The organism is Streptomyces sp. NPDC025273 (assembly GCF_040638585.1).
Taxonomy (GTDB): domain Bacteria; phylum Actinomycetota; class Actinomycetes; order Streptomycetales; family Streptomycetaceae; genus Streptomyces; species Streptomyces cinereorectus.
On the sequence record NZ_JBEZYP010000028.1, the window covers coordinates 1 to 49,517 of the forward strand.

At 70.4% G+C, this 49,517-nt stretch carries 43 protein-coding genes, 1 tRNA gene and 4 pseudogenes; 24 read left to right on the forward strand and 24 right to left on the reverse strand.

Annotation, left to right across the window (positions count from 1 at the left end):
• Positions 1 to 276: 276 nt before the first annotated feature.
• Positions 277 to 671 (reverse strand): annotated as a pseudogene (locus tag AB0F38_RS29700) (transposase family protein); the annotation flags it as partial.
• Positions 672 to 674: 3 nt separating this feature from the next.
• Between AB0F38_RS29700 and AB0F38_RS29705 the strand changes: the two are divergent.
• The 8 genes and pseudogenes from AB0F38_RS29705 to arsA form a co-directional block, all read left to right on the forward strand.
• A pseudogene (locus AB0F38_RS29705) lies at positions 675 to 758 on the forward strand (integrase/recombinase); the annotation flags it as partial.
• A gap of 529 nt (positions 759 to 1,287) precedes the next feature.
• On the forward strand, positions 1,288 to 1,806 hold the full coding sequence (locus tag AB0F38_RS29710; protein ID WP_361899927.1) for a sigma-70 family RNA polymerase sigma factor: 519 nt from the start codon (positions 1,288 to 1,290) through the stop codon (positions 1,804 to 1,806).
• Positions 1,803 to 2,543, forward strand: a complete 741-nt coding sequence (locus tag AB0F38_RS29715) for a hypothetical protein (protein WP_361899930.1) — start codon at positions 1,803 to 1,805, stop codon at positions 2,541 to 2,543. The genes AB0F38_RS29710 and AB0F38_RS29715 overlap by 4 nt, the downstream gene beginning before the upstream one ends.
• Positions 2,544 to 2,629: 86 nt before the next feature.
• Positions 2,630 to 2,809, forward strand: a complete 180-nt coding sequence (locus AB0F38_RS29720; protein ID WP_361899932.1) for a hypothetical protein — start codon at positions 2,630 to 2,632, stop codon at positions 2,807 to 2,809.
• Positions 2,810 to 3,944: 1,135 nt separating this feature from the next.
• Positions 3,945 to 4,355 (forward strand): PLDc N-terminal domain-containing protein, encoded by a 411-nt coding sequence (locus tag AB0F38_RS29725; protein WP_361899935.1) that lies wholly within the window; start codon positions 3,945 to 3,947, stop codon positions 4,353 to 4,355.
• A 131-nt stretch (positions 4,356 to 4,486) separates the two neighbouring features.
• Complete coding sequence (locus AB0F38_RS29730) at positions 4,487 to 4,954, forward strand: hypothetical protein (protein WP_361899938.1); 468 nt, start codon at positions 4,487 to 4,489, stop codon at positions 4,952 to 4,954.
• The gene (locus AB0F38_RS29735; RefSeq protein WP_361899941.1) at positions 4,951 to 5,406 is read left to right on the forward strand and encodes a universal stress protein; all 456 of its coding nucleotides are present in this window, start codon (positions 4,951 to 4,953) and stop codon (positions 5,404 to 5,406) included. Before AB0F38_RS29730 ends, AB0F38_RS29735 begins: the two co-directional genes overlap by 4 nt.
• 144 nt (positions 5,407 to 5,550) lie before the next feature.
• Positions 5,551 to 7,380 (forward strand): arsenical pump-driving ATPase, encoded by a 1,830-nt coding sequence (gene arsA / locus AB0F38_RS29740; RefSeq protein WP_361899944.1) that lies wholly within the window; start codon positions 5,551 to 5,553, stop codon positions 7,378 to 7,380.
• A gap of 12 nt (positions 7,381 to 7,392) precedes the next feature.
• Here the strand turns inward: arsA and AB0F38_RS29745 are convergent, their stop codons facing one another.
• From AB0F38_RS29745 to AB0F38_RS29755, 3 genes are all read right to left on the reverse strand, one after another.
• Positions 7,393 to 8,469 (reverse strand): ArsO family NAD(P)H-dependent flavin-containing monooxygenase, encoded by a 1,077-nt coding sequence (locus tag AB0F38_RS29745; RefSeq protein WP_361899947.1) that lies wholly within the window; start codon positions 8,467 to 8,469, stop codon positions 7,393 to 7,395.
• Between the two features lie 64 nt (positions 8,470 to 8,533).
• Complete coding sequence (arsB, locus tag AB0F38_RS29750) at positions 8,534 to 9,622, reverse strand: ACR3 family arsenite efflux transporter (protein ID WP_361899949.1); 1,089 nt, start codon at positions 9,620 to 9,622, stop codon at positions 8,534 to 8,536.
• Positions 9,619 to 9,927, reverse strand: coding sequence for a metalloregulator ArsR/SmtB family transcription factor (locus AB0F38_RS29755; protein ID WP_361899952.1), 309 nt, complete (start codon positions 9,925 to 9,927; stop codon positions 9,619 to 9,621). The genes arsB and AB0F38_RS29755 overlap by 4 nt, the downstream gene beginning before the upstream one ends.
• A 91-nt stretch (positions 9,928 to 10,018) precedes the next feature.
• Between AB0F38_RS29755 and AB0F38_RS29760 the strand changes: the two genes are divergently transcribed.
• The 3 genes from AB0F38_RS29760 (at position 10,019) to AB0F38_RS29770 (ending at position 11,771) form a co-directional block, all read left to right on the forward strand.
• Positions 10,019 to 10,432 carry an arsenate reductase ArsC gene (locus AB0F38_RS29760; protein ID WP_361899955.1) on the forward strand — a complete coding sequence of 138 codons (414 nt, stop codon included), beginning with the start codon at positions 10,019 to 10,021 and terminating at the stop codon, positions 10,430 to 10,432.
• A gap of 263 nt (positions 10,433 to 10,695) precedes the next feature.
• Positions 10,696 to 11,229 (forward strand): hypothetical protein, encoded by a 534-nt coding sequence (locus tag AB0F38_RS29765; RefSeq protein ID WP_361899958.1) that lies wholly within the window; start codon positions 10,696 to 10,698, stop codon positions 11,227 to 11,229.
• Positions 11,226 to 11,771, forward strand: a complete 546-nt coding sequence (locus tag AB0F38_RS29770) for a hypothetical protein (RefSeq protein ID WP_361899961.1) — start codon at positions 11,226 to 11,228, stop codon at positions 11,769 to 11,771. Before AB0F38_RS29765 ends, AB0F38_RS29770 begins: the two co-directional genes overlap by 4 nt.
• A gap of 305 nt (positions 11,772 to 12,076) precedes the next feature.
• Here AB0F38_RS29770 and AB0F38_RS29775 read toward each other — a convergent pair whose 3' ends face one another.
• Genes AB0F38_RS29775 through AB0F38_RS29790 form a run of 4 tightly spaced genes read right to left on the reverse strand, consistent with a single transcriptional unit; the run spans position 12,077 to position 16,096 of the window.
• The gene (locus tag AB0F38_RS29775) at positions 12,077 to 13,048 is read right to left on the reverse strand and encodes a hypothetical protein (RefSeq protein ID WP_361899964.1); all 972 of its coding nucleotides are present in this window, start codon (positions 13,046 to 13,048) and stop codon (positions 12,077 to 12,079) included.
• Between the two features lie 50 nt (positions 13,049 to 13,098).
• A complete protein-coding gene (locus AB0F38_RS29780; RefSeq protein WP_361899967.1) occupies positions 13,099 to 13,248 on the reverse strand; it encodes a hypothetical protein in 150 nt (49 codons plus the stop codon).
• Positions 13,245 to 14,666 (reverse strand): FAD-dependent oxidoreductase, encoded by a 1,422-nt coding sequence (locus AB0F38_RS29785; RefSeq protein WP_361899970.1) that lies wholly within the window; start codon positions 14,664 to 14,666, stop codon positions 13,245 to 13,247. The genes AB0F38_RS29780 and AB0F38_RS29785 overlap by 4 nt, the downstream gene beginning before the upstream one ends.
• Complete coding sequence (locus AB0F38_RS29790) at positions 14,663 to 16,096, reverse strand: FGGY family carbohydrate kinase (protein WP_361899973.1); 1,434 nt, start codon at positions 16,094 to 16,096, stop codon at positions 14,663 to 14,665. The genes AB0F38_RS29785 and AB0F38_RS29790 overlap by 4 nt, the downstream gene beginning before the upstream one ends.
• Positions 16,097 to 16,467: 371 nt before the next feature.
• Between AB0F38_RS29790 and AB0F38_RS29795 the strand changes: the two genes are divergently transcribed.
• Together AB0F38_RS29795 and AB0F38_RS29800 are read left to right on the forward strand one after the other, a co-directional pair.
• Entirely contained in the window at positions 16,468 to 17,475 is a 1,008-nt protein-coding gene (locus AB0F38_RS29795) for a hypothetical protein (protein WP_361899976.1), read from the forward strand.
• Between the two features lie 57 nt (positions 17,476 to 17,532).
• Complete coding sequence (locus tag AB0F38_RS29800) at positions 17,533 to 19,062, forward strand: amino acid permease (RefSeq protein ID WP_361899979.1); 1,530 nt, start codon at positions 17,533 to 17,535, stop codon at positions 19,060 to 19,062.
• Positions 19,063 to 19,083: 21 nt separating this feature from the next.
• Here AB0F38_RS29800 and AB0F38_RS29805 read toward each other — a convergent pair whose 3' ends face one another.
• From AB0F38_RS29805 to AB0F38_RS29830, 6 genes are all read right to left on the reverse strand, one after another.
• Entirely contained in the window at positions 19,084 to 19,866 is a 783-nt protein-coding gene (locus AB0F38_RS29805) for a sulfite exporter TauE/SafE family protein (protein ID WP_361899982.1), read from the reverse strand.
• A 321-nt stretch (positions 19,867 to 20,187) separates the two neighbouring features.
• Positions 20,188 to 20,823, reverse strand: coding sequence for an LUD domain-containing protein (locus AB0F38_RS29810; protein WP_361899985.1), 636 nt, complete (start codon positions 20,821 to 20,823; stop codon positions 20,188 to 20,190).
• Complete coding sequence (locus tag AB0F38_RS29815) at positions 20,820 to 22,364, reverse strand: lactate utilization protein B (protein WP_361899987.1); 1,545 nt, start codon at positions 22,362 to 22,364, stop codon at positions 20,820 to 20,822. Before AB0F38_RS29815 ends, AB0F38_RS29810 begins: the two co-directional genes overlap by 4 nt.
• Entirely contained in the window at positions 22,361 to 23,128 is a 768-nt protein-coding gene (locus AB0F38_RS29820) for a (Fe-S)-binding protein (protein WP_361899990.1), read from the reverse strand. Before AB0F38_RS29820 ends, AB0F38_RS29815 begins: the two co-directional genes overlap by 4 nt.
• Positions 23,129 to 23,268: 140 nt before the next feature.
• Entirely contained in the window at positions 23,269 to 23,991 is a 723-nt protein-coding gene (locus AB0F38_RS29825) for an FCD domain-containing protein (RefSeq protein WP_361899992.1), read from the reverse strand.
• Between the two features lie 129 nt (positions 23,992 to 24,120).
• Positions 24,121 to 24,381, reverse strand: a complete 261-nt coding sequence (locus AB0F38_RS29830; RefSeq protein WP_361899995.1) for a hypothetical protein — start codon at positions 24,379 to 24,381, stop codon at positions 24,121 to 24,123.
• Between the two features lie 129 nt (positions 24,382 to 24,510).
• Between AB0F38_RS29830 and AB0F38_RS29835 the strand changes: the two are divergent.
• Positions 24,511 to 24,693, forward strand: a pseudogene (locus AB0F38_RS29835) (response regulator); the annotation flags it as partial.
• A 57-nt stretch (positions 24,694 to 24,750) separates the two neighbouring features.
• The gene (locus AB0F38_RS29840; RefSeq protein WP_361899998.1) at positions 24,751 to 25,626 is read left to right on the forward strand and encodes a DUF2510 domain-containing protein; all 876 of its coding nucleotides are present in this window, start codon (positions 24,751 to 24,753) and stop codon (positions 25,624 to 25,626) included.
• Between the two features lie 111 nt (positions 25,627 to 25,737).
• Here AB0F38_RS29840 and AB0F38_RS29845 read toward each other — a convergent pair whose 3' ends face one another.
• Positions 25,738 to 27,183: a glyceraldehyde-3-phosphate dehydrogenase gene (locus AB0F38_RS29845; protein ID WP_361900001.1), complete on the reverse strand. Its 1,446-nt coding sequence runs from the start codon at positions 27,181 to 27,183 to the stop codon at positions 25,738 to 25,740.
• Between the two features lie 358 nt (positions 27,184 to 27,541).
• Positions 27,542 to 27,615 (reverse strand) — tRNA-Pro (locus tag AB0F38_RS29850).
• A 231-nt stretch (positions 27,616 to 27,846) separates the two neighbouring features.
• Between AB0F38_RS29850 and AB0F38_RS29855 the strand changes: the two genes are divergently transcribed.
• Entirely contained in the window at positions 27,847 to 30,864 is a 3,018-nt protein-coding gene (locus AB0F38_RS29855; RefSeq protein ID WP_361900004.1) for a ThuA domain-containing protein, read from the forward strand.
• A gap of 278 nt (positions 30,865 to 31,142) precedes the next feature.
• Here the strand turns inward: AB0F38_RS29855 and AB0F38_RS29860 are convergent, their stop codons facing one another.
• From AB0F38_RS29860 to AB0F38_RS29880, 5 genes are all read right to left on the reverse strand, one after another.
• Positions 31,143 to 31,763, reverse strand: a complete 621-nt coding sequence (locus tag AB0F38_RS29860; RefSeq protein WP_361900007.1) for an ATP/GTP-binding protein — start codon at positions 31,761 to 31,763, stop codon at positions 31,143 to 31,145.
• Entirely contained in the window at positions 31,741 to 32,112 is a 372-nt protein-coding gene (locus AB0F38_RS29865; protein WP_361900010.1) for a DUF742 domain-containing protein, read from the reverse strand. Before AB0F38_RS29865 ends, AB0F38_RS29860 begins: the two co-directional genes overlap by 23 nt.
• A gap of 2 nt (positions 32,113 to 32,114) precedes the next feature.
• Positions 32,115 to 32,549 (reverse strand): roadblock/LC7 domain-containing protein, encoded by a 435-nt coding sequence (locus AB0F38_RS29870; protein ID WP_361900013.1) that lies wholly within the window; start codon positions 32,547 to 32,549, stop codon positions 32,115 to 32,117.
• Between the two features lie 7 nt (positions 32,550 to 32,556).
• Positions 32,557 to 34,446, reverse strand: a complete 1,890-nt coding sequence (locus AB0F38_RS29875) for an ATP-binding protein (protein WP_361900016.1) — start codon at positions 34,444 to 34,446, stop codon at positions 32,557 to 32,559.
• A 736-nt stretch (positions 34,447 to 35,182) separates the two neighbouring features.
• Positions 35,183 to 37,000 (reverse strand): NAD(P)/FAD-dependent oxidoreductase, encoded by a 1,818-nt coding sequence (locus AB0F38_RS29880; protein WP_361900018.1) that lies wholly within the window; start codon positions 36,998 to 37,000, stop codon positions 35,183 to 35,185.
• 202 nt (positions 37,001 to 37,202) lie between these two features.
• Here AB0F38_RS29880 and AB0F38_RS29885 point away from each other — a divergent pair, with 202 nt between their 5' ends.
• Positions 37,203 to 38,225 (forward strand): SMP-30/gluconolactonase/LRE family protein, encoded by a 1,023-nt coding sequence (locus AB0F38_RS29885; protein WP_361900020.1) that lies wholly within the window; start codon positions 37,203 to 37,205, stop codon positions 38,223 to 38,225.
• Positions 38,226 to 38,238: 13 nt separating this feature from the next.
• Here the strand turns inward: AB0F38_RS29885 and AB0F38_RS29890 are convergent, their stop codons facing one another.
• Positions 38,239 to 38,829, reverse strand: a complete 591-nt coding sequence (locus AB0F38_RS29890; RefSeq protein ID WP_361900023.1) for a helix-turn-helix domain-containing protein — start codon at positions 38,827 to 38,829, stop codon at positions 38,239 to 38,241.
• A gap of 71 nt (positions 38,830 to 38,900) precedes the next feature.
• Positions 38,901 to 39,315: pseudogene (locus tag AB0F38_RS29895) on the reverse strand (DUF998 domain-containing protein).
• Positions 39,316 to 39,512: 197 nt separating this feature from the next.
• Between AB0F38_RS29895 and AB0F38_RS29900 the strand changes: the two are divergent.
• Together AB0F38_RS29900 and AB0F38_RS29905 are read left to right on the forward strand one after the other, a co-directional pair.
• The gene (locus tag AB0F38_RS29900; protein ID WP_361900026.1) at positions 39,513 to 40,187 is read left to right on the forward strand and encodes a HEAT repeat domain-containing protein; all 675 of its coding nucleotides are present in this window, start codon (positions 39,513 to 39,515) and stop codon (positions 40,185 to 40,187) included.
• Positions 40,188 to 40,193: 6 nt separating this feature from the next.
• Positions 40,194 to 41,198, forward strand: coding sequence for a MerR family transcriptional regulator (locus tag AB0F38_RS29905; RefSeq protein ID WP_361900029.1), 1,005 nt, complete (start codon positions 40,194 to 40,196; stop codon positions 41,196 to 41,198).
• A gap of 190 nt (positions 41,199 to 41,388) precedes the next feature.
• Here AB0F38_RS29905 and AB0F38_RS29910 read toward each other — a convergent pair whose 3' ends face one another.
• Positions 41,389 to 44,523, reverse strand: coding sequence for a BTAD domain-containing putative transcriptional regulator (locus AB0F38_RS29910; RefSeq protein ID WP_361900032.1), 3,135 nt, complete (start codon positions 44,521 to 44,523; stop codon positions 41,389 to 41,391).
• A 511-nt stretch (positions 44,524 to 45,034) separates the two neighbouring features.
• Between AB0F38_RS29910 and AB0F38_RS29915 the strand changes: the two genes are divergently transcribed.
• From AB0F38_RS29915 to AB0F38_RS29935, 5 genes are all read left to right on the forward strand, one after another.
• The gene (locus AB0F38_RS29915; protein ID WP_361900035.1) at positions 45,035 to 45,217 is read left to right on the forward strand and encodes a hypothetical protein; all 183 of its coding nucleotides are present in this window, start codon (positions 45,035 to 45,037) and stop codon (positions 45,215 to 45,217) included.
• A gap of 136 nt (positions 45,218 to 45,353) precedes the next feature.
• Complete coding sequence (locus AB0F38_RS29920; protein WP_361900038.1) at positions 45,354 to 45,917, forward strand: MauE/DoxX family redox-associated membrane protein; 564 nt, start codon at positions 45,354 to 45,356, stop codon at positions 45,915 to 45,917.
• A 17-nt stretch (positions 45,918 to 45,934) separates the two neighbouring features.
• The gene (locus AB0F38_RS29925) at positions 45,935 to 46,480 is read left to right on the forward strand and encodes a TlpA disulfide reductase family protein (protein ID WP_361900041.1); all 546 of its coding nucleotides are present in this window, start codon (positions 45,935 to 45,937) and stop codon (positions 46,478 to 46,480) included.
• Complete coding sequence (locus AB0F38_RS29930; RefSeq protein WP_361900044.1) at positions 46,477 to 48,441, forward strand: ABC transporter ATP-binding protein; 1,965 nt, start codon at positions 46,477 to 46,479, stop codon at positions 48,439 to 48,441. Before AB0F38_RS29925 ends, AB0F38_RS29930 begins: the two co-directional genes overlap by 4 nt.
• A gap of 170 nt (positions 48,442 to 48,611) precedes the next feature.
• The gene (locus tag AB0F38_RS29935) at positions 48,612 to 49,202 is read left to right on the forward strand and encodes a S26 family signal peptidase (RefSeq protein WP_361900047.1); all 591 of its coding nucleotides are present in this window, start codon (positions 48,612 to 48,614) and stop codon (positions 49,200 to 49,202) included.
• The last annotated feature ends 315 nt before the right edge of the window (positions 49,203 to 49,517 follow it).

The window sequence follows — 49,517 nt, forward strand, 5'->3', positions numbered from 1 at the left end:
GGCCCTGTCCTCATGCACGGACACCACCAGGTTCACCCGCCCCGGCAGCCACTTTCGATCACACCGCACTCAAGATCGATAGGACAACGGCTCCTGACGGCCGCCAGGTGAGGGAGCCGTACGCACACTGGCTTGCCGAGCAGGTGGGGCTCACTGTCATAGGACCCGGAGAGCTGTGGTGAGTCCGGAGCGCTGTGACTGACCGGACCAGCCAGCCGTAGCGCTCGGTCACGCTTCGCCCCACCCCATCCTCTTCACGTTGTTCATCGAGCTTCGTCAGCGGTGCCGCTCCAGAGTGAGGACGGCTTTGGCGATTGACGTCATGCGGTTAGGACTACATCGGGCGTGACGGAAGATTCGCCAGCACTTCAGGCGGGCGACACCGCGTTCGACCGGCGCCCGGGTGCAAGATAGGGCCCGGTTGAGGGTCTGGGCGGTCGGAGTGAGGTCGTGGCGCGGCCGACGCTTGATGCCCGTGGTGACACCCAGGGGCCGCCGCCCTGGTGGGCCAGGTCGGCCAGGATCGGGACGCCTTGGCGCTCGCAGATCCGGATGATCCGGTGGGTGCGAGCGGCGGTCAGGTCGTGACTGCGTCCTGGCAAGGTCGGCGAGAGCCACAGCAGCTGGCCGGACGGATCGGTCACGACCTGGACGTTCACCCCGTGGCGGCGGCTCTGGGCGTGAACATCGCGGATCTGGACTGCGCCGGGCGCCGCTGCAAGGTCAAGGGCGCCCGGGCGAAGGCCCGACGACGGGGCCACACGCACAACCTGATAGGCCGAGTTGCAGATGAGTCACGCGATGGCCCACGGTCAGGGCCATGAGGGGCTCAGGAGCGATCCCGGAGTCGAGCCCCATGAGCAGTCGAAGCAGGACTGTGCAGGCGAGCCGAGCGCCCCGCGGCCGCCGCGAGCGAGTTCAACCAGCAGGAGCGTCGTCACCCGCCTGAGCCCAACAGCAACTCCCGCACCGTAGACGTGCGTTGACTACCTCTCTGCGTTGGCCAAAAAATGTGACTGCCTGTCCGGAAAGCCTCAGCCCTCAGATGTGGCATCTGTCACAGCTGCGTGCGAAGTGTTCGGCTCGTATCGCAGCAGCTTGATGTTTTGGCAGGTCAAGCAGAGTGAGACCCCCGCCCTCGTGATCACACTGCGTTCCTATCACATGGACCCCTAGGCGACATTGATCAGCGTCGGCATGCGTGTTCGGGCTCGTCAGCCGATTGAGTGAACGACCTCGGCCCCGACGCGCCGACCGACCAGCCGACCACCTCAATGAAGAGGATCCATGTTCGAAGACGTCCGTGAGGGCGAAGACCCCGGTCCTGTGGCCGCCCCACTCCGACTGCCGCTGGACTTCGAGGCGCACTACCTCATGAACCAGCCTGTCTGGCACGACTACGCACTGCGTTTCCTCCGCACCAACGAAGCAGCCGAGGAGGCGGTCCACCGTGCGTTCCTGGAGGTCCTGCTCCATTGGGACATCCTCCTGACAGAGGCCGACCTCCAGAAGCAGACCTGGGCCATCCTGAGGCGCGTGGTGATGAGCGAACACCTCCAGGACTTCCGTGCCGAACTCGCGGCCATGGACAGTGGAATCGGTCTCTATCCAGCTCTCGGCAACCTTCCCCAACGGCAGTTCGACGTCATGGTGCTGCGCTTCATCTTCGACTTCGACACCGAGCGCATCGCTTGGTACCTCGGCGTCACCCCCAGCACCGTCGACTACCACTGCCGCAAGGCGCGCGAGCGTCTCGCCCCCGTCTACTTCGACAGGTACCGCCGATCGATGGAGGACCCCACATGAGCAGCATCTGGCACGACCGCCTGGCCGAGGCAGACATCTCCGTGCGCGAAGAACGCCGCCCCTTCGACGTCGCAGCCGGCTTGCGCCGCCTGGCCAGGGAGGCCGGATACATCGGCCCAGCCCCCGCCGAGCCTCGCAGCCTCCGGGCCAGGCACCGCCTCGGCCTGATCGCCCACTGGACGGTCACCCAGGCCGGCGCCGCCACCCACGTCGAGGAACTCACCGCAGTCATAGGCGACAACGGCACCGGTGAGCCAGAGTTCTTCAACGGCTGGACCGACGTAGACACCCACGGCGCCCACGTCTTCGCCTGCACCCTCTACCTCGCCAACCACCCCGAGAGCGCGGTCTTCTGGTGGATGTTCGCCGCCGGCGCCGGGCACTCCGGCTCCGCCTACCTTCTGCATCTGCACCACATCACCGCCGGCGAGATGCGGGAGGCGGCCTTCTGGAAGAAGCAGGTCGTCTCTCTGCGCGAACACGTTCCCGACGACTTCGACGGCTCGACGGAGGAGTTCATCGAGGAGCTGCTCAGCGGCCTGGAGATCTACACCGGCTACAGCGTCCGGCACCGCGACTCCTGGCCCACGCCGAGTGGGGAGACGCAGAAGGTCGTCGAGCGGCATCTGGAGGAACGGTTCGAGCGCCTCGCGGACCGCGAGGAGAACGACGGCATCGTCGCCCGCCCTGACAGCCAGCTCCCCGACCGCATCCATGAGCTCGCCGAACTGCGCTGACCACCCGAGAGAACCCGGCCGGGAACGAAGGAATCCACGTGGTTCGTCCCCCTGGGCCACCAGACACCTCAGAAGAGAGCATCACCATGACTCACCCTAGCCGCGGCAACGAACGTGCACCGGTCTCCCGGCGAATCATCCGCGTCACCGCATGGGTCGGACGCCGACGCTACTCCCTGCTCTCCAGCGCCCTCCGCGGAGCCGCCCACGCAGCCGGCGCGGGCGGCGTAGGTCTCGTCTTCTGGTGGATCCAGCACACCGCGTAGCCCGGCGCACCCCACCAGGCAGGCCGGTCACCACGGGCCCGCTTCGCATCGACGCGGCGAAGCCGGGCATAGGGTGCGGGCGCCGTGTATTGCGCCACGCACCCCGCACAGGGCAGGTGTTCTCAAAAATCAGCATGCTGTCCGTCGGACGAATCAGTGTTCGGGAGCGTAGTCGTCCGAGGCGTTCCCGACGTTTCGTCCCCGTTGACAGAAGCCTTGTCGGCACTTCCGCACAGCCCTGATGATAGATCCGTCGTGGCCCCGGGTCGCCGCTGTGCGGGCGTAGGGAAACCGAGGGTGCATGGCATCTTCCGGGCGATTGCAGAGGCCGGCGTCCTCACATCGGGGGGTCTCGCCCGCCGGCCCCCACACCGTCGACGTCAGGGGATCCGATGCTGGACCAAGCCCTCGCTGCCCTCGCTCTGTCCGGTGGCACGGCTGTGGTTGCCGCGATGCAACCGACGCCTGGCAGGTAACCCGCACAGGTACGGCCCGGCTCCTCGGTCGCGGTGAGACACCCAGGCAAACAGCCGTCGAGACCCAACTGGACGCCGATGCCGCGCTGGTCTTGAGCGGGTCTGACAGCGACGGAGCCCGGCAAGACCTGATCCCGGTCTGGACCCGACGCCTGTCCGCCTTCCTCCACGAGAACCCGGACGCCGCCGACGAACTGCGAGCCCTCCTCGACGAGATCCGCCACGCCCTCCTCCCAGGCCTATGCGATTTCGCAGGATGCTCATCCCATCGAGTCGCACGAGTTCCTGATGTTCAAGGCTTTCGCGTATCGCTCGTCGGTGACGGGTTCGAGCCAAGCGCTTTGCTCGCCGTCACCACCCCTTCCGCAAGGGGTGGTGGGTGATCACGGCGTGATCACCCACCACGCCAAGAAACCTTCATTGCTCACGCGTCGCGTTCCGAATTGATCTTTCACGTTAGTAAAGTGACGCACTCAGACGTCATCTGAATCCAGGGGCGACCGCGAGAAGGTCGTCTCGAAGCTGCCTTCCTGAGTCCATCAGGAAACTGAGGATCCGCGCCTTCCAGCACGGCATCGATGTGCAACAGCCGTGGAAGCAGGCATCACGGCGTGGCACGGACTGGGACAAGGGACGATTCGTACGAACGGAGTAGGCCCGTGGACGACTATCCGCTCCTCAATGTCTTCCTGACCATGATGTATCTGTTCCTCTGGGTGATGTGGTTCTTCCTGCTCTTCAAGGTGATCACGGACATCTTCCGGGACCACTCGATGGGCGGCTGGGCCAAGGCGGGTTGGCTGGTCTTCGTCATCGTGCTGCCCTACGTCGGCGTGCTGGTCTACCTGATCGCCCGCGGCCGGGGAATGAGCCGGCGGGACGTCAAGCAGGCCGAGGACCAGGAGGCGGCCTTCCGGCAGTACGTGAGGCAGGCCGCCGGATCCGAGGGCGGCGGCACCGGCGGGAGCAGCAGCCATGTGGAGGACCTGGCGAAGCTCGCCGAGCTGAAGGACAAGGGCCATCTCGACCAGGCCGAGTACGAGAAGGCCAAGTCGAAGCTGCTCGTCTGACCGCGCGTCCGCATCCGGTTCCGAGCGGCGGCGGGAAACGTCTGCGGGCGGGTGGACGGGTGCCAGGGCCTCCCCGCGACGGAGCGGCCGCCCCGTCGCCACCGGCGGTCCTCCCCGAAACGGAGTACATGATGAGCGCTCCCACGACCTACCGGGTCCACGCCCAGAGCGCCCCGGGGGGTGAGGCACGGATCGATGCCGGGACCGGGACCGTCGCCTTCGACGCCTCCTGGGCCGCCGCCGTGCCGTCCGGGCTGCCGGGACCTGCAGATCTGCTGGCCTCGGCGTTCGCCGCCTGCTTGCTCAAGAACGTCGAACGATCCGGTCGGCTGCTGCCCTTCCGCTACCGGAACGCCGAGGTCGACGTGCGGGCCGAGCGGCAGGACAGCCCGCCCCTGTTCATCGCGATCGACTACGAACTCCGGCTGGTGACCGACGAACCGCGGCACAGGGTGTACCTGTTGCACCGCAACCTGCGCAGGTTCGGCACCGTCTACAACACCCTCGCAGCGGTCTGCGACGTCCAGGGGCGCATCGTGACCGAGCCGGCGCCGCCAGAACCGGAGGCACCGGGCCGGCCGTCGGGGGAGGAAGCGTGAGCACGGCTCCCGTCGACGACGAGGGCCCGGCCCACATCGTCGTGGGCGTCGACGGATCGGATTCCTCGGCACGGGCCCTGCGCTGGGCGGCGCAGGAGGCACGTCTCCGCGGAGCCCGTCTGGAGGTCGTCCATGCCTGGCAGTTCCCTTCGGTGGGTCTTCCAGGCGTGTCCCCGCCCTACCCGGATGAGATGTTCGCACCCGCTGCCAGGGCCGTCGTCGACCACGCGGTGGCCGGTCTCGGTGCCGGGCGGGTGGAGGCGGGCATCGACAGGAGGGCGGTCAAGGGCCATCCGTCCGCCGTGCTGGTCGAGGCGTCGGAAGATGCCGCCCTGCTCGTCGTGGGCTCCCACGGCCACGGCGGCGTCGCAGGGACCCTGCTCGGATCGGTCAGCCGGCGCGTCGCCCACCATGCCCGCTGCCCCGTCGTGATCGTCCCGGACCCGAAGTGAGGACCGGCCGGCGGCATCCGAGTGCCGACGGAGGACTCGTCGGGTCAGGCCGAGGCACACCGGGCCGTCACCGGCCCTCGCCCGCAAGCCGCGACGTCCACCGGCGGGTTCGCCACGCCTGCCAGCCGAACGGAGACGCTCCCCATGACGGAACCCGACAACGACCCGCACCTGCCGGCGCACGTGCCGTCTCTGCCGAGGGTGGAGTGGGCTCTGTGGCAGACACCGTTCGTCTTCTTCACCGGCAAGGGCGGTGTGGGGAAGACGACGGTGGCGGGCGCGGTGTCCGTAGCGCTGGCCGATGCCGGCCGGCGCGTGCTGGTGGTGAGCACCGATCCGGCATCGAATCTGGGTGACCTGTTCGGCGCTGCGGTGGGCGCGGAGCCCGGTCCGGTGCCAGGTGCACCCGGACTGGAGGCGATGAATCTCGACCCTGACGCTGCGGCGGCCGCCTACCGCGAGCGCGTGACGGCCCCGTACCGGGGCGCGGTCCCTGAAGGGGAGTTGCGTGCCATCGAGGAGCAGCTTGCCGGCGAGTGCACCGTGGAAGTGGCGGCCTTCGACCGGTTCACGCAGTTGATCGTCCGCCCGGAGCTGGTCGGCCGGTACGACCACGTACTCTTCGACACCGCGCCGACCGGTCACACACTGCGTCTGCTGAACCTGCCCAGCTCCTGGGCGCATTACATCGAGAGCGCCCCCGCGGGGGCGAGCTGCCTGGGCCCGCGGTCGGGCCTGCGGGCCCAGCGCGCGCAGTACCGGGCGGCCGTCGGGCAGCTGGGCGATCCCAGGCGCACGACACTGGTCCTGGTGAGCCGACCGGAGCCGGGTGCGCTGCGGGAGGCGGGACGGGCCGGGGCGGAGCTGGCCGCCCAGGGGATCCACAACCAGCGCTTGATCGTCAACGGCGTCTTCACCGGGCCTCTGGCCGGCGATACGGTCGCCGAGGCGTTCGCCACCCGGCAGGCGTCGGCGCTCGACGTCCGGCCGGCCTCCCTGCGGGCGGTCCCCACCGCGGGCGTGCCGTTGGTCGCCTGGAACCTGACCGGCATCGCCGCACTCCGCGCGCTGGTCCGCGGTCGGGGCGGGCCCGTGCCGGGCCCCGGTGCCTCCACCGGCACCGACAAGCGGGAGACACCGCTCCCTTCCCTGGATGCGCTGGTCGACGACCTGGCAGTCGGCCCGCCCGGCGCGGTACTGGTGATGGGCAAGGGCGGCGTCGGCAAGACCACCATCGCCGCCGCCATCGCCGTGGGCCTCGCCCGCCGGGGCCACGACGTCCACCTGTCCACGACCGACCCGGCGGGGCGGCCCGCTGACGTACTCGCAGGTGGTCCGTTCCGGCACCTGACCGTCACCCGCATCGACCCGGCCACCGAACTCGCCGACTACACCGCCGAGCGCCTGCGGGCGGCGGAGCGGATGTCCCCGGACCGTCGTGAGCTCCTGGAGGAGGACCTACGCTCGCCGTGCACCGAGGAACTGGCCGTCTTCCGGGCGTTCGGGGCACTCCTGACCACGGCCCGGGACCGGTTCGTGGTCGTGGACACCGCCCCCAGCGGCCACACCCTGCGCCTGCTGGACCTCACCGGCTCCTACCACCGTCAGGTCATGGCGGGCGCCGCCCAGGTGCACGGGCGCATCACGACACCGTTGATGCGCCTGCGGGACCCGGCCCACACACGGGTAATCATCGTCGCGCTCCCCGAGCCGACCCCCGTATCCGAGGCCGCAGCACTTCAGGACGGCCTCCGGCGGGCCGGCATCGAGCCGTTCGGCTGGGTGGTCAACGCCTCCCTGACGGCGGGCGGCACCCAGGATCCCGTGCTGCGCGCCAGGGCCGGCCTGGAGCGCCCGCAGCTGCACCGCGTCCGCGACGAGCTGGCAGCCCGCGCCTGGCTGGTGCCGTGGCAGGTCGACGCCCTCGTCGGTGAGGACCGGCTCGCCGCCCTGACCGGTGCGACGAGCCGATGATGCCGTACGGCATCACTCCTCACCGGCAGCGTCCTGTCGCGCGACGGTCACGGCCGTCCGGGCGGCTTCGCGGGCAGGGCGGCCGACGCCTATGAGGGTGGCGGAGGCGGGTCCGGTCCAGTCGCCGTAGCCGAGGAGGTGGAGCCGGGGCTCCCTGAGGGCCTGGGTGCCCGCAGTGGGGATGCGTCCGCGGGACCCGCGCAGCCCCAGTGGCGCGAGGTGCGACAGCGCGGGGCGGAAGCCGGTGCACCAGACGATCGCGTCGGCCCGCGCACGGGTGCCGTCGGCCCACTCCGCACCCGTCGCGGTCAGGCGGGTGAACATCGGCTCGGCCTTGAGGAGGCCGGCGTCACGGGCCTCCCGAACGGGCGGGACGGCGACGATGTCACCCAGCGACGCGACGCCTCCGGTGTCCGTACGGCCCTCGTCCAGGGCGCGTCTGCGGGCCGTGGCGTGGTCGAAGAGGGCGCGGCCGTCGATGTCGTCGGCGAGGAAGCGGGCAGGGCGCCGGGTGACCCAGGTGAGGTCGGTGTCGTGGGCGAGGTCGGCGGCGATCTGCGCGCCGGAGTTCCCGCCGCCGACCACGATCACGCGCTTTCCGGCGAGGTCGGCGGGCCGGCGGTAGTCGACGGTGTGGAGCTGGCGGCCCTTGAACTCCGTACGGCCCGGGATCGCGGGCACGAACGGGCGCCACCAGGTGCCGGTGGCACTGATGACCGTACGGGCGCTCCATGACCCCGCGGCGCTCTCCACCCGCAGGTGGGCGCCGTCACGGTGGACCGCTTCGACCTGGACGGGGCGGAGGACCGGGATGTCGTAGCGCTGCTCGTAGTCGGTCAGGTAGTCGACGACGTGGGCGGCGCCGGGGTACGTCTCCGCTGCCTGCGGCGGCATGATCCGGCCCGGCAGGGATGAGTGGGCTGCCGGGGAGAACAGGTGCAGCGAGTCCCAGGTGTGCTGCCATGCGCCGCCGGGCGTGGCCTGGGCGTCCAGGACGACGAAGTCCAGGCCGAGGCGGCGCAGGTGGTAGCCGGCCGCGAGACCGGCCTGGCCGCCGCCGATGACGACCACGTCGACGTTCCTGCTCATTGCGGGGTGCCCCCTTCCGATGCGGCTGCCCCGCCGCCGTGCGGCGGAGCAGCCGAACGATGCCCTACTTCGACGGGGCGGTCGTGAACTTCTTGCGCCAGGCCAGCGACACGTACACCAGCGCGACGAGGACCGGGACCTCGATCAGCGGGCCGACGACACCGGACAGCGCCTGGCCGGACGTCACGCCGAAGGTGGCGATCGCGACGGCGATGGCGAGCTCGAAGTTGTTGCCGGCGGCCGTGAAGGCCAGGGTGGCCGTGCGGTCGTAGTTCAGGCCGATCGCCTTGCCGAGCAGGAACGTGCCGAACCACATCACCGCGAAGTACACGAGCAGCGGGAGCGCGATCCGCACGACGTCCATCGGCTGCGACGTGATGGTCTTCCCCTGCAGGGCGAAGAGGATGACGATCGTGAAGAGCAGCCCGTACAGGGCCCACGGGCCGATCTTCGGCAGGAACTTCGCCTCGTACGACTCGCGGCCCATCTTCTTCTCGCCGGTCCTGCGGGTCAGGAAGCCGGCGACGAGCGGGACACCCAGGAAGATGACGACGTTCAGCGCGATCTTCCACATGGAGATGTCGAGGTTCTCGCCCTCGCCGAGGCCGAGCCAGCCGGGCAGCAGGTCGAGGTAGAACCAGCCCAGGACGCCGAAGGTGATGACCTGGAAGACGGAGTTCAGGGCGACCAGGACGGCCGCCGCCTCGCGGTCGCCGCAGGCCAGGTCGTTCCAGATGATGACCATCGCGATGCAGCGGGCAAGGCCGACGATGATCAGGCCGGTGCGGTACTCGGGCAGGTCGGGGAGGAAGGTCCAGGCGAGGGCGAACATGATCGCCGGGCCGATGATCCAGTTGATGACCAGCGAGGAGATCATCAGTTTGCGGTCGCCGGTGACGGCGTCGAGCTTGTCGTACCGGACCTTGGCCAGCACCGGGTACATCATGATCAGCAGGCCGACGGCGATCGGGAGCGAGATGCCGCCGATCTCGACCTTGGCGAGCGCGTCGTTCAGCCCGGGGATCAGCCGGCCCAGACCCAGTCCGAGGCCCATGGCCACGAGGATCCAGACGGCGAGAAAGCGGTCGAGCGTGGAAAGCTTCGCGACGACCGAGGACTCCTCGGTCAGGGCGGGCGCTTGGGTGGGGGTCACGGACAGGCCCTCTTGTTCTCGGCAGCGGTGCGGGCGGACTCGGCCAGCTCGGCGAACTGACCGGCAAGGGAGGCGATGACGGTCGGGCGGAGCTTGTAGTACGTGAAACGGCCGCACGGCTCCGTCTCGACGACCCCGGCCTCGCGCAGCACTCTCAGATGGTTGGAGAGGTTGGTCTGTCTGGCACCTGTCTCCTCCACGAGGTGGGTGGTGCAGAGCGTTTCGCGGGCGAGCAGGGTCACGATCTGCAGACGCAGGGGATCACCCAGCACCCGCATCAACTCAGTGTCGACTGACGTCATCATGTACTGATACTTTCACATCAGTGGTGGATGACACCACCAGATGCTGATTTCATTTGCGCCTGATGCCGTCGCGAGACAAGAGAGACCTGCCATGCCCGAGAAGCCCTCTGTCCTGTTCGTCTGTGTCCACAACGCCGGCCGCTCCCAGATGGCCGCCGCCTGGCTCACCCACCTCGTCGGGGACCGCGTCGAGGTCCGCTCCGCCGGATCCGCCCCCGCCGACCAGGTCAACCCCGCCGCCGTCGAGGCCATGCGTGAGGTCGGCATCGACATCACCGCCGAGACCCCGAAGATCCTCACGATCGACGCGGTCAGGGCGTCCGACGTGTGCATCACCATGGGCTGCGGCGACACCTGCCCCGTCTTCCCGGGCAAGCGTTACCTGGACTGGACGCTGGAGGACCCGGCGGGCCAGGGCGTCGAGGCCGTCCGCCCGATCCGTGACGAGATCAGGAAGCTCGTCGAGGGCCTGATCGAGGAGATCGCCCCGGAGCCCGAGATGTGAGCACGGCCCCCAAGGCGTCCGGCATCCGGAACGTCGTCATCGTGGCACTCGTGAGTGGCTCGGACCCGTGGCGGACGGGTAGTTCGGCGGACGACGTGGACGGAAGGCCGAACCCGCGGCGACGTCACCCTGGCTGACGACCCCGCACCCGGAACGGCGCCGCCACCACTTGCTTCGTCCCCAGAAGCCGACGGACGTTCAGCCAGGCTGCCTGGACGCCGGTTGTCAGTGCCGGTATCTAGGGTTCTGGTATGACGAGGTGGATGCACGATACGTTTCCCGGCCATGAGGTGAATCTGGTCTTCGCCCGGGGTCTGTCCCTCGAAGCGCTCACAGCGGGCTTGCGGGAAATGCACCGTGAGCCGCTCGCGCACGGCGAGGCGGACGGGTGGGCGTGGATGGTGCACGACATGATCACCGAGGCCGACGGCTACCGAGAGGCCGACTACCGGCGCGTCTGCCCCGAGGGGGCCGAGGTCGTGGTGTTCGTGACCGAGCCCTGCAGCGCGAAGGCGCACGGGCCGATGTTCATGTACCTGCGCGACGGCCGCGGGACGCTCTCCTTCAGTTTCGAGGACGTCGAACAGCGGGTGGGCGAGAACCCCGACTACATGTCGGCCGAGCTGCTGGCCGCGCATCTCATAGGCCCGGAGGCCTGGTGCGCGAAAGCGGACACGGACGACGACCATGACTGCTTCGATCATCACTACGACGACGAGGATCGGCTCGTGAGAGCGATCGCCGACTGCTTCTCCCTGCCCTCGCCGCCGCTCTCGCGCGAGGTGACGGCGAAGTGAGCGGATCGATCCCGCCGAACACCTACGTCACGTACGCCAGGGGCCTGGACCTGCCCACGCTCACCCGTGTGTACGCCGAGGCGATGTACCCGGCCGGCAGGTCGGGCTCCTCGGACGGCTGGTGCTGGGTCACGCACGACGCGATTGCCGGGCACGGCCGGGCGGTGATGGACCTGGCCCGCGACATCACCGGTTTCCGCTACGCCGAACGGTTCGGCGGACCCGGCCACGTGGAGACGGTGTTCCTGGCGTCCACCCCCGCGTGCGCGTGCCCGAACGGGCAGAACTACATGGTCCCGCACTGCGGCGAGCACCCGTTCCAGTTCCTGCACAGCCGCGGCGGTTTCGAGCGGTCCTACTTCAACGTCGGACGCCGCCGGGAGTCGCGGCGCAACGGTGATCTGCTGATACGGGAGTTGCTGGACGCCGGGATCGTCGGCCGGGAGACCCCGGCGTACGACGCCGACCCCGACTTCAACGCGGACGGTGCCGTGACGAGAGGGATCATCGCCGCCCACTTCGGGCTGCCCGACCCCTCGTGACGACCGCAGCCACGCGCCGGGGCCCCTCCAGCTGGTCCCCAGAAATGATCAAGGGCCGGTTTCGGACTTCTCTGAAACCGGCCCTGCCCTCGACCCTCTCAAGTCGGGACGACAGGATTTGAACCTGCGACCCCTTGACCCCCAGGAGTAGGGCCGCCTGCGTACGGCGTAGCCACCACACTTGCTGCACCGGTCGAAGTCGGTCCGAGCCGTAGGTCGCAGAGGGTGAGGAGGTTCGCTTTGCCGAAATCGTCGTGGCCAGAGCTTCGAGCTGCGAGCTGCCCGGATATACGGACGGGACCGGATCAGAACAGTGAGTTGTTGCCCCGCGTCCGACGTCGTAGGAATGTGGAAAAGGTCTGGTCCTCCAGGTGCGTGAGCGCGGTGCCGCTCGGATCTGTGTAGGCGATGCGCCAGTCCTTGGGGGAGCCCTGGCCCGTGAGCCAGCCGAACATTTGCCCCTGTGCCTCTCCCCACTGCAGGAACAGCCGGTCCTCATCCAGCCACCGCAGCCCCGGGGTCGCCGGCCTCGCCACGACAGGAAACACCCGGATACCGGAGATGACCCCGCCGGGGAATTCCCTCATGATGGCCAGGTAGTCCGCCGGAAGCGCACCGAACGACTCCTTCACGGCCCGGTCCACCAGCTCTTCCGCGTACTGCCGGACGCCCGGGACACCGATACCCCGCACCTTGGTGAGGATTTCCTCGACCGCCCCGATGTCCGGGTTCGCCAGCGCGGTGGCCGTCGCACGCATGTCGTCGGCGACATTCCAGAACGAGCCCGACTCGTATTCCTCGTACGTCTCGAACGCGGGAACTCCCTCGGGGCGTCCCAGAAGGGCCCGCGCGATGAACTCCGAGGCGGAGAAAGGAAGGTCCAGCCACAGCTGGAAATCGGAATCTGTGAGGACGGTTGTCCAGTTCGCTGTGTCCGGGTCGGTGGTGTCCCACAGCAGCACGCCGTCACGGGCGGTGCGGCCCCACGGCACCATGCCGCCGGGCTGCGGGAAGAAGGACAGCGGAAGCTCGTGCTCGCGGGTGCGCAGGGATTCCTCCATGTCCGCCAGGCGCAGTGCGGTTTCGTCCGTGAAGTCCAGCAGCGAACGCACGGGGACATCGGGCCGTCCGAGCAGCACCGAAGCCGCGATCACCGCCGGCGGCAGCGCCTGGACCAGCAACTCGAAGTCCTTCGGGACGACTTGCCCGTGCCCGTCGCCCTGCGCCCGCACAGGGGCGTCGAGACCGAGCAGCCGGATGACGTCGAGATGATTCATGTGTTCCTCCATGAACGGCATCGGCGGTGGGGTGGGCAGCCGCCGGCCGCTCACCCCACCGCCTCATTGTCGTAGACGGTGGTGACGTCCTTGACCGTCTGCCTGACGACGTTGGCGTTGTCGTCGTGGACGTACGTCTCGGTGCCCGCGCCGACGATCAGCACATCGACGGACCGCTCGGTCCGCCCGCTCCCGGTCATGGTCGCGCCTCCTCGAACAGGGCGCGGACGGCTGCGCCGCAGTAGAAGCCCTGGCACCGGCCGCCACGGGCGCGGGTGCGGCGCCGCAGGCCGTCCAGGGACTGCGGCGGGACGGTGGAGCCGAGCGCGTCGCGGATCTCGCCGAGGGTGACGTACTCGCAGTGGCAGACGAGGGTGCCGTACGCGGGGTCCCTCGCGATCAGCTCGGCCCGCCGGTAGGGCCGGGGGAAGGCTTCGCCGAGGTTGGGCATGGTGACGGGCGGGAGGTCACGCGGGGCGCCGAGTTCCAGGCCGGTCCCGGCGAGGAGTCCGGTGACGTGGCCGGCGATCGCCATGGACGCGGTCAGACCGGTGGACCGGATGCCGCCGACGGTGACGTACCGCTGGCCGGGGTGGTCCTGGATCCGGTAGTCCTCCTGTCCGGTGGCGGCGCGCAGTCCCGCGTAGACGGCGGTGACCTCCTCCTCGAGGAGCGCGGGCATGATCCGGCGGCCCTGCTCGCGCAGGAGGTGCAGGCCGTCGGCGGTGGATCCGGTGGCGGTCCTGTCGTCGAGGTCCTCGGCGGTGGGGCCGAGGAGCACGTTGCCGAACACGGTGGGGGCGACGAGGACGCCCTTGCCGGCCGCGGTGGGGACCGGCAGGAGGATGTGGCTGACGAGGTCACGGGCCAGCTTGTCGAAGACGAGGAGCTGGCCGCGGCGCGGGGTCACGGTGAACGCGTCGTGACCGAGGAGCCGGTCGATCTCGTCGGCGTACAGTCCGGCGGCGTTGACCAGGTACCGGGTGCGCAGCGGTCCGCGCGAGGTGCGCACCGTGTGGCCGTCCGGGTCTCCGGCGATGTCCGTCACCCGGCAGTTGAGGTGCAGGTGGACCCCGGCGCGGACGGCCTGGGTGGCGAAGGCGAGCGGGGTCGTCCAGGGGCAGATGACGCTCTCGTCGGGGACTTCGAGCGCACCGAGTGCGCCGGGGCCCAGGTGGGGTTCGCGTGCGCGCAGTTCGTCGGCGCCGATGATGCGTGCCGCGTCGTAGCCGTTGCGTCCGGCCTTGGCCAGCAGCTTCGGCAGCACGGCGAGCTGGTCGTCGTCCCAGGCCACGAGCAGGGCTCCGGTGCGCTCGACGGGGATGCCGGTTTCCGCCGCGTAGGCGGCGAGCATCGCCTGGCCCTCGCGGACGAGGCGGGCCTCCAGGGAACCGGGCACGGCGTCGAAACCGGTGTGCAGGATCGCGGTGTTGGCCTTCGACGTGCTGTTGCCGATGTCGTCGGAGGCGTCGACCAAGGCGGTGCGCAGGCGGTAGCGGGCCAGTTCACGGGCGATGGCGGCACCGACGACGCCCGCTCCGACGACGGTGACGTCGTACGTCCCGTCCGGACAGTCGGCCCCGGGCAGGGCGCCGGCGATGGTGATGGTGATCGTCACGCGCGCTCCAGCAGGGTGTCCACCGCGGTGCGGAACCCGTCGAGGCGCGCCGCCGCCTCGTCCGGGCCGATCCGTGGCTCGTAGACGGCGGAGGGTTTCCATTCCGGTGTCGCGTGCCGCACGTCCAGGCGCGGGTCGAGTCCCAGCCGGGCCACGGCTCCTGCACCGAGCGCGGTGACGTCGGGCAGCGCCGACACCTCGACCGGCCGTTGCAGCAGGTCGGCCTGGGTCTGCATGAGCAGGCCTGAGCGGGTCAGGCCGCCGTCGACGCGCAGTGCGGTCAGCGGTGAGCCCAGGTCGGCCGCGGCGGCGCCGGCGAGGGCGACGACCTGGGCGGCGATGCCCTCGCACAGCGCGCGCACCAGGTGGCCCGCGGTGGTGTCGAGGCCGAGGCCCGTCACGGAGCCGCGCAGGTCGCCGCGCCACCAGGGTGCGGCGAGTCCCGCGAGGGCGGGGACGAAGGTGACCCCACCGCTGTCGGGGACCGCGGAGCCGACCGGGTCGAGGTCGGCGGCGCCGGAGATCACCCCGAGGTCGGTGAGCCAGCGCACGGCGGAGGCCGCCGTGTAGACCTGTCCGTCGAGGCAGTAGCTCGTACGTCCGCCGAGCCGCCAGGCGACACAGCTGACGAGGCCGGACGAGCCGGTGCTGGGCCGGCTTCCGGTCTGGGCGAGGAGGAACGCCCCGGTGCCGTACGTGCATTTGGCGTTGCCGGGCTCCAGGGCGTTCTGGGCCAGCAGGGCGGCCTGCTGGTCGACGAGGAGTCCGGTGAGGGGGATGTCACCGCCGAAGGCGGTGGTGGTGCCGACCGGCCCGGCGCAGTCGACGACGGCGGGGAGCCGTTCGTCGGACAGGCCGAAGATCTCCAGGGCCGGGGGTGACCAGTCGGTGTCGTGGAGGTCGAGCAGCTGGGTGCGTCCGGCGGTGGCCGCGTCGGTGACGAAGGCCCCGGTCAGCCGGTGGACCAGCCAGGAGTCGCTGGTGGTCACCACCCCTTCGCGGGTCAGCTCGCGCCGGATCCAGGCCATCTTGGGCGCGGCGAAGTACGGATCGAGCGGCAGGCCGGTGAGGTGCCTCAGCTCCTCGCCGTGCGCGGCCAGTTCGGCGCAGATGCCTCCGGCCCGCCGGTCCTGCCAGACCACGGCGTCGGTGAGCGGCCGGCCGGTCTCGGGGTCCCAGGCCAGGACCGTCTCGCCCTGATTCGCCAGACCGACCGCCGCCACGGGTTCGCCCGCCTCGTCCAGCGCCTGTCTGCCCGCGTCGAGGACCGAGCCGAGGAGCTCGGCCGGATCGCTCTCGACGGCTCCGCCGGATCCGTACCGCGGGCGGACCGGGGCGGAACCGGAGCCGATCACGCCGCGCTCGGGACAGATCACGACGGCTTTCGTCCCGGAGGTTCCCTGGTCGATGGCGAGTACCGGGTGCGTCATCGACACTCCAGCCGTGCGGCCGCCCGGGGCGGGCGGAAAGGTGATCATCTGGTCCTTGTGCCCACAGTCGTGCAGACCACGCCGTGCGTCAACCCTGACCGGAACATCCCGCGGAAGAGAGCCGGTAGTGAGCAACGTCCCGTATGTAAGCGCTACTTGAGTAAGATCCGCAAAGTCGTCCGGCGTCGGGTGCGGGGCGCTCTAAACTCACCGCCGAGCGGTCAACCGGACGCTCGACGGCGGATTCGTGAGACCGGACCCGCCCAGCCCCCCACGTCCTCGAGGATTCATGAAGAGCAGACCCTGCACCGTGCCGCGGTGCCCGGCGCACCGCCCCGCCCTCACGGGCCGTCCACGGGCGGGGCGAGCACATGGCGCCCAGTGAGTTCAGGCCGGTCTACCACCCCGCAGGGCACGACCACGACTTACGCGCGGCCCTGCAGGATCTGCGTACCGGGCGCTGGCTGTCCATGCGCGATCTGCTGGAGAGCACGCCGGACTGGGCGCTGTGGACCCAGCGCACCCAGGTCCTCGCCGCCGTGGCCGCAGGTTCCGACGCGGTGCAGGCCTGGCTGGCCGAGGAGCCGCGGAGCGTGGCGGCGACCGTGATGCACGCCCGGGTGGTCGTGGAGCGGGCGGTGCGCGCCCATCGCGAGAAGCACGCACGCGCGCAGGAGTTGTGGCAGCAGGCCTGGGAGGGATGCCGCTCCGCCGCGCACGCCTCCCCCGCCGACCCGGTCCCCTGGGTCTGCCTGCTGGCCCTGTCCCAGCTCGACGAGCGGCAGCGGCTGGAGGAGCACCGGCTGCCTCCGCCGGGCCCCATGCTGTTCCCCGGACCGTGGGGTCTGCTGGCGGAGGCCGACCGACGCGATCCGTTCAATCGCGAGGCCTATCACCGGATGCTGCAGTTCGTCTACGCACGGCAGACGGGCGGCACCCTCTCCGAGGCGGTCAACTTCGTCCAGTGGGCCGCCTCCTCGGCCCCGGAGGGCTCCCCGCTCCACGCGCTCCCGCTGTACGTGCGGGTGGAACGCTACCGGCACGAGCAGGGCAACGAGAAGGCGCTGGACCTGCACTGGGTCACCGAGGACGGCGAGCGGGACGCCCAGCGTGCGCTGCACCTCTGGTTCACCAGGACCGACCCGGCCACGCAGTCGCTGCTCGATCTCAACCACCTGGCCCACGCGCTGTGGGGATCGCTCCAGTTCGCTGACGCGGCACCGGTGTTCCAGGCCCTCGGGCCGTACTACACCTCGGTCCCGTGGGCGTACCGGAACCGTCACCCCGGCGATCCGGCCGGGGCGGAGGACGTGTTCCTGCGGGCCCGGAGCCGGTGTCTGGCCGCCGAGGACCGCCCCGCCCGAGCTCCCCGGGGCTGACCGCTCCGCCTGTCCTCCCACCGCCCCATTCCTCATTTCCTCCAGGAGGTTCTCTCCATGTCCATATCCGCCTCGACCGCGTCGAGCCCGGAGACCGCACCGCAGAAGGACGAAGAGCAGAGGCTGCGCGAGCTCGGCTACCAGCCGGTGCTGGCCCGCCGCATGGGCGGGTTCGGCAACTTCGCGATCAGCTTCTCCGTCATCTCCATCCTCTCCGGCTGCATGACGCTGTACGGCTTCGGCATGTCGACCGGCGGTCCGTCCGTGATGCTCTGGGGCTGGGCCGGTGTCGGCCTGTTCGTCCTCTGTGTGGGCATGGCCCTGGCCGAGGTCACCAGCGCGTACCCGACGTCGGGCGCCCTGTACTACATGGCCGACCGGCTCGGCGGCCGCAAATGGGGCTGGTACACCGGGTGGCTGAATCTGCTCGGTCTGCTGGGCGCGATCGCAGGTATCGACTACGGTGCCGCGCTGTTCACGGGTGCGCTGCTCAATCTGCAGTGGGGATTCGACCCGACCCCCGGTGCCACGATGGTGATCTTCCTCTGCATCCTGCTGCTGCACGCCGTGCTGAACCTCTTCGGTGTCCGCCTGGTCAGCGTGCTCAACTCGATCAGCGTGTGGTGGCATCTGGGCGGTGTCGCCGTGATCGTGTCGGTGCTGGCGATCGTGCCCTCGAACCACCAGTCGCCGTCGTTCGTCTTCACCGAGTTCGTCAACGACACCGGCTGGGAGAACCCGCTCTACGTGGCGGCGATCGGTCTGCTCCTGGCCCAGTACACCTTCTGTGGCTACGACGCCTCCGCCCACCTGTCGGAGGAGACCTCCAACGCGTCGGTGACGGCGGCCAAGGGCATCGTCCGGGCGATCTGGGTCTCCTGGATCGCCGGCTTCGTCCTGCTCGCCGGTCTCACGTTCGCCATCCAGGACTACGCGGGCACCCAGAACAGCGCCACCGGCGTGCCGCCCGCCCAGATCCTGATCGACGCGCTGGGTACGGCGGGCGCCACCGCCATGCTGCTGATCGTCATCGCGGCCCAGCTGTTCTGCGGCAACGCCGAGGTGGCCGCCGCGAGCCGGATGGTCTTCGCGTTCAGCCGGGACAACGCGCTGCCGGGATCCGCCCTATGGCGCAAGGTGAGCGCGCGTACCCAGACGCCGGTGCCCGCCGTGTGGCTGTCGGTCTGTGTCGCGGCGCTGCTCGCCGTGCCGTCCCTGTACTCCGCGACCGCGTACGGTGCGGTGACGGCGATCAACGTCATCGGTATCACCCCGGCCTACGCCATCCCGATCTACCTGAAGCTGCGCGCCGGTGACCGTTTCGAGCGCGGCCCCTGGCATCTGGGCCGCTGGTCCAAGCCGATCGGCTGGATCGCCGTGGTCTGGGTCGCCATCGTGACCGTGCTCTTCCTGCTGCCGCAGTCGTCGCCGGTGACCATCGACTCGATGAACTACGCGTCGATCGCACTGGTCGCCGTACTGGTCCTGGCCACGGTGTGGTGGTTCGTGGCGCGCCGTTCGTACGGCACCCCGGCCGCGTACGGGAACGCCCGCGAGCAGGCGGAGATCGCCGAGGGCATCGTCTGACCTTCCCCCTCCGGGCGGCCTTCAGCGCAGCAGCAGCTGAAGGCCGCCCAGGACGGTGGCACCGATCACGATCTGCTCGAACAGCCTCTGGTTGATGCGGCCCACACAGACCCGGCCGAGATACGCCCCGGGGATGACGAACAGCACCAGGGCGGCGTCCAGGAGCAGCGACCGCGCGTCGATGAGGCCGAGGCCCACGCTGAACGGCACCTTGGACGTGTTGACGATCAGGAAGAACCACGCGGACGTGCCCAGGAAGCCGAGTTTCCGGAATCCCGCGGAGAGCAGGTAGAGGGACATCACCGGGCCGCCCGCGTTGGCGACCATGGTGGTGAAGCCGCCGAGTGCCCCGTACGAGGCCGGTTTGACCCGCCCGACGCGTGGAGGGCCCTCCGCCCGTGTCCCCGTGTCGGCGCCCTCGTCCGCCTCGGCCCGGGTCGAGGCGCGGCGGCGCCAGAGGGTGACGCCCGACATGAGGAGCAGGATCGCTCCGATCGAGGTGCGCACGGCCCCGTCGTCGGCCCACATCAGGAAGACGGTGCCCGCCACCACCCCCACGGCGACGGCGGGGAAGAGTCGCAGCAGGGTCGGCCAGTGCGCGTGGCGGCGGTAGACCAGCACGGCGAGGATGTCGCCCGCGATCAGGATCGGGAGCAGCACTCCGGTCGATTCGCGGGCAGGCAGTACGGCCGCGAAGACCGCGAGGCTGATCGTATTGGCACCGCTGACGGCCGTCTTGGAGAAGCCGACGAGCGTGGATGCCGCCGCGAGCGCGGCCAGTTGCCAGAGTGTGATGGTGTCCATTCCGGCTCAGATGGTAGACACATCTGCTTTTCGGCGGATGATCGTTCCATGTTCCGGTCGTCCGCGCGCGGGGGTTCGGCGTCCCGCTCGACATGGAACCCCTACTGATGCACCACCGCGGGCCGCGGGCGACGGCTCCGCCCATCCCGTACGACGCGAAGGGCCGGCGTTCCTCGCATGACCCCGGCCTGCGGCGGACGTGGAGGGCACGGCGGTGCCGGTGGACCTGGCGTCGCTCACCGGTCCGCACTCCCGAGGGGGCTTTCGTCCGGATCAGGCCGGACCTCGCGAGCCCGGCATGATCCGGACGAGAGGCCCGGGCTAGACGTCGGTGCGGATCACCACCGCGAGCGTGCGCGGACCGTGCACGCCCTCCACCCGTTCCAGTTCGATGTCGGACGTGGCCGACGGGCCGCTGATCAAGGTCGTCGGCCGTTCCGGCACCAGCAGGGCGACCGCCTCCGGGACCCCGACGACGACCGAGGACAGGCCGACGACGCACACGTGCAGGTCGGGGACGAGGGACAGCGCCCGGCGGCCCTGGTCCGGCGATCCGTCCAGGAAGATGGTGCCCGTCTCCGCGCAGCTGACGGCCGAGGCGGTCACCACCCCGTCCAGCGCGTCGAGGCTCGGCGCCGGAATGTCGGCGGAGTCCCGCTGCACCTCGCCGTCGAAGGCGGTGAGCCATTCCTCGTCGAGTCCGTCCGGCATCCCGATCCGCCGCGCGCCGTGCTCGCGCAGCACCTCGGCGATCACGCGGGCCGTGTCGTCGGCGGTGCAGAGGTACACCCGCGCCTTGTAGTCGACGAGCCGGTCGGTGAGGAGGGCGAGGCGTTCCCCGTCGGGGAGGGTGCGGCCCCTCCGGTAGTCGCGGGGGGCGGTGGTGCCGGTCGCGGGTGCGAGGGCCAGGGCGTCCCTGATCCGGCCGAGCACCGTGTCGCGGGCGGTCGTCGTCACTGGTCCTCCGTGCGGTCGTCCGCGGTGGTCCGGACGCCCTCTTCGGCGGCGGCGCGCATCGTCGCCGCGCCCTCGGCGGAGGCCAGCCAGGAGCGGAAGGACTGCCGGGGCGGGGCGGCGGTGTCGCGGCTGTCGCTCCAGCCGTCGAAGGGGGCGGGCAGGTGCCTGATCGTGCCGTCGCGTCCGCCCGCGACCCGGCCGACGGCCGCGGCCTTCTGCGCGGCGGTGTACAGCTTCGGCCTCCTCATCACGGCGGCGGCGGCCTTCATGGCGAGCTTCTCCGCCGTGGTGCCGGACTGTTGGGTGTGCTGATGGCGCAACTCGACGAGCATCGACGGGATGTCGATCTTGACGGGGCAGGCGTCGAAGCAGGCGCCGCAGAGGCTGGAGGCGTACGGCAGCGAGCTGTTGGGGTCGTCCTTCGTCGCGTCCATGCCGGCGAGCTGCGGGGTCAGGACCGCGCCGATCGGACCGGGGTAGGTCGATCCGTACGCGTGCCCGCCGGTCCGTTCGTACACGGGGCAGACGTTGAGGCAGGCCGAGCAGCGGATGCAGCTGAGTGCCTCGCGGCCGATCGTGTCGGCGAGAGCGGCGGTGCGGCCGTTGTCGAGGAGGACCAGGTGGAAGTCCTGCGGCCCGTCACCGGGCGTCACACCGGTCCACATGGAGGTGTACGGGTTCATGCGCTCGCCGGTCGAGGACCGCGGCAGCAACTGGAGGAAGACCTCCAGGTCCTGATAACGCGGCAGGACCTTCTCGATGCCCATCACGGTGATGAGGGTGTCGGGCAGCGTCAAGCACATCCGGCCGTTGCCCTCGGACTCGACGACGCAGAGGGTGCCGGTCTCGGCGATGCCGAAGTTGGCACCGGAGACGGCCACCTTGGTCGTCATGAACTTCTCGCGCAGATAGGCACGGGCCGCGGCGGCGAGGTGCGCGGGCACGTTGTCCAGGTCCGGGTCGACGCCGGGGATCTCGTCGAGGAAGATCTGGCGGATCTCGTCGCGGTTGCGGTGGATCGCGGGCACCAGGATGTGCGAAGGCCTGTCGTCGGCGAGCTGGACGATGAGCTCGGCCAGGTCGGTCTCGTACGGGGTGATGCCGAGCGATTCGAGGTGCTCGTTGAGACCGGTCTCCTGGGTGGCCATCGACTTGACCTTGATGACGTCTCTGCTGCCCGTCGCCCTGACCAGCCGGGCGACGATCTCGTTGGCCTCGACGCCGTCGCGGGCCCAGTGGACGGTGCCGCCGCGCTCGGTGACCTTCTGCTCCAGCTGCTCCAGGAGTTCGGGCAGCCGGTTCATGGTGTCGGCCTTGATGGCCGATCCGGCGTCGCGCAGTTGCTCCCAGTCGGGGAGTTCGCCGGTGACGGCGAGCCGCTTGGCGCGGATGGTGCGGGTGGCCTTGCCCAGGTTGCGGCGCAACTGCCCGTTGCCCAGCTCGTCGTGGGCGGCCTCCGGGAACGCCCGGTCGCCGCGCAGGTTTCCCGTCCCGTACGGGGAGCGGGGCGGGGCGGCGGGCATGCCGAGGAACGTGCTCATCGGGTGGCCTCCGTCAGGGCGTACGGCGAGGTACGGGTGGAGCCGAGGATCTGGGCCAGGTGCAGGGTGCGCGTACCGGACCTGATGCGGGAGAGCCCACCGCCGATGTGCATCAGGCAGGAGGAGTCGCCGGCGGTGCACACCGCGGCCCCGGTCGTGCTGATGCTGCGCATCTTGTCCTGGAGCATCGCGGTGGACGTCTCGGCGTTCTTGACGGCGAACGTGCCGCCGAAGCCGCAGCAGGATTCGGCTCCCGGGAGTTCGACGAGGTCGATCGCCTCGACGGCGCGCAGGAGCCGCAGTGGCTTGTCGCCGACCCGGAGCATGCGCAGCGAGTGGCAGGTGGGGTGATACGTGACGCGGTGCGGGAAATACGCACCGACCCGGGTGACACCGAGGACGTCGACGAGGAGCTCCGAGAGCTCGTACGTCTTGGCCTTGACGGTGGCCACGCCCGCGCGGAGCGAGGCGTCCCCGTATCGCTCGGCGACGATCTCGTGCTGGTGCCGGACCGATCCGGCGCAGGAGCCGGAGGGCATCACGACCGCGTCGATCGAGGAGTCCCCGAACTGCTCGGCGAAGTTGCGCACCAGCGGGACGGGTTCGCGCTGGTATCCGGTGTTGACATGCATCTGGCCGCAGCATGTCTGGCCCGGCGGGAACACCACCTCGTGGCCCAGGCGGGCGAGCAGCACCGCGGTGGATTTCACCGCCTCGGGGAAGAGCGTGTCTCCCAGACAGGTGGCGAAGAGTCCGATACGCATGGGGCCTCCTCGGTTTCTATGGTCCGACCATACTAGCCTCGGTCCGAGTGTGGAACCGTGGGCGCGCCGGGAAATGAGGAACGGGAGTGGGGCCGGCGCTCGCACGCACCGGCCCCACTCCCGCTACGACCGCGTACGGGTCATGTCTCGTCGACCAGCGTCCCGTGCAGGCCCCTGATGTGTTCCTCCACCAGGTCCGCCGCTTCTTCGCCCCGGCCGGCGCGCACCAGCCGCAGCAGTTGCGTGTGCTGGGCGTTGAGCGCGGCCGCGGTGGCGGGCCAGTCCTCGGTCTCCTCCAGCGCCCGCAGGATCAGCGGCCGTACGGACTCGCGCACCGCCGAGGTGAGGGTGGAGGTCAGCGCGTTGCCCGAACTCCCGGCGATCAGTACGTGGAAGCGGGTGTCGAGGTCGTTGAACTCGGCCACGTCGACATCCGGCTCCCCCATCCGCCGGAGCAGCTCCTCGGCCTCGTCGAGGTCTTCGGCCGACGCGTGCCGCGCGGCGGCCTCGCAGCTCGACCGCTCCAGCACGACCCGCGCCTCCAGCACGTCGTGCAGGCTGTAGCTGCCGAGCGCGAAGTGGAGCCGCAGCAGCCGGCCCAGGGCGTCGTCCGGGTTGCGCACGATCCGCGCACCGGAATCCGGGCCCCGGCCCGGCTGGGCGACCAGGACGCCGATCGTCTCCAGCACCCGGAGCGCCTCGCGCAGGGCGGACCGGCTGACTCCGAGCACGGGTGCGAGCTCCCGCTCGGGCGGCAGGCGGTCACCGGCCTTCAGCTCTCCCGCGAAGACACGCTCCTCGATGCTCTGGAGCACGAGTTCGTGCGTGCGGGACTGCCGTACGGGTTGCCACTCGACGGGCATCCGCTACTCCCTGCTCCGGACGATACGCATGATCCGACTATGTCACACAGCACATGTGGTCGGACCAAAGCCGGGGAGCGCCGAGCCCGGATGCAGCGGATGCAACGGCCCGTGGTCGGCTGTCGGAGCTCAGCGGGTGCGCGGCACCCTGCCCCGGGTGCTTCTGCGCTGCGGATCGAAGAGCTGGCCGGCCACCCCGGCCACCACGAGTCCTGCGGCGATGAGCAGACCGTGACCGATGACGATGCCACTGATCAGGGCGCCCAGCCCCGCACCGAGCCACAGCCAGGCGAGGCCGCGGCGGTACGCGCGTGGAGGGCGGGGTGCGCCGTGGCCGTCGGCGACGTAGGGTCCGTCGTTGAGGCTCCGGCCCTCGTCGTAGTGGGCCATGGTGACTCCCTCCTGGTACGCAAACCCGTTGAGCGCCTGGCTCCATCGTCGTCCGGGGAAGGGGCGCGGACCATAGGGGCTGACACCCATCTTGGGGGGTGCCCACCGTGCAGACGCCGTACCGGCCGCCGCTAGCAGCAGCCGGACCTCGCCGTCCTCGACATCGCCATGCCCCGCCTGACGGGCCTTCAGGCGGCTCGTGAGCTGTCCCGGGTCATGCCCGGACTCCGCATCCTCATGCTGACGATGTACGACAACGAGCAGTACGTGCGCACGGCGTTCCGTCCCGGGCGCGGCCTTCCTGAGACGTGACCACGGCCACGCCGTGCGATTCATACGATTCTCAGCCAGTTCCCCTACGGTTCTCTCGTGACCCAGACGAGCCCGCCCGGATGGCATGCAGACCCCGGGTATTCAGGAATCGGCCCCCTTCAGGAACGCTGGTGGGACGGGAGCAGGTGGACCGACCAGCTCCGCGTACCCCCCGCGGCCGTCCGCCGCCGCCGGATACGCATCGGCGCCGCCACAGCCGCCGGCGTCGTACTGCTCGCGGCCGTCGGCGGCGGCGCGTACCTGCTGGGGGAGGACAGTTCCGGTACGAACGACACCTCGGCCACCGCCCCTCCGGCGGCCCCCGGCGCACCGGAGGGCGGTGGACAGGACGGCGGTGGGGGCCGGGATCCCGACCAGGGTTCGCCGCGGACCGAGGAGGGGTACGCCACCGACCTGGCCAGCGGCATCAGCATCCCCGTGCCCGACGGGTGGACCGGCCAGTCCGGGCCGGTGGGCGCCGGAGTGACAACGGGCGAGTACACCTGCCCCGGTGACGAAGCCCAGAAGTGCGTGCGCGGCGGGGTGTTCTCCGCCCCGGCACAGGCCCTGAAGGTGACGGCGACCACGGCGAAGGCCGCGGCAGAGGCGGACATCGAGGCCAACGCCGAGGAGTCGTACGGCGAGAAGATCTACGGCGGGATCACCTCGCACCAGCAGCTCAGGTCCGAGGCGGTCACCGTGGCCGGCCAGAAGGGCTATCTGGTGCGCTGGAAGGTGGTGACGAAGAACGGCGACGACGGGTACGTCGAGTCGCTCGCGTTCCCCTCGCCCAACATCGAGGAGATGCTCGTCGTCGTGCGCTCCGGCTTCGACATCAACGCGAAGGCACCCGAACTCTCCGTCCTGGACGACATCACCAGGGGCATCAAGGCGGCGGAGGGAACCGGTTCGGGCACCGGCCGGACCGCCTGACGACGGGCCGCGGACGCCCCGGAGGCCGTATCGGGAACATCCGATACGGCCTCCGGCCGTGCGGGGGTCAGCTGGACGCGGGCTGCCGCCCCGCGACCGCCCTCGCAGGTGTCAGGCCACCGGGACCGGGAACGTCGGGTACTCCACGCCGGAGACGTGCTGGACGACGCGGATGACCTGGCAGGAGTAGCCGAACTCGTTGTCGTACCAGAGGTAGAGGATCGCGTTGTCCCCGTCGACCTTGGTGGCCCCGGCGTCGATGATCGAGGCGTGGCGCGAGCCGATGAAGTCGCTCGACACCGCGTCGGGAGCCGTGGTGAAGTCGATCTGGCGCTTGAGCGGCGAGGTCAGCGACACGTTGCGGAGGTGGTCGAGGACCTCCGCACGGTTGGTCTCGCGCCCGAGCCGCAGACTGAGGATCGCGATCGAGACGTCCGGGACAGGGACGCGGATCGAACTGCCGGTGATCGGCGCCTTGAGGTCGGGCAGGGCCTTGGCCACGGCGGAGGCCGCACCCGTCTCCGTGATGACCATGTTGAGCGGCGCGGACCGGCCCCGGCGGTCGGCCTTGTGGTAATTGTCCAGCAGGTTCTGGTCGTTGGTGAACGAGTGGACGGTCTCCACGTGGCCGCGCAGCACGCCGTACTCGTCGGCCATCGCCTTGAGCGGCGGGACGATCGCGTTGGTGGTGCAGGACGCGCAGGACAGGATCCGCTCGTCCGGCTTGATCGTGTCGTGGTTGACCCCGTGCACGATGTTGGGGACGTCGCCCTTGCCCGGCGCGGTCAGGACGACCTTGTCGATGCCGGGGCGGAGGTGCTCGGAAAGGCCCTCACGGTCGCGCCACTTGCCCGTGTTGTCGATGAGGATGGCGTCCTTGACGCCGTACGCCGTGTAGTCGATCTCCGACGGGTCGTCGGCGTAGATCACCTGGATCTCGTTGCCGTTGGCGATGATCTTGTTGTTCGCCTCGTCGACGGTGATCGTGCCCTGGAACTGGCCGTGGATCGAGTCGCGGCGCAGCAGCGAGGCACGCTTGACGATGTCCTGGTCGCCGGCCCGGCGCACGACGACCGCACGCAGCCGCAGGCCGTTGCCGGAGCCGGACTTCTCGATGAGCAGGCGCGCGACGAGGCGGCCGATGCGGCCGAAGCCGTAGAGGACGACGTCGCGCCCCTCCCGGCGCTCGATCTTGTTGGCACCCATGGCGTCGGCGACTGCCTCCGCGGTGAACTCCTCTGCCGAGAGTCCACGGTCGTCGGCCCTGTACGTCGCGGCGAGCATGCCGATGTCGATCTGGGACGGGCCGAGATCGAGCGTGGTGAGGGCCTGCAGGAACGGCAGCGTCTCGGTGACCGAGAGCTCCTCGCCCGCGATCTGCCGGGCGAACCGGTGGGTCTTGAGGATGCTGACCACCGACTTGTTCACCAGGGAGCGGCTGTGGAGGAGGACGGTGACGTCCCGCTCCCGGTGCAGCTTCCCGATGACGGGGATCATCGACTCCGCGATCTCCTCGCGGTTCTTCCAGTTGGTGAACGAGTCGTCATTGACAGTCACAGGGTTATCTTTCGAGCTAGGCGGTGCTCATATGCTAACCCGCGGATCTTTCGCATATCCAGGCGGTGCCACCCGAGCGGAGATCCTCATTCTCGAATGCGGACCAACCGGGACGAAGGCCGCCCCCTCCGGGCCGGAGTGACCCCGTGAGCACGTTGCCGACGGCATGGCGGCGACGGTGACCCCGGACGCGCCGGTGACCGCCCGCCGGTCGAGGGCAGCGGCGACGAACCGCTGGAAGCGGCCCCGGAGTCGCACAGAAGGACCACGGACCGAGCTCTCGGAAAAACCCCCGGAAACGACCGAGAGGCCGCATCGGATTCCTCCGATACGGCCTCTGATCTGCGACTCTCACGAGTCGGGACGACAGGATTTGAACCTGCGACCCCTTGACCCCCAGTCAAGTGCGCTACCAAGCTGCGCCACGTCCCGCTGCCCGCCTGACCTGGAGTTTCCCCTGGCCGAACGCGCATGAGAACAATACCGCACTTGGGCGGGTGGTCACGAACCCGTTTCCCGCTTGACCTCAACCATGCTTGATCTCCACAGCGTGCGCTGTCGCCCCATTGACCCCGGCGAAGCCGTGAACCTACGCTGAACGACGCAGTCCAGTAAGCGCTTTCTAATCTCCGCAGCCGGCCCCACCCGCCCAGGGAGCGCCCAATGAGCAGCCGCCCGTTACCCAGCAGTCCCGCGTCCCAGGCCTTCCCGCCGCCTTTGATCGCGCTCATCGCACTTCTGGCGCTGATCCTCGGGTCCGTGCTGGCCGCCACTCCCCCGAGAGCCCATGCGGCGCCTTTTCGTGTGCTGGTGTACTCGGAGGCCACGAACGCCTCCCATGCTTCGATTCCCGCCGGGATCGAAGCGGTCATGGAACTGGGTGCCGAGAACGGGTTCGACGTCGAGGCCACGAACAGTTCCACGCTCTTCAACGACACGGATCTGGCGCGCTTCCAGGCGGTCGTCTTCAACAACACCGAATCCACACCGGGGAAGGGCGACCTGCTGGACGCCGACGAGCGCGCCGCGCTGCAGTCGTACATCAGGGCGGGCGGCGGATGGGTCGGGCTGCACGCCGCGGCAGCCGCCGAACGCGACTGGGACTGGTACGAGGGCCTGGCGGGTGCGGTCCTCGACCGGCGCACGCCGGTGCAGAGGGGCCGGATCGACGTGCTCGACCACGCGCACCCCTCCACCAGGGGCCTGCCGGACCTCTGGGAGCGTACGGAGGAGTGGTACAACTGGCGCACCAATCCGGCCTCCAGCGTGCACACCCTCGCGCAGATCAAGGTGCGTGACGGCCTCACCGGCCTCGACGAGGGCGTGGATCACCCGTGGTCCTGGTGCCAGGACTATGACGGCGGGCGTTCCTGGTTCACCGCGGGCGGCCATGCGGCCTCCGCCTTCCAGGAGGAGGGCTTCCTCGCACATCTGCTGGGAGGCATCGAATGGGCCGCGGGCGCGAAGGCGGGCGACTGCTCGGCCACCCGCACGGGTTCCTTCCAGCGCACCACGCTCGCGGCGGACGGTCTCGCCGATCCCGTCGACCTGGCCGTCGCCCCGGACCGCCGGGTGTTCTTCGCCGAGCGCACCGGGAAGGTGAAGGTCATCGACCAGCGGTCGATGCGCGTGTCCACGGCGATCGACTTCGCCTACGCGCCGCAGACGGTCGACCGGTCGGGCGGGCTGGCCGGGCTCGCCCTCGATCCCGGGTTCGCACGGAACGGCCGCATGTATGTGTTGCGTTCGGACAAGGCCGGTGACCGGCTGGTCCTCTCCCGGTTCACGGTCTCCGGAAACACGGCGGATCCCGCGTCCGAGAAACGCCTTCTGACCATTCCGGCCGATGCGGGAAGGAGCGGCGTCCCCGCATCCGCTTCACTCGCCTTCGGCGCAGGGGGCGTTCTCCACACGGCGACGTCCGGCACCGCGGATCCCCCGGCCCCGGACGATCCGAATGATCTGCGGGGCAAAATCCTGCGGATCACCCCGCAGGACGACGGCACGTACACCGTGCCGGAGGGAAACCTCTACGTGCCCGGTACCGCGGGGACCCGCCCGGAGATCTATGCGACGGGTCTGCGTGATCCGTACCGCATGACCGCGGACCCGCGGGGCGGCGCGCTGCTGATCGCGTACCAGGGCCCCGAGGGCGCCGTCGGACACCTGCGGATCACCGAGGCGGGAGTCGTCGGCCGACCGTACTGCACGGGCAACTCCGCCGCGCGGCCCGCGGGTCCGGCCTTCGAGTGCGCGGCACCCGTCGACCCGCCAGGGACCGCCGGAGCCGTCACGGGCGGCCTGCCGGGCACACCCGTCACCGGCGGTCCGCTGAGCGGATCCGTCTACGACCACGCCCCCGCGGTGTCCGGCCGCACGGCTTTCCCGGCGTACTTCGAGGGGAAGTGGCTGTCCTACGACCCGGTCGGCCGGCGGTTCACCACACTCTCGTTCCAGCGGACGGACCAGACGTTCTCGGATCCCCGGTTCGACCCGGTGGACGCCGGTGCGCTCCAGTCCGTCGACGGCGTCCTCGAGGACATGGAGTGGCACCGGCCGACCGCCGCCCGCTTCGGTCCGGACGGGTCGTTGTACGTCGTCGACCACGGTCTCGGCAGCGGTACGGGCCCCGCGGGAGGCAACGAGGGCGCCGGTGTCCACCGGGTCGACTACGCCGGTGACGGTCCGCTGCCCGAGGCGAGGATCACCACCGACCGCGACAACGGCTCCGCCCCGCTGACCGTCGCCTTCGACAGCGCGGGCTCCGGCCTCCGCGGGAAGCCCCCGGTGACGTACGCCTGGGACTTCGACGGTGACGGCAGCACCGATTCGACGGCGGCGCACCCTTCGCACACCTACCGCGAGGAGGGCAGGTTCACCGCACGCCTCACGGTCACCGGGCCCGGAGGGGTCACGGCGCTCGCCGGCCGGGACATCACCGTCGGCAACACCAGGCCCCAGGTGACGCTCCGACAGCCGCCGGACGGCGCGATGTTCACATTCGGCGACACCCTCGCCTTCACCGTGGGGGTGGCGGACAGGGAGGACGGGGAGCTCGGACCGGTCGACTGCTCCCGCGTCGTGGTGCGGTCCCAGCTGGGCACCGGCACCCCGCTGCGTCCCGTGGCCCGTCCCCTGGGTTGCCGGGGCGAGATCGTCACGGATGCGGGGGACCGTCCCGGCCGGGACCTCGCTCCCCCGTACACGCTCACGGCTCGGTACACGGACAGGGGCGCCCCGGCGCTCACCGGTTCCGCCTCGCTGACGCTGCACCCCGCGTTCCGGGAGGCGGAGCACTTCGTGGCGACCGGGGGCGCCCACGGCGGAGTCGTGGCGGCCGGCCGCGCGAACGTATCGGGCGGCACGGCGCTGACGGAGATCGAGGACGGCGACTGGATCGCCTTCGACCCGGTACATCTCGGGAACGTCGGCTCGGTCATGGTCGGCGCGACCGCCTGCGGTATCGGCGGGACGATCGACTTCAGGGCGGGTTCGCCCACCGGCAGGCTGCTCGGTTCGGTGTCCGTCGCGGGCACCGGCGACCGGGGCGCGATCGTGTCGCCGACGTCCGCGATCGAGGACCCGGGCAGCGGGGTGAAGCTGTACGTGGTGTTCGCCAACCCCCGCTGGAGCAGCGAGAAGTCCGATCTGTTCACGGTCGACTGGCTGCGTTTCCACTGACCGGGCACCGGGAGGAGCCCCGCCGCGCGCCCGTGATGCCGGTGCGCGGCCAGGAGTCCCCGTACCGGGCGAGGGGACTGCCGGTTCTCGTCGACGACGTCGACCTCGAGAACGACGGCGTCGCGGTCACTCCGGCCACCCTGTCGGCGAAGGGCCGGAAGCTGTCGGACGAGGCGTCGGCACGCTTTCCCGGGCCCGGCCCGTGCGCGGCCGCGCACCCCGGACGGAGCCGTCCGGGTCGACGGGAACGAGCAGCGGCCGGCCGGACCCGTGAGGGATCACGGATGGGCTCCGGAGGCTGAGAGCGGTGCCGGTGCCGTGGCGTTGATGAGGTGCTGGACGAGGGTGACCAGCGCGCCCGTGCCGGAGCTGGCGATCCGGGCGTCGCAGAGCACGACCGGCACCTGCGGTCCCAGGTCGAGCGCCGCCCGCACCTCGTCGGGCTCGTAGCGGTAGGCGCCGTCGAACTCGTTGACCGCGACGACGAATCCGATGCCGCGCCGCTCGAAGAAGTCGACGGCGGCGAAGCACTCCGCGAGCCGGCGCGTGTCGGCCAGGACGACCGCTCCCAGCGCCCCCTTGGACAGCTCGTCCCACATGAACCAGAACCGCTCCTGCCCGGGGGTACCGAAGAGGTAGAGCATGTGCTGCTCGGAGAGCGTGATCCGGCCGAAGTCCATGGCCACGGTGGTCGCCGTCTTGGACTCGACGCCTTCGAGGCTGTCGGTCGCGACGCCGACCTGGGTCAGGAGTTCCTCGGTGCTCAGCGGCGCGATCTCGCTGACGGCGCCCACGAACGTCGTCTTGCCGACGCCGAACCCGCCCGCGACCAGGATTTTGAGGGCCACGGGGAAGAATTCGGAGCGTCCGGTGCTGTCAGAGCTGTCGTCGTAGACCATCGAGCACTGCCTCCAGCAGAGATCGGTCGGTGGGCATGTCATGGAACGCGGGGGCGTGCGCGGCGACCGCGCCGCAGTCGACCAGGTCGGACAGCAGGACCTTGGTGACGACGGCGGGCAGCCGCAGGTGCGCGGCGATCTCGGCCACGGACGTGGGGGCGTCGCAGAGTTCCAGTGCCACGGTGTGTTCGGGCCCGAGGTGGACCTGGGGCTCGCTCCCCGTGACCATCACCAGGGAGAGCAGGTCGAGCACGGTGGTCGGCCTCGTCCGGCCGTTGCTGACCGTGTACGGGCGGATGAGCCGGCCGGCCGCGTCGTCGAGCAACGGCCCGTCCTGCGGGGCCGGCATCCTCACAGCCCCGGGGTGAACGGCGCTCCGGCCGTCTGCCGGAGCGGCGTCATCAGGTAGGGGCGGACGCTCTTGACCAGCATGGACATCTCGTACCCCAGGACGGCGGCATCCGCCTCGCGGCCGGAGAGGACGGCGAGACAGGTCCCGGATCCGGCGGTCGAGACGAACAGCAGCGTCGAGTCGAGTTCGACCACGACCTGCCTCACCTCCCCGTTGTCACCGAACCGGGCACCGGCACTGCGGCCCAGGGAGTACAGCCCGGCGGCCAGGGCCGCCATGTGGTCGGCGCTGTCGGCATCCATGCCGTGGACGGATCTCACCAGGCCGTCGGCCGAGAGCAGGACCGCGCTGCGCGTGTAGGGCACGCGCTGGACCAGTCCGCTCAGCAGCCAGTCGAGGTCGGAGACCTGACCGGACGGCATTTCGCTCGTCATGGTGCATCTACTCCTTGAAGGTGTTCTCGGTTCGTGGATCCGGTACGGGTGAGCGCGTTCCGGGGTGACCCGGTTCAGGCAGCTCCGCGCCGGCGGTCGTGGTGTCGGCGGGGCCCCGGACCGGCAGCGGGCCGGGACGGTGGGTGCGCTGTGCCCCGACGGCGGCCCCGTGGCCGGGCGTCGCGCCGTACCCGCCTTCGGGTTCCGCGTCCTTCGCCGACTGTGCCCCGGCGAGATCGACCCCGCGCCGGAAGGCGGCCATCAGTCCGGGGTCGTGCAGGACGTTCTCCTCCTCGGCACGCGGGAGGGGCGCTTGCCTGAGCTGTGGGACCAGATGTTCCTGGTTGCCGCGCCTGGGGAGCTGAGGACGGCCGGGTGCGCCGGTCGCCGCAGCGTTCCCGAGGTCCTCACCGGCCGCCGTCCCACCGCGGCCCTCGCCGGGCCGGACGCCGGGCGGATTCACGGCGGCATGCGGGCGGCCGATCCGCTCGGCGCGCGAGGGCAGCGGCGGTGCCTCGCCCCTGCGGGCCCGCGGGGGCGGCCGGTCCAGGCGCGGCGAGGGCTGCCCGGCCGGGGCCGGCGGGGCCTCCTCCTGGACGGGGGGACGGTGCACGGCTCCGGGCGGCGGGACGGGCGCGGCGTCCGGCGCGGCGTCGGTGTCCCCGTCGATGCCGAGGAGGACCTCCGGCAGGACGAGCACCGCCTGCGTGCCGCCGTAGATGTTGCTCTGCAGCCGCACGGCGATGCCGTGTCTGCGGGCAAGGGAGGCGACGACGAACAGTCCGATCCGGCCGTCCTGCAGAAGATGCCCGACGTTGACCTGGTCCGGCTGGGCGAGAAGCGCGTTCATCCGCCTCCGCTCGGCGTCCGGCATGCCCAGGCCGCGGTCCTCGACCTCCAGGGCGAGCCCGGCGGTGACGCGCTGGGCCCGCAGCAGGACCTGGGTGTGCGGGGCGGAGAACACCGTCGCGTTCTCGACGAGTTCGGCCAGCAGGTGGATCACGTCGGCGACGGCGTGCCCACGCAGGGTGCCGTCGATCGGCGGTACCAGCTTGACCCGTGGGTAATGCTCGACCTCCGCGACGGCCGACCGCAGCACTTCGGTCACGGTCACCGGATTGCTCCACTGCCGCCGGGAGACGGCACCGCCGAGCACGGCGAGGTTCTCGGCGTGCCTGCGGATACGGGTGGCGAGGTGGTCGACGTGGAAGAGGCCCTTGAGCAGGTCGGGGTCCTCGACCTCGTGTTCCAGCTCGTCCAGGATCTGGATCTCCCGGTGCACGAGGGACTGCAGCCGTCGCGCCAGGTTGACGAAGACCTCGACCTTCTGTTCGTCGCCGGTGCTCCTGAACATCTGGGACGCCTGGACGACGGCCGCCACGGCCCCGTCCTGCGCCCGGCCCATCTCCTGGGCGAGCAGGTCGAAGGCATCGGCGTCGGGCCCGGCCGGCCGGGCTGCCCGCGGGGCGGGCACGGGTTCACCGCCTCGGAGCTGTTCCACGATCCGCCGCAGCTCGGCGTGGTGCCGGGCACTGCTGTGCCGGAGCACGAGGCACCGGTCGACGACACCGGCGGCGACGCGGCTCGCGCCGAGGAAGGCCGCGGCCACGGCCGCGACGGCCAGCGCCCCGGAACCGCCGAGTGCCGCCAGGAGACTGCCGGAGGGACGCACCCCCGAGGACCGGATGGTGAAGATGACGGCCGCGGCCCCGCTCAGCACGGCGGCGACGGCGGGCAGCACGGCGGTGCGCAGCAGCTGTGGCCGCATACGGGCGTCGGGTGCGGGCCGCGCGGCGCGCGGGCGGCCGTCCGCCGGATGCGAACGGCCACCGGGACGGCCGTGCCGTCCGCCTTCGCGGCGTTCGGGTCGCGCGGTGGGTGCGCGCAGTTGAGTCATCATCGTCCTCGGTACGTGGGGGCACCAGGAATCGGCATTCGTGTGGTGACACCTACGGTGGTCGGTCAGGGCCGGGTCAACGGCCGGACAGGCTCGACCGATAGGAGCCCACCGTTGATCACCGGCAACACACGGTAGTCGCGTATCGCCCATGGCCGCCGTGCAGTTGTCGAACTTGCCCACCAGGCGTCCCGCTCTGGTATGAGAGCTCGCACGGGTGGCCGAATACCGAGACAGCGATCGTGACTTCAGTGTTCGATCGCTCGGACCGGTACGTGAGCCAGGAGCGCAAGGACCACGGAACGAACCAGGAGCGCCCTCACGGCCGGGACCGGTGGATGCGCACTCCACGGCGCCTACGGCACGCCGGTGCGGCATCCGTGGCAGGGAGCGACTCAGGCGGATCACCCAGGTTCCGAGGAAGTCCGACGGCCGGCGGGCTCGGCGTCCGCGCGGGAGACGGAGCGGGGGGTACGCGCCGAAGCCCCCGGCACGCCGGGCCCGGCCATGTCATCGGTCAGGGGCCGCAGTTCGCCTCAGGAACACCGGTGACGCGAGAGTCCCCAGGCTTCTCCACGGAGTAGCTGGCCCCGGTCCGTCCGTCACGCGTCCGGCGCACCTCGCACGGTGAGGCGGTGCCCCGTGATCACCCCAGGCCCCCGGCCGGCGGACCTGGTCTCCGCGAGCCTGATGCCAGTGCTCCGGGCCGGCGAAGGAGCAACCGTCCAGGCCGGGGTCAGCGCGCCTGGGCAGGAGCGGAAGTCCTGGCCCGGAGGATGCCTCCGATGGATTCCTCGCGCCATCGCCTCAGGAGTTCATGGAAGGCGAATGCGCCGTGGGGGTAGGCGATCGGGCCGTTCGGCCGGCCGCGCCCTTCGCGGTTGTAGTAGCCAGGGGTGCACTCGGCGTGGAACCACTCGTGATCGGGGGCGCCCTCGGCCAGGACGGCGATCCAGGCGTCTTCGGCCTCGCGGGACGGTTCGATCAGCGCGTCCCCGGCTTCGGCGGCTGCCACGAGGGCGGCACCATGGACAGCCTGCTCGTCCAGGATGTGGGTGAAGTTGACGCTGCTGGCGTTCTGCAACGACCCCATCTGGATCAGGTTCGGGAAGCCGTTGCTGGTGAAGCCGTGCAGGGAGCGCGGTCCCCGCTGCGCCCACGCGTGCAGCAGCTGGGTGCCACCCCGGCCGTGGACGGGAAGCTTGCCGGAGTGGATGCCGGAGGCCCCGACGGAGAATCCCGTGGCGAAGATCAGGCAGTCGAGCGCGTACGTGGTGTCGCCGACGACGACTCCGTCCTCCGTGACGCGCTCGATGCCGTGGGTGTCCGCGGTGTCGACCAGAGTGACGTTGCCGCGGTTGAACGCCGGGTAGTACCTGTCGGAGAAGGTGGGGCGCTTGCAGGCGTACCTGTACCAGGGTTTGAGCTTCTCCGCCGTGGCCTCGTCGGTGACGGTCCGCTCGATGCGGGCGCGGAGCTCGTTCATCTTGGCGGCGTCGGCGGCCTCGTAGGCCGCCTCGAAGGCCTCGCGGTCACCTTGCCTGCGGAAGCTCGGCAGGAGCTTCTCCAGGAGGCCCGCCGACATGGTCCAGCGGTCTGCCACGAGATCCTGGTCGGCTGTCTCACCGGAGACGATGCGGAGATAGTTGTTCCGGCGTTCGCGGGCCCAGCCGTCGCGGTCGGCACCGACGTCCTCGGCGGTGGTGCGGCGGTTGTCGCGCACGTCCACGCTCGAGGGGGTCCGCTGGAAGACGTAGACGTGTCCGGCGTCCTCGGCCAGCATCGGAACGGCCTGGACGCCGGTGGCCCCGGTGCCGACGATGCCCACCCGTTTCCGCGAGAGACCGGTCATGCCGCCGTCCGGAGTGCCGCCGGTGTAGGCGTAGTCCCACCGTGACGTGTGGAAGGTGTGACCCGCGAAGTCCTCGATGCCGGGTATCCCGGGGAGCTTCGGCTCGGAGAGGGTACCGGTGGCGGTGACGACGTACGTGGCCCGGAACGTATCGCCCCGGTCCGTGGCCACGATCCACGTCTCGGATGCCTCGTCCCAGGTCAACGAGGTGACAGCGGTGGAGAAGAGGGCGTCCCGGTAGAGGTCGGCCTTCCGCGCGATCCGCACCGCGTGGCGGCGGATCTCCTCACCGGGGGCGTACTTCCACTCCGGCACGTATCCGGTCTCGTCGAGCATCGGCAGGTACACGTGCGACTCGATGTCGCAGTGGATGCCCGGGTAGCGGTTCCAGTACCAGGTGCCCCCGAAGTCACCGCCCTTCTCGACGATCCGTACGCGCCGCACGCCCTGCTGCCGCATCCGCGCCCCGGCGAGGATGCCGCCGAACCCACCACCGACCACGGCGACGTCGACGGTGTCGTGCAGCGGTGCACGCCCAGCCGGCTCCCCCGCGTACGGATCGGCGGCGTAGTAGCCGAACCCGGCCTCGGTGTCGCGGTACTGGCCCACACCGTCGGGCCGTACACGCCGCTCACGTTCGAGGCGGTACCGCTGCCTCAGTGCGGCAAGCTCGCCGGGGGTCGGCGCTTGAGGGGTGGTCATGTGGGAGACCTCGATCCTGCCCGTCGGGCCGTCCTGGGGTGAACGGCCGTCCGCTACGGTAGCAACTACCGGACAGCACTGTCCGGTTGAGGAACGACGGCTGCCTCGACTTTCGGCCAGGGCGCGCCCATGACCCGGCCGAGCGCCGCGCCTCGTTCCTGATCAACGACACCCCCACACAACGGACAGGAAGAGTGTTCCCATGCACCGTCGACTCCCGATCCGATGCCTTGCCGTGCTCGCGTCGATCGGCACACTGGCCCTCACCGGATGCGGTACGGACACGGGTGACCCCGTTGACCGGGCAGCCTCGGCCGGTACGGGCAGGACCATCCGCCCACAGATGGTCATGCAGCTGACGCGGGTGCACGAGGAGACCGGAATGACCCTGCTGGAGGGCCCCGTCCTCGGCGAGGACGGGGCCCTGTTCGTCGTCGACGTCACCGCACCCGCGGGCAAGCCCAAGGTGATGCGCGTCGACGTCGGGAAGAGGAAGTCGCGCCCGGTCCATACCGACGGCCGAGGCGCCTACACCTCCGCGCAGTTCAGCCCGCACGACGGCCGGCTCTACCTGACCGACTACGCCCACGGCGAGGTCGTGAGCCTGGCCCCGGACGGCGGCGATCCGCGGACCTTCTTCTCCGGTGAGGTCGACGGAGCGCGGATGAACCCCGACGACATCGCCTTCGATCAGGCCGGCAATCTGTACGTCAGCGACTCACGCGGCCTGTCCGAGGGCGAGGCGCACGGGCGGGTGGTGCGAATCAGCCGTGACGGCGAGAAGGCCACGGTACTGGCCGCTGACCTGGCCTCGACGAACGGGATCTCGTTCGACGCGGACTACCGCGGACTGTGGATCAGCGAGCTCACGCAGAACCGGATCTCCTACCTTCGCCTCGACGGCGAGGGAGGGGTGGCTTCCCGGCACACGGCCGTCCGCGTCGACGGCGGGATCGCCCAGACCGACTCGATCGCCGTGGACGCGGACGGCAACCTCTACCAGGCACTGCACGGGCGACCCGCCATGGTCGTGTACGACAAGCATGGTGAGCGCTTGGCGACGGTGGAGGTGCCCGCCCGCGTCACAGGGCTCGAATCGGCGACGAACGTGGCGATCACGCCCGGCGGGACCACGGCCTACATGACCGTCAGCGGGCCCGCCGGGGGGTACCTGTACACCTTCGACGCACTGGCGGAAGGCATCCGGCAGTCCAACGGCGGCTGACACCGCTCCGTACTCACCCGCTGAAGGGCCGCACCGGTCCCACCTCGACCCCGAGCAGCCGCCAGGCGGCCAGCGCTCGGCGTTCCCGCTCCTCACGAGTGGGGCCGGTGACGGCACCGGAGACCATGGCGACCGCGAGCATGAGGTCGTCCGCCGCGCCCAGCCGATGACCGTTCGGCAGGTGTCCCCGCAGGCCACGCTCGACCCGCTCGGACAGGGCCGGGGCACAGTCGCCGATGCCGGAGCGGCTGCCTGCCCTGTCAGCGTGCAGGAGCCCGATGAAAGCCGCCGACTCCGAGAGGTGCCAGGTCATCACCCCGAGGACTCCGGCCAACGTCGCGTCCTCGGCCGCGGCAGCCTGTTCGACCTGCCGCACGTTCTCCTCCAGAACGGCGGTCGCCACGGCGGCCCGGTCGGGAAAGTGCCGGTACAGAACTCCCTGCCCCACCCCGGCCCGACGCGCGATCGCGGAGAGCGGGGCGTCCAGACCGTGCGTCGCGTAGATCGCTCGGGCGGCACTGACTAGGGCGGCCCGGTTGCGTGCGGCAGCCCTCGGCCCGTCGTTCGCGGGGCGCCGCTCGTCGGCCAGGGAGTGCTGCTTCACCCCGGAAGCGTACCGGCCGGAGGCATCGCGCCCGGGCGGTGCCTCCGGCCGGGGCCTGCGCAGCCGGTGGCTCAGGCCGGCTGTTCGTCGCCCCCCGTCCACGGGGCGCAGGAGACGACCACGACGAGTGGCCAGAACGACTGGGCGAACGTGATGACGCGCTCGGCCGCTCCGGCGGTGTCGAGCACGAACAGGGCGAGCAGGGAACAGCGTCACCGAGAGGCCGCCGCCCGCCCGTGCCAACCGGCCGGAGGGCGCGGCGGGACGCAACCCGCAGGCGGTGACCACGTGACAGAGGCCCAGGGCGAGCAGGGCCGATGTCATCACCCAGTAGCCTCCGGCCCCGTCGGCGGCGAGGATGCTGATCGTCGCCGCGGCCGGGTCGTAGTCGGGTCCATGAAGCTCCCCCGAGACCGACCAGCCGCCGACGAGGAGGATCGGAGCGCATGCCGAGGAGACCAGGACCCACCAGGGGACAGATCGCATCGGAGAACGGTAGAACGTCCCGACCCGCGACTCCCGGTACACACGCGGGCGGGAGCGATGATCATGAAGCGGGCCGGCCCGGGCCCCTCCTTCGATCAGGTGCGCGGGCGGCGGCACGCGAGGGCCGCGCGACCCGCGACCCCGCTTGACCTTGCCACGGTGACAGGGTCTTCACTGTGGCCGAGGAGGTGGTCCCGATGACCATGCCGGAGCAGGACAAGGACACGCGTACGATGCGAGCCGTCCAGGGGCTGGAGGACGGTCGCTCGTCGGTGCGGCTGCGGGCGGCGCTGGCGATCGGCACGGCCCCTGACTCGCGGTTCATCGACAAGCTCGTCGAACGGTGCGCGATCGAGCCCGAATTCCCCGTACGCGAAATGCTGACGTGGGCACTCACCCGCCATTCGGCATCGGAGACGGTCCCCGCGCTTCTCGAGGTAGTCCGCTCGGAGCACGCGCAGGCACGGAGCCAGGCGTTGCACACCCTGTCCAAGATCGGAGACCGGCGGGCCTGGCCCGCGATCACGCGGGCGCTGCTGTCCGATGCCGACGACGAGGTGGCGCGGAGCGCTTGGAGGGCAGCGGTCGTCCTCGTGCCCGCAGGTGATGAACCCGGGCTGGCGGCAGTACTGTCGACACAGCTCGGGCGCGGCGAGCGTGAGACGCAGCTCAGCCTCAGCCGGGCTCTGATCGCGCTCGGTGAGGTGGTTCTGCCTACTCTGCGCGCTGCCACGGCGCATCCGGATCCTGCCGTGCGCGCGCACGCGGGGGCCACGGAACGGCTGTTGAGCGACCCGGACGCCGGATTCGAGTTCGCGCTCGATGAGGCGAAGCGCGTCGTCGCCCTCGGGATGACCGGCCGGAGTGGGTGACGGGCGGTGCTGATCGGTGACGTGGCACGGCGGGCCGGGGTCAGCGCCCGCATGCTCAGGCATTACGAATCGCTCGGCCTGGTGCGGCCGACGGGTCGTACGGACGCCGGCTATCGGGACTACTCCGGCGAGGACATGCGGCGGATCTTCCACATCGAGAGCCTGCGGTCACTGGGGTTGTCGCTGCGTGAGGTCGGGCGTGCGCTGGACGGACCCGGTTTCGCGCCCACGGAGCTCGTCGACGACCTCATCCGACGTACGCGAGAACGCATCTCGGCCGAGACGGAGTTGCTCACACGACTCCGTCGCATCGGCGCCGCCGAACCCGCCGGCTGGGAGGAGGTCCTACAGATCGTCGCCCTCCTCCAGGCACTGGGGTCGGAGAGCGCCGGGAGGCGCCAGCGCGCGGCACTGTCCTCGGTCGAGGAGGTTTCGGTACCGGCGGAGGCGTTGGCCGAGGCAGCGCTGAGCGAGTCGGACCCGAACGTCGCCGGAGCCCTTCGGTGGGCTCTGGCGCGATCGGGTGACGGCGGACCGGCGCTGCTGGCGGTGGGGCTGGCCTCACCGGTGGCCGAGGTACGCAAACGTGCCGTCCAGGCCATCGCCGAGATTCCGGACGGTGAGGCGACCGGACTGCTGCGGGACGCCCTCACCAACCCCGACCTCGTCGTCCGCAGGTACGCGGCTCTGGCGCTCGGGGAACGGGGAGTGGCGGATGCGGTGCCGACGCTCGTCACCATGGTCGTCGAGGAGACGAACGATGTCGACGCAGCGGAGGCGCTGGGGGCGCTGGCGAGTCGTCCCGAGCTGGCGGAGCAGATCGCCACCAGGCTCGTCGGCTGCCTCGCCCATGGCACCGTCGGGTCGTCCGCACGTCTGCGGCTGGCACAGGCCCTGGCGGAGATCCCGGGAATCACCGCACGGCGTGCCCTCACCGATCTGTCTCACGACGAGAACCGGGCTGTCGCGCTCACCGCCGCATACATTCTCAGGATGCGCGACGCACGATGACGGACCCTTCCGTGACCGGGCGCGGCCGGTCCCCGGCACTCGGCACGATGCCGAGCCGTGGCGCGTTCGTCAGGCACCTGCCCCGGGCACCGCGCGAGGGTGATCGTGCGCTGACCCGGTCGAGTGGTCCGCCGCCGGGCGGCCGTTCGAGACCGGATCCCCGTGCGGGGTGCCCTGTCACCGTCCCCGATCAGTGGTCACGCTGCGGAAGCCTTCTGATCCGGTCCGCTCCGGAGGGACCCCATGCCTCCGAGACCGCTCGCACCGCCGAGGCCTCGCCCTGAGCGCGGGCGGCGGCGGTGAGGTCACCAGCCATGGTGTGGGCCCTGGCCAGGGTGTCGAGACCCACGGCCAGCCAGGTCCGGGAACCGATCTCCCGCCACAACCTGACGGCTGCTTCGGCGCGGCGGCAGGCCGATGCCGCACGTCCTGCCGCGAGTTGCGCCTCGGCGAGTGCGTAGAGCGTCGCCGCCTCGCCCCACAGGTTGCCGAACTCCCGGTAGACCCAGAGTGTGCGGGCCAGCAGTCGGCGTCCCTCCGCCGGAGCGCCTTGTCGCACCAGCACGTCCCCCAGCCAGCAGGTGGCGTGCGCGGTGGTGAGCCGGTCGCCCAGGCTCTCGCTGATCGAGGCGGCTCGCCGGAAGCAGTCGGCTGCGGCAGGGTAGGCGCCACGTGCCCGGTGGCTCTGTCCCAGGCATCGCAGGGCCTGGGCTTCTCCGGGCCGGTAGCCCGCCTCCCGGCTTGCCCGCAGACACTGTGTGAACCGCTCCATGGCCGCTTCGACGCGCCCTTGCTCGAGGTGGATGACGCCGATGCCGTTGGTCGCGTAGACCAGGCAGTTGACGTTCTCCACCGCGCGGGCCAGCTCGATCGCCTCTCCGAAATGATGCACGGCCAGGGAGTACTGGCCCAGTAAGCGGTGCACGTAGGCCAGTCCGGCCGTGGCGCTGGCCAGGTAGGCGGGGCCTTCGCCGTCGGCGAACCGCAGCGCCTGTTCGAAGTGGCCGAGAGCTTCCGGATACCGGTCGAGGATGGTGGTGAGTTCGCCCAGACATCGGTGGAGTTGAGTGGCGCTGCGCCGACTGCCGCTGCTCAGTGCCGCCTTGAGGGCCCGGCTCTGGATCCGTTCCCAGTCGTCGAAGTGACTGCCGATCTGGAAGAGCGTCGTCAGCGTGGTGGCCAGCCCGGCCGCCGGCACGATCTCGGCTCTGTCAAGCGCTTGGTCCACCACGTCCATGAGGAACTGGCGCTCGTCGTTGAACCAGGCCAGTGGGTCGGCGAGGATCTGGGTGGTGTCCGCCGGGGAAGGCCGCCAGGATGCCAGGCCTGCCTGCGAGATCCCCTGGAAGTCGACGCTGAGGGTGTCTGTGGCCAGATCGGCCAGGTTCAGGCTCGCGCCCAGCAGCCGTGTGAGCGCGGTCGAACGCTCCTGCGGCGGGACTTCCCGTTCCGCCCGTTCCCGGCCGACCAGCCGCACCAGGTCGTGCAGCCAGTAACGCGCTCCCGCGGCACCGGTCGTCCCGACCTCCACCACATGCACATCGACCAGCTCATCGAGCACGGCCTCCGCGCGGCCCAGGTCCAGGTCCAGCAGCGCGGCCAGGGCCCAGACGGCGAAATCCGGTCCGGGCAGCAGGGCGAGCATCCGCAGGGCGTGCCGAACCGGGGGGGCCATGCCCTGATAGGTCAGCTCCAGGCTGGCCCGCACGGCGACGTGGCCGACGGCCAGCTCGTCAAGTTTGCGTTGTTCGTCGGAGAGCGCACGGGCTACCTTGACCAGCGGCCAGTGCGGCCGTGCGGCCAGCCGCGCTCCGGTGACCCACACCGCGAGGGGGAGACCGCCGCAGGTGTCCACGATGGACCGGGCGGCGTCGGACTCCGCGGCGATCCGGTCCGAGCCCACCATTTCACGCAGCAGAGCCAGCCCCGTCGTGAAGTCGAATGCCCGGAGGGGGAGCCGGGCACCGCCCAGGCTGGCCAACGTGGTCCGGCTGGTGACGATGGCGGCGCAGTGTTCACCGCTGGGCAGAAGATCGTCCACCAACAGGGAGTCGGCCGCGCTGTCCAGCACCACGAGTGTCCTGCGCTGGGCCAGCAGGGTGCGGTAGAGGTGGATTCGCCCGGTCGCGTCCGGAGGTATCGCACCGCCGGGTACGCCGAGCGCCCGTAGGAAGCCGCCCAGGACCGCGAACGGCTCTGCCGGCTCGTCACCGAACCCCCGCAGATCCGCGTAGAGCTGACCGTCCGGAAACCGCTCGGCCAGCAGATGCCCCGTGCGCACGGCGAATGCCGTCTTGCCGACCCCGGCCGAGCCGGTGACCAGCAGGGTCACCGACCCGGACATCTCCTTTCCGAGCAGTCTGCGGGCTTCGGCCAACTCCGCCTCCCTGCCCACGAACAGGGAGGGGGTCGGCGGGAGCAGGCGCGGGCGGGGTTGCTGTGCGTTCCCTTCGACCCGGTCCTCGCCGGCGCTCGTGGTGGCTTCGTCGGGCCGCTCGGAACCGGCCGCCTGCGGGCTCGCCGCCCAGGAGACCGGCCGACGCACTGGTGCGGCGGCGATCGCGGAGGGCCGGGCGGGCACGTCCAGCGCGGGGTCCGAGGTGAGTATCTGCTGGTGCAGCTCCCGCAGTTCCCGACCGGGATCGCACCCCAGCTCCTCGGCCAGTCCCCGGCGGACCTCCTCGAAACGGCGCAACGCGTCAGCCGCCCGGCCACTGCGGTACAGCGCCAGCATGAACTGACGGGCCAGGCGTTCATCGGACGGGTACGCCACGACACCCGCGGACAGCGCGTCCAGCAGGCCGGTGTGCCCACCACGACGCAGCTCGACATCGTTGCGATCCAGTTCGGCGGAGTGCCGCTCCCGGTGCACGGCCTCCCGGGTGGCGTTGAACCACGGGGTGTCGATGGACGGGAAAGCCTCTCCGCGCCACAGCGCGAGGCCTTTCTCGAACAGCGCGGCGGAACGGTCGTCGTCGTCGGCCGCACGGGCCCGGGCGACCAGATCACGAAACCGGTGCAGGTCCACCGCGAGCGCTTCGCCCAGCAGGACATAGCCACCGGGCTGCCGTGCGATACGTACATGCTGCGCGGCGGGTTCCAGGGCCTTCCGCAGATGGGACAGGTAGCTGTAGAGCCCTCCTTGGGCACGTTGCGGCGGACGGTGGCCCCACACTCTTTCGATCAGCTGGTCCATGGGCACCGCACGATTGGCATCGACCAGCAGCGTGGCCAGCACGCAACGCTGCCGGGCGGGTCCTATATCCACCACCAGGCCGTTGATACATGCCTCGACGTCCCCGAGCACACCGAATTCCACCACCATCGCAGCATCCCCTCAACCGGAGTTCCAAGCTTTCGGGAACCGCTCTCCTCAGCCAACTCAAGATACGGCCAAGATTTCCCGGAACGCTCGCAGCCGGGTGCCTCCCACCGCTTTTCGACATGGCGGACGTCAGGCCGAGCGGCGTTCACGCAGACCAGTCCGGTGAGCTTTGTCCCCGCCACGTGATCGACTGCCGCGCAGAAGGGCGGAAGCCGCCGGCGTCATCGGTGCTCCACCTGTCGCGGTCGCGTCACGCCTGTACTCCGGCGGTCGCCGAGGCCGGTGCCACCAGCGGTTTCAAGAAGTGTCCAAGAATGACACCAAGCCAGCCGTGCACTGTCGTACTCGCGGCCGACCGGACGCCCGCAGGGGCTGTTCCGATTCGCCGCCGTCGTTCTGACGGACCCGCCGGAATCCGTGTTCGCGCACGGCCACGGCGGGTCCGGACACGAGCGCTTTCCCACGGAGACCTGTTCGGTCTCCACCGGCACGGCAGGAAGAGGGAGAATTCATGTTCAAGAAGATCGAGGCGTTGGGAAGCGGCCTTCTCGGGCTGCTCGTCCCGACGACGGAAGCGTCGGCTGCCGTCTGCTACGTCCGTAGCTGGAGTTCGTGCTGGCAGTGCGCCTACCGCCCGTGCAGCGGCTGCTGCGACATCAACGGGCGGAACTGCGAGTACATCGACTGCAAGTAGTCCGGCGGTCGCCATGTCTCCCTGCGGATGACCACTGCCGGGAGACCCGAGGCCACGGTGGCCGCCGGGGACCGCCCGTGCACCACCGTGGCCCACCCCAGCCGCAGGAATCGCCCCGACCCACAGGTGATGAACCGTGTTCTATGTCGAAATCGGTATGCGCTGCCTGATAGGGGCAGTATTCCTGATCTCTTTCCTCGGCAAGGTTTCCGGACCCGGGAAATTCGCCGCCTTCATCAAATCCGTGCACGGAATGCGGATCGTCCCGTCCCGCGCTGCGCGGCCCGTGGCACGGGTCGTGCTCGCCGCCGAGGCCTCCGTGTGCCTGCTGCTCGCGGTGCCGGCCGCGGCCGGCGCGCTGGCCGGATTCACCGTGTCGGCGGCGCTGTTGGTGTCCTTCGCCCTGGCCATCACGCTGTCCGTCCGACGTGGTGTACGTGCCCCGTGCCGGTGCTTCGGGGCCTCGGCGGTCCCGCTCCGTTCCTGGCATGCCGTACGGAACCTGCTCCTGACGGCCTGCGCGGCCGGCGGCGCGGTGGCAGCCACCGGCAATGGCCAGGCGCACGTCGGCGGGGCGGCTCTGGCCGTCTTCGGCGGACTGCTGCTGGGCGTACTGGTGACCCTGCTCGACGACCTCTTCGACCTCTTCCGGCCTGGCGGCGACACCGGCCGCTCCGTGCGGCCGCCACAGGCCGCGTGACTCGCATTGGAGACACCATGTCCTTTCTGATCGGCGCCGTGGTCCTCGTCGGGCTGCTGTGCACACTGGACCTGATCCTCACACTGGGCGTGATCAAGAGGTTGCGCAAGCACGGTGAGCAACTGGCGGCCAGGACCGAGGGCGCGGCGCCGCCCGCGCTGGGAGTAGGTGAGGAGGTCGGCCGGTTCACCTCGGTGACGGTCGAAGGCGAGAGGGTCGACCGTGAACTCCTCGATGACGAGACGCTGGTGGCCTTCTTCTCGCCCAACTGCACGCCATGCAGGGAGAAGCTGCCTGCTTTCCTGGCCCATGCCCGGGAACGAAGCGGCGGACGGCGGCGGGTGCTGGCCGTCGTCGCGGGGAATGCCGAGGGCGGGGAGCGGTTCGTCGAAGCTCTCGGCCCGGTCGCCCTGGTGGTCAGGGAGGATTACGACGGACCAGTCGGGGCGGCCTTCAAGGCACAGGCATACCCCACCCTGCTTCTCGTCGCCCCTGACGCTGCCGGCCGTCTCGTCGTCACGGCCGACCAGGTGCGGCTGAACCCCCTTCCCCTCACGGCATGAACGGGCAGCGCGGCGGCCAGGGGCCCGGCGAGCCGGTCGCCGCCCGGCAGACCGGGCCCCGCCCCTCGGACGCCTCCCGGGAAGACACCCCCGGCGGTCCGGGGAGCGCCTCGGGCCGTCCGGCTCCGGAATCCTCCCTGGCACGGCGCGTGCTCACCTCCTGTTCACTCGCCGCCACGGCTGCTCCCGGGGCACTCGTCCTCTACGTGCTGATCAGCCTGGCGACCGGAGCACTGCCGGTGATCGCGGCGTGGCTCACCAAGGCGCTCGTCGACCGGCTCGCGGCGGGGATCTCCGTGGAGGGCCTGTTCACCGTCGCCGCCGGACTCGCCCTGATCGGAGTGCTGGCAGGGACGTCCCCCCAGGTCACGCAGTACCTGAGGGCACAACTGGACCGGCGGGTCGGGCAGATCGCACTGGACCGGCTGTTCGTCGCGGTCGATTCGTTCACCGGCCTCGGCCATTTCGAGAACCCACGTTTCCTCGACCGCCTGCGGCTCGCGCAGCAGGCCAGCCGCGTCTCACCGAACCAGACGGTCGAGGGCCTCCTCGGCATGGTCCGGGCCGTCATCACCCTCACCGGCTTCATCGGATCGCTGCTCGTGCTCGACCCGCTGATAGCCGCTTTCGTCCTGGCATCGGGCATGCCGATGCTGGGTGCGGAGATCTCTCTGTCACGCCGCCGTGCCCGGATGATGTGGGCCGTCAGCCCGGCGGAACGGCGGGAGGCCTTCTACAGCGAACTGCTGTCGACCGTGCAGGCGGCGAAAGAGGTACGGCTCTTCGGGCTCGGTGGCTTCCTGCGTGGTCGGATGCTGGCCGAGCGGCGCTTCGCCGATGCTTCGGCACGCACCGTGGAACGCCGCGAAGTCGTGTTCCAGGCAGGACTGGGCCTGGTCGGCGCGTCGGTGTCGGGTGCCGGCCTGGTCTGGGCGGCCATGGCTGCCCAGCGCGGCGCACTCTCCGTAGGTGACGTCATGATCTTCGTGGCAGCGGTGGCGGGCACGCAGGGTGCCCTCGTCATGCTGGCGGGCGATGTCGCGCGCTGCCATCAGGCCTTGAGCATGTTCGATCATTTCATCGCGGTGACGACGGCCCCTCCCGACCTTCCCTCACCCGCGGCCCCGGAACCGCTGCCCGCGCTCAGCGAGGGCATCGAGCTGCGAGACGTCTGGTTCAGATACGCCGAGGATCAGCCGTGGGTGCTGCGTGGCGTCGACCTGCACATCCCGTACGGCACGTCTCTCGGCCTCGTCGGTCTCAACGGCGCGGGCAAATCGACCCTGGTCAAGCTCCTGTGCCGGTTCTACGACCCGACGCGGGGCGCGATCCTCTGGGACGGCGTCGACCTGTGCCGAACCGACCCCGCCGAACTGCGCGGCCGGATCGGGGCGGTGTTCCAGGATTACATGGAATACGAACTGTCCGCGGCCGAGAACATCGTTCTGGGCGACCTCTCTGCACTCACCGACGAACGCCGCATCCACGCCGCCGCCCGTAACGCGGGCATCCATGACGAGTTGCGTCGGCTGCACAGAGGTTACGAGACCCTGCTTTCCCGGAGGTTCTTCATGGAATCGAACGAGGAGGACCGTGACCTGGGGACCGTGTTGTCGGGTGGCCAGTGGCAGCGACTGGCCCTGGCCCGAGCGTTCCTTCGGCACGAGCGGGACCTGGCGATCCTTGACGAGCCGTCCTCCGGCCTGGACGCGGCGGCTGAACACGCGATCCACACGTCGCTCCAGAAGTACCGTGACGGACGCACCAGTCTGCTCATCTCGCACCGGCTCGGCGTTCTCCGCTCCGCCGACCGCATCGTGGTGCTCTCCGACGGACACATCACCGAGCAGGGAACCCACACCGAACTCGTCGCGGAGGACGGCGAATACGCCCGTCTGTTCGCCTTGCAGGCTGCCGGGTACCGACCTGAGCACGCACGGACCGCGGGAGGGCGGCCATGACCCCGTCCCATGGAACCCGGCGCATGCTGCCGGGGGATCTGCTGCCGCCCGTGTCAGGGAACCCGCCGTCCCGGGGACCGGAGCTGCGCGCCCCCGCCCTCTCCCCCGCGGGACAGAATCACAGCCCCGACCGCCGCTCTTCTCCGTGGCCCCGTCGACGGCTCTCCGCCATGGCTGCCCTCACCGCCCTGACCGTCGGCGCGAGCACATGCGCGCTGACCGGCCTCACCCCCGCGGGAATCCTGGTCCTCGTCCCGGTGTTCGTCCTTGTCCCGCTCGGCGTCGCCGCGGTCGGTGCCCGAGCCGTGCTCGTGACCGTGCGCGGAGCGAGCATGGAGCCCGCCTACCATGACGGTGACCGGGTGCTCGTGCGGAGGAACCGGGCGTTCGAGCCCGGCGCGGTGATCGTCGTGGAGCATCCCGCGGGATCCTGGACCACGGCGCCACCACCCATCGGCGCGACCGGGCCGGTCACGGGCCGCAGCTGGATGATCAAGCGGGTGGTGGCCGTCCCCGGCGACCCGGTGCCCCGCGCCATGATTCCCGCGCTCGCCGAAGCATCGGGCGACAGGGTCCCGGCGGGACAGCTCGTTCTCCTCGGCGACAATCCCGCGGTCAGTTTCGACTCGCGGGAAGTGGGATACTTTCCGGCCGAACGCGTGCTGGGGGTCGTGTCGCGTCGACGGACTCCATCCGGCGCGGCACGGGGAGCATCCACTGCCGCTCCAGCGGCCACGGGCCGTTGTCGGCCTCATCGATGACGTTCGCATGTGCGTGGAGCCCGTCAGGGCAGGCAATGGCGTGATCTGTCGTGGCGCTACCGGCCGTGCGTCCCTCTCGCGAAGGGCCGTCGATGACCGCCCGCGCCTCTCCGCGCCCCGATCCCGTCCAGTGCGCCCCGATCCTGCGGCCGTACACCACAATCAGCGAATGTGTTGCACTCAGGCAAAGGGGTGTGCGGGGCCGCGCGGCCCCCCCCCCCCCCGCGCCGGGGGGGGGAGCTCTTGGCGAGCCGGGTGGTGATCCTGGCGATCTCGGGGGGCTGCGGGGTGTTGATGGCGTGCGCCAACGTGTGG

Excerpts from the sequence above, each read along its gene's own strand:
- AB0F38_RS29710 (WP_361899927.1), top strand. The coding sequence starts at position 1,288 with ATGTTCGAAGACGTCCGTGAGGGCGAAGACCCCGGTCCTGTGGCCGCC.
- AB0F38_RS29715 (WP_361899930.1), top strand. The coding sequence starts at position 1,803 with ATGAGCAGCATCTGGCACGACCGCCTGGCCGAGGCAGACATCTCCGTG.
- AB0F38_RS29720 (WP_361899932.1), top strand. The coding sequence starts at position 2,630 with ATGACTCACCCTAGCCGCGGCAACGAACGTGCACCGGTCTCCCGGCGA.
- AB0F38_RS29730 (WP_361899938.1), top strand. The coding sequence starts at position 4,487 with ATGAGCGCTCCCACGACCTACCGGGTCCACGCCCAGAGCGCCCCGGGG.
- arsA (WP_361899944.1), top strand. The coding sequence starts at position 5,551 with ATGACGGAACCCGACAACGACCCGCACCTGCCGGCGCACGTGCCGTCT.
- AB0F38_RS29745 (WP_361899947.1), bottom strand. The coding sequence starts at position 8,469 with ATGAGCAGGAACGTCGACGTGGTCGTCATCGGCGGCGGCCAGGCCGGT.
- AB0F38_RS29755 (WP_361899952.1), bottom strand. The coding sequence starts at position 9,927 with ATGATGACGTCAGTCGACACTGAGTTGATGCGGGTGCTGGGTGATCCC.
- AB0F38_RS29760 (WP_361899955.1), top strand. The coding sequence starts at position 10,019 with ATGCCCGAGAAGCCCTCTGTCCTGTTCGTCTGTGTCCACAACGCCGGC.
- AB0F38_RS29765 (WP_361899958.1), top strand. The coding sequence starts at position 10,696 with ATGCACGATACGTTTCCCGGCCATGAGGTGAATCTGGTCTTCGCCCGG.
- AB0F38_RS29775 (WP_361899964.1), bottom strand. The coding sequence starts at position 13,048 with ATGAATCATCTCGACGTCATCCGGCTGCTCGGTCTCGACGCCCCTGTG.
- AB0F38_RS29780 (WP_361899967.1), bottom strand. The coding sequence starts at position 13,248 with ATGACCGGGAGCGGGCGGACCGAGCGGTCCGTCGATGTGCTGATCGTC.
- AB0F38_RS29790 (WP_361899973.1), bottom strand. The coding sequence starts at position 16,096 with ATGACGCACCCGGTACTCGCCATCGACCAGGGAACCTCCGGGACGAAA.
- AB0F38_RS29795 (WP_361899976.1), top strand. The coding sequence starts at position 16,468 with ATGGCGCCCAGTGAGTTCAGGCCGGTCTACCACCCCGCAGGGCACGAC.
- AB0F38_RS29800 (WP_361899979.1), top strand. The coding sequence starts at position 17,533 with ATGTCCATATCCGCCTCGACCGCGTCGAGCCCGGAGACCGCACCGCAG.
- AB0F38_RS29805 (WP_361899982.1), bottom strand. The coding sequence starts at position 19,866 with ATGGACACCATCACACTCTGGCAACTGGCCGCGCTCGCGGCGGCATCC.
- AB0F38_RS29815 (WP_361899987.1), bottom strand. The coding sequence starts at position 22,364 with ATGAGCACGTTCCTCGGCATGCCCGCCGCCCCGCCCCGCTCCCCGTAC.
- AB0F38_RS29820 (WP_361899990.1), bottom strand. The coding sequence starts at position 23,128 with ATGCGTATCGGACTCTTCGCCACCTGTCTGGGAGACACGCTCTTCCCC.
- AB0F38_RS29825 (WP_361899992.1), bottom strand. The coding sequence starts at position 23,991 with ATGCCCGTCGAGTGGCAACCCGTACGGCAGTCCCGCACGCACGAACTC.
- AB0F38_RS29830 (WP_361899995.1), bottom strand. The coding sequence starts at position 24,381 with ATGGCCCACTACGACGAGGGCCGGAGCCTCAACGACGGACCCTACGTC.
- AB0F38_RS29855 (WP_361900004.1), top strand. The coding sequence starts at position 27,847 with ATGAGCAGCCGCCCGTTACCCAGCAGTCCCGCGTCCCAGGCCTTCCCG.
- AB0F38_RS29860 (WP_361900007.1), bottom strand. The coding sequence starts at position 31,763 with ATGGTCTACGACGACAGCTCTGACAGCACCGGACGCTCCGAATTCTTC.
- AB0F38_RS29865 (WP_361900010.1), bottom strand. The coding sequence starts at position 32,112 with ATGCCGGCCCCGCAGGACGGGCCGTTGCTCGACGACGCGGCCGGCCGG.
- AB0F38_RS29870 (WP_361900013.1), bottom strand. The coding sequence starts at position 32,549 with ATGACGAGCGAAATGCCGTCCGGTCAGGTCTCCGACCTCGACTGGCTG.
- AB0F38_RS29875 (WP_361900016.1), bottom strand. The coding sequence starts at position 34,446 with ATGACTCAACTGCGCGCACCCACCGCGCGACCCGAACGCCGCGAAGGC.
- AB0F38_RS29880 (WP_361900018.1), bottom strand. The coding sequence starts at position 37,000 with ATGACCACCCCTCAAGCGCCGACCCCCGGCGAGCTTGCCGCACTGAGG.
- AB0F38_RS29885 (WP_361900020.1), top strand. The coding sequence starts at position 37,203 with ATGCACCGTCGACTCCCGATCCGATGCCTTGCCGTGCTCGCGTCGATC.
- AB0F38_RS29900 (WP_361900026.1), top strand. The coding sequence starts at position 39,513 with ATGACCATGCCGGAGCAGGACAAGGACACGCGTACGATGCGAGCCGTC.
- AB0F38_RS29910 (WP_361900032.1), bottom strand. The coding sequence starts at position 44,523 with ATGGTGGTGGAATTCGGTGTGCTCGGGGACGTCGAGGCATGTATCAAC.
- AB0F38_RS29915 (WP_361900035.1), top strand. The coding sequence starts at position 45,035 with ATGTTCAAGAAGATCGAGGCGTTGGGAAGCGGCCTTCTCGGGCTGCTC.
- AB0F38_RS29925 (WP_361900041.1), top strand. The coding sequence starts at position 45,935 with ATGTCCTTTCTGATCGGCGCCGTGGTCCTCGTCGGGCTGCTGTGCACA.
- AB0F38_RS29930 (WP_361900044.1), top strand. The coding sequence starts at position 46,477 with ATGAACGGGCAGCGCGGCGGCCAGGGGCCCGGCGAGCCGGTCGCCGCC.
- AB0F38_RS29935 (WP_361900047.1), top strand. The coding sequence starts at position 48,612 with ATGGCTGCCCTCACCGCCCTGACCGTCGGCGCGAGCACATGCGCGCTG.